Annotated in this window: 48 protein-coding genes and 1 other RNA gene (2 of these 49 cut by a window edge); 39 read left to right on the forward strand and 10 right to left on the reverse strand. The window is 67.7% G+C overall.

The annotated features are described in order from the left end of the window. From treS to ACCQ04_RS00710, 8 genes are all read left to right on the forward strand, one after another. Window positions 1–1,496, forward strand: partial view of a maltose alpha-D-glucosyltransferase gene (treS, locus tag ACCQ04_RS00675; RefSeq protein WP_226427084.1) — the 3' end only. Its footprint begins 1,855 nt before the window's first position; only the last 1,496 of its 3,351 coding nucleotides appear in the window; the start codon falls outside the window, past its left edge; its stop codon occupies window positions 1,494–1,496. A gap of 11 nt (window positions 1,497–1,507) precedes the next feature. Then, window positions 1,508–3,691 (forward strand): 1,4-alpha-glucan branching protein GlgB, encoded by a 2,184-nt coding sequence (gene glgB, locus ACCQ04_RS00680; protein WP_372358629.1) that lies wholly within the window; start codon window positions 1,508–1,510, stop codon window positions 3,689–3,691. Window positions 3,692–4,079: 388 nt separating this feature from the next. Continuing rightward, window positions 4,080–4,379, forward strand: coding sequence for a hypothetical protein (locus ACCQ04_RS00685; protein ID WP_226427083.1), 300 nt, complete (start codon window positions 4,080–4,082; stop codon window positions 4,377–4,379). Next, window positions 4,369–4,641 (forward strand): hypothetical protein, encoded by a 273-nt coding sequence (locus ACCQ04_RS00690; protein WP_026064062.1) that lies wholly within the window; start codon window positions 4,369–4,371, stop codon window positions 4,639–4,641. Before ACCQ04_RS00685 ends, ACCQ04_RS00690 begins: the two co-directional genes overlap by 11 nt. Then, window positions 4,638–6,203, forward strand: a complete 1,566-nt coding sequence (locus ACCQ04_RS00695) for a PepSY-associated TM helix domain-containing protein (protein ID WP_226427082.1) — start codon at window positions 4,638–4,640, stop codon at window positions 6,201–6,203. Before ACCQ04_RS00690 ends, ACCQ04_RS00695 begins: the two co-directional genes overlap by 4 nt. 155 nt (window positions 6,204–6,358) lie before the next feature. Next, window positions 6,359–6,826 (forward strand): metallophosphoesterase family protein, encoded by a 468-nt coding sequence (locus ACCQ04_RS00700; protein WP_226427081.1) that lies wholly within the window; start codon window positions 6,359–6,361, stop codon window positions 6,824–6,826. A gap of 105 nt (window positions 6,827–6,931) precedes the next feature. Beyond that, window positions 6,932–7,008: non-coding RNA, sX9 sRNA (locus tag ACCQ04_RS00705), on the forward strand. Window positions 7,009–7,261: 253 nt separating this feature from the next. Next, a complete protein-coding gene (locus ACCQ04_RS00710; protein WP_104554675.1) occupies window positions 7,262–8,410 on the forward strand; it encodes an aldo/keto reductase in 1,149 nt (382 codons plus the stop codon). 83 nt (window positions 8,411–8,493) lie between these two features. Here ACCQ04_RS00710 and ACCQ04_RS00715 read toward each other — a convergent pair whose 3' ends face one another. The 3 genes from ACCQ04_RS00715 to ACCQ04_RS00725 form a co-directional block, all read right to left on the reverse strand. After that, on the reverse strand, window positions 8,494–9,426 hold the full coding sequence (locus tag ACCQ04_RS00715; protein ID WP_226427080.1) for a rhamnogalacturonan acetylesterase: 933 nt from the start codon (window positions 9,424–9,426) through the stop codon (window positions 8,494–8,496). A 165-nt stretch (window positions 9,427–9,591) separates the two neighbouring features. Next, window positions 9,592–11,217 (reverse strand): carboxylesterase/lipase family protein, encoded by a 1,626-nt coding sequence (locus ACCQ04_RS00720; RefSeq protein WP_226427079.1) that lies wholly within the window; start codon window positions 11,215–11,217, stop codon window positions 9,592–9,594. Beyond that, a complete protein-coding gene (locus ACCQ04_RS00725; protein ID WP_226427078.1) occupies window positions 11,214–12,284 on the reverse strand; it encodes an alpha/beta hydrolase in 1,071 nt (356 codons plus the stop codon). Before ACCQ04_RS00725 ends, ACCQ04_RS00720 begins: the two co-directional genes overlap by 4 nt. Window positions 12,285–12,424: 140 nt before the next feature. Here ACCQ04_RS00725 and ACCQ04_RS00730 point away from each other — a divergent pair, with 140 nt between their 5' ends. The 10 genes from ACCQ04_RS00730 (at window position 12,425) to ACCQ04_RS00775 (ending at window position 23,589) form a co-directional block, all read left to right on the forward strand. After that, on the forward strand, window positions 12,425–13,246 hold the full coding sequence (locus ACCQ04_RS00730) for a 2-keto-4-pentenoate hydratase (protein ID WP_039514172.1): 822 nt from the start codon (window positions 12,425–12,427) through the stop codon (window positions 13,244–13,246). Between the two features lie 37 nt (window positions 13,247–13,283). Next, window positions 13,284–14,282: a TRAP transporter substrate-binding protein gene (locus tag ACCQ04_RS00735; RefSeq protein ID WP_024939517.1), complete on the forward strand. Its 999-nt coding sequence runs from the start codon at window positions 13,284–13,286 to the stop codon at window positions 14,280–14,282. 10 nt (window positions 14,283–14,292) lie between these two features. Next, window positions 14,293–14,814 (forward strand): TRAP transporter small permease, encoded by a 522-nt coding sequence (locus tag ACCQ04_RS00740; protein WP_016901233.1) that lies wholly within the window; start codon window positions 14,293–14,295, stop codon window positions 14,812–14,814. Continuing rightward, window positions 14,814–16,097 carry a TRAP transporter large permease gene (locus ACCQ04_RS00745; RefSeq protein WP_016901232.1) on the forward strand — a complete coding sequence of 428 codons (1,284 nt, stop codon included), beginning with the start codon at window positions 14,814–14,816 and terminating at the stop codon, window positions 16,095–16,097. Before ACCQ04_RS00740 ends, ACCQ04_RS00745 begins: the two co-directional genes overlap by 1 nt. Window positions 16,098–16,333: 236 nt before the next feature. After that, window positions 16,334–17,917 carry a family 43 glycosylhydrolase gene (locus ACCQ04_RS00750; RefSeq protein WP_054592010.1) on the forward strand — a complete coding sequence of 528 codons (1,584 nt, stop codon included), beginning with the start codon at window positions 16,334–16,336 and terminating at the stop codon, window positions 17,915–17,917. A 141-nt stretch (window positions 17,918–18,058) separates the two neighbouring features. Next, window positions 18,059–19,117, forward strand: coding sequence for a LacI family DNA-binding transcriptional regulator (locus ACCQ04_RS00755; protein WP_024939515.1), 1,059 nt, complete (start codon window positions 18,059–18,061; stop codon window positions 19,115–19,117). A 421-nt stretch (window positions 19,118–19,538) separates the two neighbouring features. Next, on the forward strand, window positions 19,539–20,393 hold the full coding sequence (kduI, locus tag ACCQ04_RS00760; RefSeq protein ID WP_016901229.1) for a 5-dehydro-4-deoxy-D-glucuronate isomerase: 855 nt from the start codon (window positions 19,539–19,541) through the stop codon (window positions 20,391–20,393). Window positions 20,394–20,539: 146 nt separating this feature from the next. Further along, on the forward strand, window positions 20,540–21,295 hold the full coding sequence (gene kduD / locus ACCQ04_RS00765; RefSeq protein ID WP_016901228.1) for a 2-dehydro-3-deoxy-D-gluconate 5-dehydrogenase KduD: 756 nt from the start codon (window positions 20,540–20,542) through the stop codon (window positions 21,293–21,295). A gap of 228 nt (window positions 21,296–21,523) precedes the next feature. Continuing rightward, window positions 21,524–22,186: an RpiB/LacA/LacB family sugar-phosphate isomerase gene (locus ACCQ04_RS00770; RefSeq protein WP_054592012.1), complete on the forward strand. Its 663-nt coding sequence runs from the start codon at window positions 21,524–21,526 to the stop codon at window positions 22,184–22,186. 284 nt (window positions 22,187–22,470) lie between these two features. Continuing rightward, a complete protein-coding gene (locus ACCQ04_RS00775; protein WP_226427077.1) occupies window positions 22,471–23,589 on the forward strand; it encodes a GDSL-type esterase/lipase family protein in 1,119 nt (372 codons plus the stop codon). Window positions 23,590–23,675: 86 nt separating this feature from the next. Here ACCQ04_RS00775 and ACCQ04_RS00780 read toward each other — a convergent pair whose 3' ends face one another. After that, window positions 23,676–24,320 carry a DMP19 family protein gene (locus ACCQ04_RS00780; protein ID WP_039510571.1) on the reverse strand — a complete coding sequence of 215 codons (645 nt, stop codon included), beginning with the start codon at window positions 24,318–24,320 and terminating at the stop codon, window positions 23,676–23,678. 68 nt (window positions 24,321–24,388) lie between these two features. Continuing rightward, entirely contained in the window at window positions 24,389–25,279 is an 891-nt protein-coding gene (phhA, locus tag ACCQ04_RS00785; RefSeq protein WP_024939508.1) for a phenylalanine 4-monooxygenase, read from the reverse strand. 127 nt (window positions 25,280–25,406) lie between these two features. Here phhA and ACCQ04_RS00790 point away from each other — a divergent pair, with 127 nt between their 5' ends. Both ACCQ04_RS00790 and ACCQ04_RS00795 read left to right on the forward strand, forming a co-directional pair. Next, window positions 25,407–25,889 carry an Lrp/AsnC family transcriptional regulator gene (locus ACCQ04_RS00790; protein ID WP_102250736.1) on the forward strand — a complete coding sequence of 161 codons (483 nt, stop codon included), beginning with the start codon at window positions 25,407–25,409 and terminating at the stop codon, window positions 25,887–25,889. 222 nt (window positions 25,890–26,111) lie between these two features. After that, on the forward strand, window positions 26,112–28,313 hold the full coding sequence (locus tag ACCQ04_RS00795) for a TonB-dependent siderophore receptor (RefSeq protein ID WP_226427076.1): 2,202 nt from the start codon (window positions 26,112–26,114) through the stop codon (window positions 28,311–28,313). 444 nt (window positions 28,314–28,757) lie between these two features. Here ACCQ04_RS00795 and ACCQ04_RS00800 read toward each other — a convergent pair whose 3' ends face one another. From ACCQ04_RS00800 to ACCQ04_RS00810, 3 genes are all read right to left on the reverse strand, one after another. Beyond that, window positions 28,758–29,795, reverse strand: coding sequence for a patatin-like phospholipase family protein (locus ACCQ04_RS00800; RefSeq protein ID WP_016901221.1), 1,038 nt, complete (start codon window positions 29,793–29,795; stop codon window positions 28,758–28,760). A 406-nt stretch (window positions 29,796–30,201) separates the two neighbouring features. After that, a complete protein-coding gene (locus ACCQ04_RS00805; protein WP_046345301.1) occupies window positions 30,202–31,212 on the reverse strand; it encodes a TIGR00266 family protein in 1,011 nt (336 codons plus the stop codon). Between the two features lie 189 nt (window positions 31,213–31,401). After that, window positions 31,402–32,247, reverse strand: a complete 846-nt coding sequence (locus ACCQ04_RS00810) for an ABC transporter ATP-binding protein (RefSeq protein ID WP_226427075.1) — start codon at window positions 32,245–32,247, stop codon at window positions 31,402–31,404. Window positions 32,248–32,400: 153 nt separating this feature from the next. Here ACCQ04_RS00810 and ACCQ04_RS00815 point away from each other — a divergent pair, with 153 nt between their 5' ends. Genes ACCQ04_RS00815 through ACCQ04_RS00830 form a run of 4 tightly spaced genes read left to right on the forward strand, consistent with a single transcriptional unit; the run spans window position 32,401 to window position 36,252 of the window. Then, the gene (locus ACCQ04_RS00815) at window positions 32,401–33,606 is read left to right on the forward strand and encodes a DesA family fatty acid desaturase (protein ID WP_016901218.1); all 1,206 of its coding nucleotides are present in this window, start codon (window positions 32,401–32,403) and stop codon (window positions 33,604–33,606) included. 46 nt (window positions 33,607–33,652) lie between these two features. Continuing rightward, window positions 33,653–33,997: an EF-hand domain-containing protein gene (locus ACCQ04_RS00820; protein ID WP_126965360.1), complete on the forward strand. Its 345-nt coding sequence runs from the start codon at window positions 33,653–33,655 to the stop codon at window positions 33,995–33,997. Window positions 33,998–34,045: 48 nt separating this feature from the next. Continuing rightward, on the forward strand, window positions 34,046–34,783 hold the full coding sequence (locus tag ACCQ04_RS00825) for an ATP-binding cassette domain-containing protein (protein WP_226427074.1): 738 nt from the start codon (window positions 34,046–34,048) through the stop codon (window positions 34,781–34,783). Further along, on the forward strand, window positions 34,780–36,252 hold the full coding sequence (locus tag ACCQ04_RS00830; RefSeq protein WP_226427073.1) for an ABC transporter permease/substrate-binding protein: 1,473 nt from the start codon (window positions 34,780–34,782) through the stop codon (window positions 36,250–36,252). The genes ACCQ04_RS00825 and ACCQ04_RS00830 overlap by 4 nt, the downstream gene beginning before the upstream one ends. 9 nt (window positions 36,253–36,261) lie before the next feature. Here the strand turns inward: ACCQ04_RS00830 and ACCQ04_RS00835 are convergent, their stop codons facing one another. Then, window positions 36,262–37,443 (reverse strand): aminotransferase class V-fold PLP-dependent enzyme, encoded by a 1,182-nt coding sequence (locus ACCQ04_RS00835; RefSeq protein WP_226427072.1) that lies wholly within the window; start codon window positions 37,441–37,443, stop codon window positions 36,262–36,264. A 65-nt stretch (window positions 37,444–37,508) separates the two neighbouring features. Between ACCQ04_RS00835 and egtB the strand changes: the two genes are divergently transcribed. The 3 genes from egtB to ACCQ04_RS00850 are packed head-to-tail and all read left to right on the forward strand — an operon-like array spanning window position 37,509 to window position 40,066. After that, window positions 37,509–38,798: an ergothioneine biosynthesis protein EgtB gene (gene egtB / locus ACCQ04_RS00840; RefSeq protein ID WP_226427071.1), complete on the forward strand. Its 1,290-nt coding sequence runs from the start codon at window positions 37,509–37,511 to the stop codon at window positions 38,796–38,798. After that, a complete protein-coding gene (egtD, locus tag ACCQ04_RS00845; protein WP_024939498.1) occupies window positions 38,795–39,781 on the forward strand; it encodes an L-histidine N(alpha)-methyltransferase in 987 nt (328 codons plus the stop codon). Before egtB ends, egtD begins: the two co-directional genes overlap by 4 nt. 15 nt (window positions 39,782–39,796) lie before the next feature. Then, on the forward strand, window positions 39,797–40,066 hold the full coding sequence (locus ACCQ04_RS00850; protein WP_115510174.1) for a DUF3253 domain-containing protein: 270 nt from the start codon (window positions 39,797–39,799) through the stop codon (window positions 40,064–40,066). A gap of 253 nt (window positions 40,067–40,319) precedes the next feature. Here the strand turns inward: ACCQ04_RS00850 and ACCQ04_RS00855 are convergent, their stop codons facing one another. Continuing rightward, entirely contained in the window at window positions 40,320–44,027 is a 3,708-nt protein-coding gene (locus tag ACCQ04_RS00855; protein WP_226427070.1) for an indolepyruvate ferredoxin oxidoreductase family protein, read from the reverse strand. Between the two features lie 193 nt (window positions 44,028–44,220). Between ACCQ04_RS00855 and ACCQ04_RS00860 the strand changes: the two genes are divergently transcribed. The 12 genes from ACCQ04_RS00860 to ACCQ04_RS00915 form a co-directional block, all read left to right on the forward strand. Then, window positions 44,221–44,859 (forward strand): hypothetical protein, encoded by a 639-nt coding sequence (locus ACCQ04_RS00860; RefSeq protein WP_046345310.1) that lies wholly within the window; start codon window positions 44,221–44,223, stop codon window positions 44,857–44,859. A 656-nt stretch (window positions 44,860–45,515) separates the two neighbouring features. After that, window positions 45,516–46,433, forward strand: coding sequence for an AEC family transporter (locus ACCQ04_RS00865; RefSeq protein ID WP_104563830.1), 918 nt, complete (start codon window positions 45,516–45,518; stop codon window positions 46,431–46,433). Between the two features lie 66 nt (window positions 46,434–46,499). Next, window positions 46,500–47,573, forward strand: a complete 1,074-nt coding sequence (locus tag ACCQ04_RS00870; RefSeq protein WP_226427069.1) for a hypothetical protein — start codon at window positions 46,500–46,502, stop codon at window positions 47,571–47,573. A gap of 152 nt (window positions 47,574–47,725) precedes the next feature. Beyond that, entirely contained in the window at window positions 47,726–48,358 is a 633-nt protein-coding gene (locus ACCQ04_RS00875; protein WP_016904235.1) for a ParA family protein, read from the forward strand. Between the two features lie 14 nt (window positions 48,359–48,372). Next, the gene (locus ACCQ04_RS00880) at window positions 48,373–48,849 is read left to right on the forward strand and encodes a SixA phosphatase family protein (protein WP_016904234.1); all 477 of its coding nucleotides are present in this window, start codon (window positions 48,373–48,375) and stop codon (window positions 48,847–48,849) included. 3 nt (window positions 48,850–48,852) lie between these two features. After that, entirely contained in the window at window positions 48,853–49,425 is a 573-nt protein-coding gene (locus ACCQ04_RS00885; RefSeq protein WP_024939492.1) for a YceI family protein, read from the forward strand. Next, the gene (locus ACCQ04_RS00890) at window positions 49,422–51,443 is read left to right on the forward strand and encodes a phospholipase D family protein (protein ID WP_126965334.1); all 2,022 of its coding nucleotides are present in this window, start codon (window positions 49,422–49,424) and stop codon (window positions 51,441–51,443) included. Before ACCQ04_RS00885 ends, ACCQ04_RS00890 begins: the two co-directional genes overlap by 4 nt. 319 nt (window positions 51,444–51,762) lie before the next feature. Next, on the forward strand, window positions 51,763–52,191 hold the full coding sequence (locus tag ACCQ04_RS00895) for a hotdog fold thioesterase (protein ID WP_024939490.1): 429 nt from the start codon (window positions 51,763–51,765) through the stop codon (window positions 52,189–52,191). Window positions 52,192–52,212: 21 nt separating this feature from the next. Next, window positions 52,213–53,112 (forward strand): lysophospholipid acyltransferase family protein, encoded by a 900-nt coding sequence (locus ACCQ04_RS00900; protein ID WP_226427068.1) that lies wholly within the window; start codon window positions 52,213–52,215, stop codon window positions 53,110–53,112. Between the two features lie 63 nt (window positions 53,113–53,175). Then, the gene (locus tag ACCQ04_RS00905) at window positions 53,176–54,162 is read left to right on the forward strand and encodes a YheT family hydrolase (protein WP_166771508.1); all 987 of its coding nucleotides are present in this window, start codon (window positions 53,176–53,178) and stop codon (window positions 54,160–54,162) included. Between the two features lie 58 nt (window positions 54,163–54,220). Then, window positions 54,221–56,293, forward strand: a complete 2,073-nt coding sequence (locus ACCQ04_RS00910) for a tetratricopeptide repeat protein (RefSeq protein ID WP_226427067.1) — start codon at window positions 54,221–54,223, stop codon at window positions 56,291–56,293. Window positions 56,294–57,148: 855 nt separating this feature from the next. After that, window positions 57,149–57,671, forward strand: partial view of a YbhB/YbcL family Raf kinase inhibitor-like protein gene (locus ACCQ04_RS00915; RefSeq protein ID WP_102255369.1) — the 5' portion only. The gene runs 89 nt beyond the window's last position; the window shows 523 of its 612 coding nt (coding positions 1–523); it begins with the start codon at window positions 57,149–57,151; the stop codon falls past the right edge of the window.

The following is a 57,671-nucleotide window of genomic DNA, read 5'->3' on the forward strand; positions in this document are numbered from 1 at the left end:
ACCAGGCACTCAAGCACGTGCGCATCTCGCGCCGCACGCCGCTGCCGGGCGCCGAGCCAATGAGCCTGCTGGAGCTGGAAGTGGAGCTGGAAGACGGCCACCACGAGAGCTACATGCTGCCGGTCGGCATCGTGTGGGAGCGCGACCAGCCCAGCACCCTGGCCGAGCAGCTTGCGCTGGCGCGGGTGCGCCAGGGCCGCGAGGTGGGTTACCTCACCGATGCCTTCGCGCTCAAGCCGATGGTGCGCGGGGTGATCGACGCCTTGCGCGACAACGCCGCGCTGGAGTTCTGCGATGGCGACGATGCCTCGCAGCAGGGACAGGTGCGCTTCGAGGCGACACCGGCGCTGGCCACGCTGGAAATACCGCAGGATCCGGAGATCCGCTGGCTGTCGGCCGAGCAGAGCAACAGTTCGCTGGTGGTGGCCGACAAGGCGGTGTTCAAGCTGCTGCGGCACGTGGCCAACGGCGCCAACCCGGAGATCGAGATTGGCCGTCGCCTGACCGAGATGGGCTACGCCAACGCCGCGCCCTTGCTGGGCAGCGTCAGCCGCATCGATGCGCAGGGCACCATCACCACGATCGCGCTGCTGCAGGGCTTCATCCGCAACCAGGGCGATGCCTGGCGCTGGACGCTGGACCATCTGGCACGCAGCTTCGACGAGTACGCCACCGCGCAGACCGACGAATCGCGTGCCGAGGCCATCGCCGGCTACGACGCCTTCGCCGCGGTGGTCGGCAAGCGCCTGGCCGAGTTGCACGAGGCCTTGTCGCGCGACACCGACGACGCCGACTTCGCCCCGCAGCGCATCGACCTGCCCACCGCCAACGATGTGGTGGCTGGCGTCGCACGCCAGGTCGAAGAGATGTGGGACACCGTCAATGCCCGCCTGGCCGGCAGCGACGATGCGATCGAACGCGAAGCGCTGCAGGCAGTGCTGGCCGAGCGCCCGCAGCTGGATGCCTTGCTTGCCCAGGCACCGAGCGTGCTGGCCGACTCCTTGCTGACCCGCGTGCACGGCGACTTCCACCTGGGCCAGATCCTGGTGGCCTTCGACGATGTGGTGCTGATCGACTTCGAAGGCGAGCCGGCCAAGCCGCTGTCCGAGCGGCGCGCCAAGGCCAGCCCGCTGCGCGATGTGGCCGGCTTCCTGCGCTCGCTCGATTACGCCAGCGAAGTGTCGGCACGTGGCGAGGAAGGCACCGCCGCCCGTGCGGGCGTGGGCGTGGACACGCATCTGGACGAGTTCCTGGTGCAGTTCCGCCGCCGCTCCACACAGGCGTTTCTGGACGCGTACCATGCAGTGCTCGACGCCAGTACGCACCCGTGGATCGCACCGGCAGCGTTCAACGCGGCCACCTTGCTGTTCCTGGTGGAGAAGGCCTGTTACGAGGTGCGTTACGAGGCTGCCAACCGCCCCGGCTGGCTGATGGTGCCGATCGAGGGCTTGCGACGCATCCTGCACCGCGCGCGCGCTGGTGCGGGAGACACATGATGAGTGGAGTGATGACAGCAGTGACCAATCGATGGGATCCCGGCGCAACCCGCGCCCTGGCCGAGGCACGCCATGGCGACGCATTCGCCATCCTGGGCGCGCACCCGACCGACAGCGGTCGGCTGCTGCGCACCTATCAACCGGGTGCCAACTACGTCAATGCCGTGCTCGACGATGGCCAGGTCATCGCGCTGGAAGCAGGCCCGGAGCCGGGCCTGTTCGCCGGCGCGTTGCCGGCGCAGGGCGGCTACCGCCTGCGCATCGGCTGGCCCGGCGGCGAGCAGGACACCGCCGACCCGTATGCGTTCGGCCCGCAGCTCAGCGACTTCGACCTGCACCTGATCAGCGAAGGCCACCACCTGCAGTTGGCCGACGCGCTCGGCGCCAACGCGATCGAAGTCGATGGCGTACGCGGCACGCGCTTTGCGGTGTGGGCGCCCAACGCCACGCGCGTGGCGGTGGTGGGCGATTTCAACAGTTGGGACGCGCGCCGGCATCCGATGCGGCTGCGGCACCAGTCCGGCGTGTGGGAGCTGTTCGTGCCCGACGTCGGCCCGGGCGCGCATTACAAGTACCAGCTACGCGGCCCGCATGGGAACGAGTTGCCGGCCAAGGCCGACCCGGTGGCGCGGCGTGCCGAGCTGGCGCCGGGCACCGCCTCGATCGTGGCCGACCCCACCCCGCACCAGTGGAGCGATGACGGCTGGATGGCCACGCGCGCGCGCCGGCAGGCGCACGACGCACCGATGAGCATCTACGAGATCCATGCCGGTTCCTGGCTGCGCGAGGAAGGCGTGGACCTGGACTGGGATGGCCTGGCCGACCGCTTGATTCCGTACGTGGCCGATATGGGCTTCACCCATGTCGAGCTGATGCCGGTGACCGAGCATCCGTTCGGCGGCTCGTGGGGTTATCAGCCGCTGGGCCTGTTCGCGCCGACCGCGCGCTTCGGCTCGCCGGATGGCTTTGCCCGCTTCGTCGATCGCTGCCACCGCGAAGGCATCGGCGTGATCGTCGACTGGGTACCGGCGCATTTCCCCACCGACGCCCACGGCCTGGCGCATTTCGACGGCACCGCGCTGTACGAACATGCCGACCCGCGCGAAGGCTTCCACCGCGACTGGAATACGCTGATCTACAACCACGGGCGGCGCGAGGTGTCCGGGTTCCTGATCGCCAGTGCGCTGGAGTTCCTGCAGCGCTTCCACGTCGACGGCCTGCGCGTGGATGCGGTGGCCTCGATGCTCTATCGCGACTACAGCCGCAATGCCGGCGAGTGGGTGCCCAACATCCACGGCGGGCGCGAGAACTACGAGACCATCGCCTTCCTGCGCCGGCTCAACGAGGTGGTGCGCGAGCACACGCCCGGCGCGGTGATGATTGCCGAGGAATCCACCGCGTTCCCCGGTGTCACTGCCGATGTGGCGCACGGCGGCCTGGGCTTCCACTACAAGTGGAACATGGGCTGGATGCACGACACCCTGCATTACGCGGCGCTGGACCCGATCTACCGCCGTTACCACCATGGCGAGCTGACCTTCAGCATGGTCTACGCGTATTCGGAGCGCTTCGTGCTGCCGATCTCGCACGACGAAGTGGTCCACGGCAAGGGCTCGTTGCTCGGCCGCATGCCGGGCGACGACTGGCAGCGCTTTGCCAACCTGCGTGCCTACCTGGGTTACATGTTCACCCACCCGGGGCGCAAGTTGCTGTTCATGGGCTGCGAATTCGGCCAGCCCACCGAATGGAACCACGACGGCGGCGTCCCCTGGCATCTGCTCGACGACCCGCGCCATCGTGGCGTGCAGACCCTGGTGCGCGATCTGAATCGGCTGTATGTCGAATACCCCGCGCTGCACGCGCAGGACGACGACCCGGCCGGGTTTGCCTGGGTGGTCGGCGATGACGCGGCCAACAGCGTGGTCGCGTTCCTGCGCAAGGCAAAGCGCGGCGATGCGCCGGTGCTGGTGGTGATCAACTTCACCCCGATCGTGCAGCACGGCTACCGCATCGGCGTGCCGCAAGGCGGCCAGTGGCGCGAGGTGTTCAATAGCGATGCCGGCATCTACGGCGGCGCGAATCTGGGCAATGGCGGTGTGGTGAGCGCCGAGCAGCAGTCCATGCATGGCCATGCGCAATCCCTGCCGCTGTTGTTGCCGCCGCTGGGCGTCATCGTGCTGACGCCGCAGGGCTGATGCAGCACACACAGCGCCGGACCGCTGGTCCGGCGCTGTGGCACCTGTTAGATTGCGCGCCGTAGAGCGGCCAATACCTCGCTGCGCGCGCCCACCGGGCGGTGCGGCAGGGGTGCCACCCGCTCATTAGGCGGCCCGGAGAGGGCTGCCGGGCACAGCCGCCGCCATGCCTTCCGTCGACCGTGTGTACGGGAGTGTTGTGCGTGGGCGTTTTGATGGCTGTGGTTTCTTCGATGGTTGAGCCGTTTATCCATGGTGTGCGTATCGCTGGATGCGCGCATGCATTGGTGTGGGTTACATATTCGCTGTGTGTCGGCGTGCAAGGCGGCGGCGCGCGGTCAGCGCAGCTTGATGTGTTGCGTTTCTCCGCTTCGACGCGGGCGCAGGCATGAGCGGTTTGATGACCTGGTGCTACCTGCTCACCGCTGCGGCGTCGGCGCTGGCGTTCTACCTGGCAACACGGCATCAACGCCTGTGGCCGCAGCTCAGCCTGTCGGCACGCGCGCTACGCATCGGCGCCAGTGCATTGCTGTTGCTGTCACTGAGCTGCGCCATGCAGGCCTTGGGCACCTGGGCCGGCATCTTCGCCGCAGTGACGGCGCTGATGCTGGTGGCGGTGGCGCTGCCGTATCTGGATGCCTGGCAGCAGGCGCGTACACAACGCAGGCAGGTGCGCCATGTGGGCTAGATGGCTGGCTGCAGTGGTGCTTGGTCTGCCACTGGCGGTCGGCGTGGTGGGCCTGTGCGCCCTGTTGCTGCCGGGGCCGCAGCAGAGCTACACGCTGGCATGGCTGCTGCTGATGTTTCCGGCCTGGGTGGGTGCGATGGCGCTGCCGTTCGTGTTCCGTCGCGCATCGCGCGCCTGGGCCGTGCTCGGCGGGCTGACGCTGCTGTGCTACCTCGCGCTTGCAGGCATCAAGGCATTGGGCTGGACGGAGCTGGGCGCATGAAAGCATCGACCTTGCGCGCGTTTCTGTCGGTCCACAGCTGGATGGGTCTGTTGGCGGGCATGGCCTTGTTCATCGCCTTCTACGCCGGCGCCATCACCGTGTTCACGCATGAACTGAGCGGCTGGCAGACCACGCCGCCTGTCACACAGCGTGCGCCGGCAGATCCTGTCGCCGCCACGCAGACCTTGCTGGATGCGGTGATCGCCCGGCATCCGCAGGTGGCCGACTCCTTCCTGGTGCTGCTGCCCGGCGAGCACGGGCCGACTCCGCGGCTGTACTGGTATGGGCCGCAGGCCGAGGCCAGTGGTGGCATGCGGCAGTATCAACAGGCCGCCGATGGCCGCCTGCTGGAACTGCCGCAGCGCGTGGGCTTTGCCGATTTCCTCTACGACCTGCACTTCACCGCCGGCCTGCCACGCGTGTTCGGCACCTATCTGTTCGGTGTGGTGAGCGTGCTGTACGGGCTGGCATTGCTCAGCGGGGTGGTGTTGTACGCGCCGGTGTTCTTCAAGGACCTGTTCGCGCTGAGGCCGGGGCATAACCTCAAGCGGCTGTGGCAGGACGCGCACAACGTGGTCGGCATGTTGTCGCTGCCGTTCCATGTGATCTTTGCCTGGTCCGGCGCGGTGTTGTGCCTGGGCGTGCTGTTGCTGGCGCCGTTCCAGTTCCTGGTGTTCGACGGCAAGCTGATGCAGATCCTGGCGCCGGAGTTCGAACTCACCCCGCATGTGCAAGCAGCCAGGCGTGCGGCGCCGGTGTTGCCGGTTGCGGTGCTGCTGGACAAGGCGCGCGCAGCCAGCCCGGGCTTGGTACCGGAGAGCATCGGGTTCCATGATGCAGGCGATGCCAATGCACGCGCGGAAGTGTATGGCCACACCGATCAACGCCGGCTCAACACACTCGGTGGCGTGGCCCTGGACGCGGCAACCGGCCAGGTCCTGCGCGTGCTCGAGCCAAGAACGATGTCGCCAGGCACCGCTGCATTGCGCGGGCTGCAAGGGCTGCACTTCGGCAACTTCGGGCATGCACCGGTGCAGTGGCTGTATTTCCTGCTCGGGCTGGGCGGTGCGTTCCTGTTCTACAGCGGCAACCTGTTGTGGATCGAAACTCGGCGCAAGCGTCGGCTGGTGGATCAACCGCGCCGCACCCACGCGATGGCACGCCTGACCATCGGCGTCTGCCTGGGCAGCGTCGCCGGCATCTCGGCCTTGTTCATCGCCGCACGTTTGCTTGCGCAAGGACAGGAGCGTTATGTCTATTACGCGGTCTTTGCGGCCGTGCTGGTGTGGGCGCTGGTCCGCCCCACCGCACGTGGTGCGTACGAGGTGTTGCTGGCCTGCGCTGTCCTCACGGCGCTGATTCCGCTGGCCAGCTGTGTTTCCGCGCGTGGCGTGGTGCTGCCGTGGCAGGACGCAACGGTGCTGGTCGTGGATCTGATCGCCTTGGTGTTGGCATGGGCGTACTGGCAACTGGCGCGTGCGAGCAGGCGGCGCGGACTGCAGGGCGATCCCAACAGCGTTTGGGCGTGGAAGCGCGCGCAGCGCGCTGAGTCGACGCACTGACGCGATTGATGCCCGGCACGCGACGGTGTGCCGGGCATCATCCGCAGCGGAGCACTTGTCGCTGACCATGCGGCTAGCCCGACAACCTGGCCCGTTGACGCGACGGCATCGCCGGGCAGTGCATCCTGATCGCCCGCCACCTTTACCCACACCCGATGACGGCTGCCGTCTTACGCATTGGCCTGATCTCCGACACGCACGGCGTGCTGCGGCCCGAGGCGGTGGCTGCGTTGCAGGGCTGCGCGGCGATCATCCATGCCGGCGATGTGGGCAAGCCCGAGATCCTCGCTGCGCTGCAGGCGCTGTCACCGCTGCATGCGATCGCCGGCAATATCGACAACAAGCCCTGGGCAGCGCAGCTTCCGCAAACGCTGGATCTGCTGATCGCGGGCGTGCGCATCCATGTGTTGCACGATCTGAAAACGCTGGCAACGGATGTTGCTGCCGATGTGATCATCAGCGGGCATTCGCACAAGCCGTCGATACACACGCACGACGGTGTGCTGTACATCAATCCGGGCAGCGCCGGCCCGCGTCGCTTCAGCTTGCCGATCAGTGTGGGCACGCTGTGGCTGGGCGATGGCCCGCCGCGTGCGCAGCTGCAGCTGCTGGAAATACGCTGACGGAAGTTGGATCCGTGCAACAGAGACGTGTGCAGGGATCTGGAGCGGCCAGCAAAAAACGACTGCACAGCCGTCATGCGTGCGCGGTCGCTGCTCGGAATCGGCGTGTACCACGCGTACTCTCCGGTTCTTAGCGTGCCGTCCGCACACATCTGACCACCGCTCGCGACGCTGTGTTGGCCACTCTTAGGCAATGCCACGCGCTGAAGTACATCGGCCCGGTACACCGGCCACTTCCGCATGCCCTGAGCATGCAGCGCATGCGATGACCGCCAGCAGCGACCGCCGACAACCTGTGCTGACGTGCCTGCTTGTCCCAACCTGCACGTGAGTCGTTCGTTGCCTGCATGTGTAGGCTCGCGGTCCCTGCGCTGACCTTGCCTGCACGCAGGCGGGACCATCCTTGTGCGTCGAGTCGCCGCAAGGATTTTCCCCATGAATACCCGTCGCCAGTTCCTCTCCGCTGCTGCTGCCGGCACCGCCGCATTGGCCGCCGCCCCGTTGTTGGCACAGACTTCCGCACCGGGCAGCGTGATGCCCACGCGCGGCAAGGCCGCCGCATCTGCATTGCCGACCAATCCCGCAAGCAAGGGCGCACGCTATCGGCCCTCGAGTCGACTGGGCTTTGGTGGCGTGGCGATCGGCAATGGGTTTGCGCCGACCAGCGATGCGCAAAGCGAAGCGACCCTGGCTGCGGCGTGGGAGTCGGGCGTGCGGTACTTCGATACCTCGCCGTGGTACGGCCTGGGCCTGTCCGAGCGCCGTACCGGGCACCATTTGCACAATCACGCTGCAGACGACTATGTGCTGTCGACCAAGGTCGGGCGCCTGCTGACCGCTACCGACAAACCGCCGAAGACGATGTGGCAGCAGCCGTCGCCCTTCGACTATCGCTACGACTACAGCGCCTCCGGCGTGCGTCGCTCGATCGAAGACAGCCTGCAGCGCCTGGGCGTGTCGCAGATCGATATCGCCTACATCCACGACCTGTCGCCGGAGAACGAGAAAGATCTGGGCATGCCGTGGGAACAGCGCTTTGCCGAAGCGGTGAAAGGCGCGATGCCCGAGCTGACCAAGATGCGCAAGGAGGGCCTGATCAAGGCCTGGGGCTTTGGCGTCAATCGCCCCGAGCCGGCCCTGCGTGCGATCGAAGAGGCCGATCCGGATATCTTCCTGCTGGCCTGCCAGTACTCGCTGCTCGACCACGCGCAGGCGCTGCACGACACCTTCCCGAAGATCGCAAAGCATGGCGCGTCGGTAGTGGTCGGTGCGCCGCTGCTGGCGGGCTATCTGGCCGGGCGCGAGCGATATCTCTACGACGGCACCGTGCCGGAATGGGCGCCGGCCAAGCGCCAGAAAGCACTCGCCATCTGCGAGCGCCACGGAGTGGATCTGCGCACAGTGTCGCTGCAGTTTGCCGCTGCGCCGAAGGTGGTGTCCGCGGTGATTCCGGGTGCGCGCACGGCCGAGCAGGCGCTTGCGAATGCGGCCTCGATGCGCGTGGCGATTCCGGCAGCGGTATGGGAAGAGCTCAAGCGCGAGCAGGTGATCGAAGCGGATGCACCGGTGCCTGTGCTGGGCTGAGGCGTACGCTTACGCGTGGTGGTGCATCGCAAACGCCTGCGCTTGCGATGCACCACGTCATGTAGCAGGCATCACCTCACCCATCACGGAATCAACAGCGGCCGCAACGCAGGCACTTGCCTGGCCAGCTCGTCGGCGACAATCGCCGCGAACAGATCGGCACCTTCGGCACCCAGATGGGTGTAATCGAATGCCAGCTTGGCCTGGCCCATCGGCTCGGCACTGGCGTTGTCCTGTGCACGCGCAGTGGCGACAGCAGGCGTGGCGGGCTTCGATGTGGTCTGCGCCGGGGTCTTGCCGATGGTGGTGCCCGATTGCGCGGCTAGCACCTGCTCCGGGTCGGCCGGCCGCTGCGCCAGGCGCATTGCCAGCACCGGGCCCATGCCTTGCACCAGGGCGCGGCTGCGCGCGTGCAGGTCGATCAATGGCACCTGCAATTCCTGCGCGAGCGTGCGCGTGGCCTCGGCCCAGGGCGCCAGATCGTCCAGCAACTGACCGCGCGCGAACTGCCGCCGCGTCAATGGCGTGACCAGCACCGGAATCGCACCGGCAGCACGCGCCTCGACCACATAGCGACGCAGGTTGGCGGGGAATTCGGTCGCCAGGTCGGTGGAACGCCCCGGCTTGCCCGGTTGATCGTTGTGACCGAACTGGATCAGCACATACACCTGGCGATACCCGCCACTGCGCAGCTCGTGCAGCGCGATCTCCCACGAACCTTCGGCACGGTAGTTGGACGTGCTGCGGCCGCCGCGTGCCAGATTGAGGCAGCTCAGAAATGAGGTCACATGCTGTGCGCAAAAGCTCGGTCCCCAGCCGCCCTGCACGGCGGTGGTGGAGTCGCCGACCAGCACGATCTTGCTGGCTGAAAGTGAGGGCGCAGCGGCGGTGGAGGCCGATGCCTTGGATGCGCGCGGCGTACCGACCTGCGCGGCAGCGGCCGCATCGGCACACGTCAGGCAGGCAGCGGCCAGCGCTGTCAGCAGCATCGGTGCAATAAAGAAATCCTTACGCATGCATCACCTCGAAAACGACTGAACCACGGCTGCGCGCTGGCAGGAATAGGGGGCGGCCACCGCCGCGGAATCGGCGTGTCCTGCGCAGACCTTCCGGTCTGGAACGTTCGTACCCGTGTGGCGCCCGCACACCACGTGCTGATCGCCCCGCCGGAACGAAAGCACTCAGAACGTACCGCGCTGGATGAAGGGCGCCTGCTGGTAGAGCCGGCGTTCGCCACCGCGCGGGTCGTTGTCCATCCGGCTCGGCACATCGAACAGCAACGTGTCGCGGTGCTGCAGCGAGTACTGGCGCCAGCGCGGCAGGCCGCGATGATTCGGATCGCCACTGCGTGCGAAGGCGAGCAGCGCCTCGCTCATCTGCTCGGCCATGCGCTGCGCAGCGGCGCCGTCGCCGGTGCGCGAGCCGGGCTGCGCAATGGTGTCGAAGACCAGCGGGATATCCAGCGTGTGGAAGGCGCCGAACTTGCCGCCGTCCAGCGGCGAGCCCCAGTCCAGCTGGTACACCCAGGTCGGTGCGCCCTGGCGTGCACGTGCTTCCGCCTCCTCGACCGCGCCGCGCCACGAGCGGCCCGCCGTGGTCGCGGCAAAGAACACGTCCGATGGCGAGTACTGCGGATACAGCCGGCGATATTCGGCAATCACCACCTGCGGCAGCAGGTCGACGTACTGCTGGCTTTCCAGCCTGGCCGGCAGCTCGTCCCAGCTCAACGCAAAGTTCTTCGCGTCGTTGCCGAGAAACGCGCGCGTCTCGTCGCGGGTATTGCCGATCACCAGCGGAATCCTGGCCGATTGCAGTGGCGCGGTCGGCCAGAACGGATGCACCGGCACATTGCGTGCATCCAGCACCGGGCCGAAGTACAGCGCGCTGTTTTCCACCCGCGAGGGGTCGCGCAGCTGCGCGGCAGCCAGCAGCTGCGCAACCGGCAGCGTGCGGATGCGCGCAAGCTCGCCGGGCGCGAGTTTCAAGGCATCCAGCAGCAACTGCGCACGCTGCGTGGCCGCACGCGGGCCGGCCACGGTGACCTGCTGCCCGCTCATGGTCCAGGCGCGGTGGAACAGGCCACGCGCAGCCGGCATCGCCATCAGGGTGGCGATCTTGGCGCCGCCACCGGACTGGCCGAACACGGTGACATTGCCGGCATCGCCGCCGAATTCGCCCGCGTGCTGGCGCACCCATTGCAGTGCCTGGATCAGGTCCAGCTGCCCGACATTGCCGGAGTCGGCAAAGCCGGCATCGCCCAGCTGCGCCAGCGACAGGTAGCCGAACAGGTTGAGCCGGTGATTGACGGTGATCACCACCACATCGCCGCGTCTGCACAGGCGTACGCCGTCGTACAACGGGTCGCTGCCGGAGCCGGTGGTGTAGCCGCCGCCGTGGATATAGAACAGGATCGGGCGCTTGCCGCCATCGCGCAGGCCCGGCGTCCATACGTTGAGGAACAGGCAGTCCTCGCTGGTGGGTTCGCTGGCCTTGAGTTGCGGCGCGGCCGCCGCGTAGGCGCTGGCATCGCGCACGTCCTGCCATGGATTTTCCGGCACGGCTGCCTGGAAGCGCCGCGCGGCGGTGTCGCCGCCGTACGGGATGCCCTTGAACACGCAGATGCCCTGGTCGCGATAACCGCGCAAGGCGCCGCCACGCACGCGTGCCAGCGGCGCGCTGGCCTCGCGTGGTGGCGGCGGGGATGCGGCGGCGCCAGCAAAGCCGGGGAGCGCTGCGGCGGCAGTGGCGAGCAGGCCGCCACGCAGCAGCGTGCGTCGGCGCGCGTCGGGCGTGGACGGCGCTGTCATCGCGCCACGTCCTGCGCCGGTCCCGATGCAGCTGCCGGCGGCTGTGCCTTGGTGACATGCGCGATCCAGGCCTGCGCCAGCTGCGGCCATGCGGCCACGGTCAGGCCGCTGCCGCTGGCGGTGCCGAAGCCATGGCCGCCCTGCGGGAAGACGTGCAGCTCGCTCGGCACGCCGGCGCGCAGCAGCGCGTCGTGCATCAGCAGGCTGTTGCGCACCGACACCACGGTGTCGTCCTGCGCATGCAGCAGAAAGCTGGGCGGGGTGCGTGCATCCACATGCAGTTGCGGCGAATACGCACGCACCTGCGCATCGGCTGGACTGCTGCCGAGCAGGCGCTCGCGCGAGCCCGGGTGCGCGTTGGCGCTGTCCATGTCGATGACCGGGTAGATCAGCAGCGCAAAATCCGGCCGCGCGCTCAGTGCATCGGCCGCATCCATCTTGGGGTAGACCTGCGCGGCGTAGCGGGTGGCCAGGCTGGCGGCGACATGGCCGCCGGCCGAGAACCCCATCACCCCGACCCGCTGGGGGTCGATGCCGTAGCGGGTGGCGTTGGCGCGGATCAGCCGCAGCGCGCGCTGTGCATCGGCCAGCGGCACGTCGGCGCCGTTCGGGTGGCCTTCGCCGGGCAGGCGGTAGCGCAGCACGAACAGGGCGATGCCGGCCTGGTCGACGAAGCTGGGCACCAATGCGCTGCCCTCGTTGTCGAGCACGATGCGCTGGTAGCCGCCGCCCGGGGTGACCAGCAGGGCGGTGCCGTTCGGCCGCTTGGGCCGGTAGACCACCAGATACGGCGTGCTGATCTGCTGGATGTAGCGATCGGGCAGGGCCGGGTCGCTGCTGCGTTGGACGATGCGCTGTGGCTGCGTCAGCGGCTTGTCCCCCGGTGCCATCCCGTTGGGCCACAGCAGGATCCGGCTGGCCTGCTCGGCTGCGGTATCGGCGCCGGGCACCTCGGCCGCCAGCACTGGCCCGGCCAGCAGCGCTCCCGCCATCACCACCACCGTCATGCACCGGCGCATGACGCTCGAAAACGCGGCAAACACGCGCGTCTGGCTTGTCTGTTCCATCCACCCCTCCCAGGGTTGCTTCGTTGCTGCGGCCAGTTTTGCCGCACTGCACATTGCCAATGACACCGGTTTACCATATACAGCACACCGTGCCACTGTCGATTGGCAGTGCAACAAAAACACCTATCAGGGAGACACCCTTGAGCAACGACGCCGCCACCCCACCATCCTCCACATCCTCGCTGTCGCAGATCGCCCAGCGCTTTGTGGAGGCACGCCGTGCAGGGGCATCGCTGCCGGACTTTCCAGGGCAGATCCCCGACGATCTGCTCACCGCCTATCAGGTGCAGGATATCGCCATCAGCCAGTGGGACGACCAAGTGGTCGGCTGGAAGGTGGGCTACATCGCCGCCGAGCGCCGCGACGCATCGGGCGACGAGCGCCTGCTGGGCCCGATCTTCTCGCACAAGCTCTGGAATGCTACCGGTGGAACAACCGAATTCCCGATCTACGAAGGCGGCTTCGGGGCGGTGGAGGCCGAGTACGTGCTGCGCCTGGACGCAGACGCGCCGGCCGAGCAGACCCACTTCACTCCTGACCAGGCGGCGCAGCTGCCGGCCACGCTGTTCATCGGCGTGGAAATCGCCAGCAGCCCGCTGGCCACGATCAACAAGCTGGGCCCGCGCGTGGTGATTTCCGACTTCGGCAACAACAACGGCCTGATCCTGGGGCCGGAAGTGACCGATTGGCTGGCGCGCGACGAATCCGCGCTGACCGCCGAAACCCTGATCGACGACCAGCTGGTCGGCACCGGCGGGGCCACCACGCTGCCGGGCGGCTTGCGCGCGGCCTACGCATTTGCGCTCAGTCGTTCGGCCCGGCGCGGGCGTCCGCTCAAGCGCGGTGATCTCATCGCCACGGGCAATGCCACCGGTATCCATGACATCGAAGTGGGACAGCATGCCCTGATTCGCTTCGCCGGCATCGGCGACATTTCCTGTACGGCTGTGTCCGCCAAGTAACGCCGGACCCAGTGACCAGACGCTTGGGAGGGCGCCAATGATCACACGCAGACATTTCCTCGGTGCCGGGCTCGGTGCCGCCGCGGCCGGCCCCTGGCTGGGCGCGGGTGCCACCACGCCGATCCCCGGCGGGCAGTTGCTGACCGCCACCGACGTGCATGTCGGCGACTACCCCACCGTGGAGGCGGTGCGGTGGTTCGGCAAGCAGCTGGAGCAACGCAGCAACGGCCGGCTCAAGCTGCGCCAGTACCACTCCGGCCAGCTGGGCCGCGAGTCGGAGGCGATCGACATGGCGCGCTTTGGCGCCATCGACATCACCCGGGTGTATTCGGGCGCGTTGAACAACACCTTTCCGCTGACCCAGGCGCTGTGCCTGCCGTACGTGTTCGACTCGGTGCCGCACCTGCGCCGCGCCATCGACGGCCATGTCGGCGACAGCGTGCTGCGCAGCTTCGAGCAGCGCGATCTGGTGGGCCTGGCGATCTACGATTCCGGTGCGCGTTGCTTCTACAACACCAAGCACCCGCTGCACCGCCCGGAAGATCTCAAGGGCCTGAAACTGCGCGTGGCCTCGTCGGACATCTTCCTCAAGCTGATGCGCATGCTGGGTGCCAACCCTACCCCGATGTCGCTGGGCGAGACGTTCTCGGCGATGGAAACGCACATGATCGACGGTGCGGAAAACAACATGCGCAGCTTCCAGTCCAGCCGGCATTTCGAAGCCGCGCATTACTGGTCGCAGAGCGAGCATTCCTATGCGCCGGACATCCTGGTGATGTCGCGGCAGAGTTTCGAATCGCTGCGTCCGGACGATCGCGCCCTGGTGGTGGAACTGGCACGCGCCTCGGTACCGGTGATGCGCAATCTGTGGGATGCCTCGGAGACCGTCGCGCGCAAGCAGGTGATCGATTACGGCGTCAAGCTCAATCAGGTCGACATGCCGGCGTTCCGCGCCGCCGCCGCGCCGCTGCTGGCCGAATACCGCAAGCAGCCGGAGATCGAAGCGCTGTACCGCCGCATCCGCGATTTTGCATAGAGGTGACCCGATGACCGAACCCGAGACCGTCGCCGTCCCGGTCGCGCCGTTGCAGCGCGCGCTGGACCGCGTTTCCGATACCGCCGTTGGCGTGGCATCCATCGCGCTGCTGGGCCTGGTGGTCGTGCAGGGCTGGCAGGTGTTCACCCGCTACGTGCTCAACGACTCGCCCAGCTGGACCGAGCCGGTGACGCTGCTGTTGCTCAGCACCGCCTTGAGCCTGGGCGCGGCCGCCGGCGTGCATACCAACCGCCACTTCGGCTTCTACCTGCTGGGCGAACACGTGCCGCCGCTGGTGCGCAGGGTGTTCGACCTGATCCGCCCGTTGATGATCATGTCCATCGGTGCGGTGCTGGCGTGGTGGAGCGCGGCGCTGCTGCTCGATGGCCTGGATATCAAGATGGCCGGCGCGCAGATGCCACAGAGCATCAACTACCTGCCGCTGTCGATCGGCGGTGCGCTGATGGTGATCTTTGCCTTGTACAAGCTGTGGCGTGTGCTGCGCCCGATCCAGGCCGGAGGAGTGCGCTGATGGGCATTGCGATGTTGTTGGGAACCTTCGTGGTGCTGCTGCTGATCGGCGTGCCGGTGGCGTATGCGCTGGGCGCGGCCGCACTGGCCACGCTGCTGTATCTGGACCTGCCCACAGTGGTGCTGGTGCAGCAGATTTCCGCCGGCAGCGGCTCGGCCTCGTTGATCGCCATCCCGTTGTTTATCTTCGCCGGCGAGCTGATGCTGCGCGGCGGTATCTCCGAACGCCTGATCGCGCTGGCCTCCTCGCTGGTGGGGCGCGTGCGTGGCGGCCTGGGCCAGGTCAGCGTGCTGTCGTCGCTGTTCTTCGGCGGCGTGTCCGGCTCGGCGATCGCCGACGTCTCGGCGGTCGGCGGCACCATGATCCCGCAGATGATCAAGCGCGGTTACGACCGCGACTACGCGGTCAATGTGAGCATGACCGCCGCGCTGGTGGCGTTGCTGGTGCCGCCTTCGCACAACCTGATCCTGTTCTCGGCCGCGGCCGGTGGCGGGCTGTCGATCGCCGACCTGTTCGCGGCCGGTATCTTCCCGGCGCTGCTGATGACCGCGGCGATGATGGTCACCGGTTATGCGGTGGCCCGCCATCGCGGCTACGGCACCGAGCCGTTCCCCGGCTGGCGCGCAGTGGCGCTGCGCCTGATCGGCGCGTTGCCGGGCCTGGGCCTGGTGGCGTTGATCTTCATCGGTATCCGTGCCGGCATCTTCACCGCGGTGGAGAGCGCGGCGATCGCGGTGGTGTACGCCTTGATCGTCACCGCGCTGCTGTATCGGCAGCTGCGCTGGGCCGAGTTCTTCGCCGCGGTGACGCATGCGGCGCGCACCACCGGCGTGATCCTGTTCGTGATCGCTACTGCGGCGGTGTTCGGCTGGTTGCTGGCCTACCTGCAGGTGCCGGCGGCGGCGGTGAAGTTCCTGCAGGCCATCGCCGACAGCAAGAACACGGTGCTGTTGATGATCGTGGTGATGCTGTTGCTGCTGGGCATGTTCATGGACCTGGCGCCGAAGATCCTGATCTGCACGCCGATCTTCCTGCCGGTGGTCAAGGCCTACGGCATCGACCCGATCCATTTCGGTCTGGTGATGGTGCTGGCCGGCGGCATCGGCCTGATCACCCCGCCGATCGGCTCGGTGCTGTTCATCGGTACCTCGATCGGGCAGATCACCATCGCCCAGAGCATGCGCACCATCTGGCCGTTCTGGCTGGCGGCCCTGGGCGTGCTGCTGATCGTGGCGTTCTTCCCCGAACTGTCGCTGTGGTTGCCACGCGCGCTGCGCGCGTAAGTGCCCGCGATCCCGACTGCGTTCGTCAGGTGGGCGTCGTCGGTGCGTGGCAGCGGCCTGCACGGCGCGTGCGATGCGATGTCCGCATGCCGCGCCTCGCTCGACAAACGCCTGCCGACGTTAGCGGCGCGCTGCCCGGCGTCGCTGCTGGCAGGTAGTTCCGCCTTCATCCAGGCGGCCGACGCTCCAGGCGCCGGCCGCCGCATCGCCCCGCCGTGCGGGGACTAGGAGCAAGCATGCGTGTGCGTATCGCTTCAACCCGTTTGCGTTGGCTGCTGGCCGGCGGCCTGCTGTTGTGTGCCGGGCTCGCTGCTGCGGCCGACTGGAAGCGCGGCCTCGAACACCAGCGCATCGCCGACCAGGGCAACGGCACCTTCCTCAACCCGGTGCTGGCCGGCGATCACCCCGACCCGTCGGTGCTCAAGGACGGACAGGACTACTACCTCACGCTGTCCTCGTTCGATGCCTACCCGGGCCTGCCGATCTGGCACTCGCGCGATCTGGTCAACTGGCAGCCACTGGGCCATGCCATCACCCAGAACGTCGGCGCGATCTGGGCGCCGGACCTGATCAAGCACGGCAAGCGCTACTACATCTACTTCCCGGCGCGCCGCGGCGACCAGGGCGAGCGCAGCAACTTCGTGGTCTGGGCCGATAACATCAAGGGCCCGTGGAGCGCGCCGATCGACATCGGCCTGGGCAAGTACATCGACCCCGGCCACGCAGTGGGCGAGGACGGCAAGCGCTATCTGTTCCTGAGCGGCGGCGATTACGTGCAGCTGTCCGACGACGGCCTGAAAGTGGTCGGCACGCCCAAGCACGTCTACGACGGCTGGAAATACCCGGAAAGCTGGGACGTGGAAGGCTACGCCCAGGAAGGCCCCAAGATCACCCGCCACAACGGCTGGTACTACATGACCACCGCCGTCGGCGGCACCGCCGGCCCGCCGACCGGGCACATGGTGATCACCGCGCGTTCGCGCTCGATCCACGGCCCCTGGCAGAACGCGCCCAACAACCCGATCACCCGCACCAAGAGCGCCGACGAGCCATGGTGGTCGCGCGGCCACGCCACGCTGGTGGAAGGCACCGACCAGCGCTGGTGGATGCTCTACCACGGCTACGAACACGGCTACTGGACCCTGGGCCGGCAGGCCTTGCTGGACCCGATCGAGTGGACCCCGGACGGCTGGTTCGTCGCCAAGGGTGGCGACCTGGGCACGCCGCTGAAAAAGCCCAGCGGGCAGGCCTTGCCGCACGGGCTGGCGCTATCGGACGACTTCCGCGCCAGCACGCTGGGCCCGCAGTGGGCGTTCTTCAACCCCGCCGCCGACGAGGCCAAGCGGCTGCAGGTCGGCGATGGTGTGTTGCGCCTGCAGGGCAAGGGCAGCGCCCCGCGCAACGCCTCGCCGCTGACGGTGATCGCCACCGACCAGGCCTACCAGTTCGAGGTGCAGATGACCGTGGCGCCGGGCGGGCAGGGCGGGGCGCTGCTGTTCTACAGCGACAAGCTCTATGCCGGCGTGGGCAGCAATGGCGAGAACTTCGTCATGCACCGCTACGGCGAGGAACGCCCCGGCACGCTGGCCCCCAGTGCGACCGGTGGCACCCTGTGGCTGCGCGTCACCAACAACCGCCATATCGTCACCATCCACAGCAGCACCGACGGCACCACCTGGACCAAGTACCCGGTGCAGATGGAAGTGTCCGGCTACCACCACAACGTGGCCGGCAAGTTCCTGGCCTTGAAGCCGGCGCTGTATGCCGCCGGGCAGGGCCAGGTGGAGTTCCGCAACTTCCGCTACCGCGCCCTGGACTGACCGTTCTGCATCGCCGGGCATGCCGCCGCGCTGCCGGCTGCGGCGTGTCCCGCACGGCGGGTTCGGGGTGGCGGCAGGCTTCGCTCAGGTCTGCCGGCCGTCTGGCCGGTAGAATCCAATCAACTTCACTGGTTGACCGCTATGCCCGCCCGCAAGATGCCTGAAGAGGGAATGCCCGGCCTGCCGAAGGGCAAGGTAGCCACGATCAACGACATCGCGCGGATGTCGGGCGTGTCCAAGAAGACCGTGTCGCGGATCATCAACAACTCGCCGCTGGTGCGGCAGGACACCCGCGAGAAGGTCGAGGCGCTGATGCGCGAGGTCGGCTACGCGCCCGACCCGCTGGCGCGCGGGCTGGCGTTCCGGCGCTCGTTCCTGATCGGCATGGTCTACGACAACCCCACCGCGCAGTACATCGTGGACATGCAGTACGGCGCGCTGGACGCGCTGCGCGGCTCCAGCTTCGAGCTGGTGGTGCACCCCTGCGACAGCCGCAGCCCCGGCTACATCGAAGGCGTGCGCCGCTTCGCCCAGGCGCAGAAGCTGCACGGCGTGATCCTGGTGCCGCGCGCCTCCGAGGACCAGGCGCTGGCCGACATGCTGGCCGAGATCGGCTGCCGCTACACCCGCATCGCCTCGGTGGCGCTGGACACCACCTCGCAGACGGTGATCACCCACGACCGCGACGGCGCCGCCGAGGCCGCCGATTACCTGCTCTCGCTCGGCCACCGCGACATCGCCCTGGTCACCGGCCCCAGTGCCTACCGTTCCTCGATCGAGCGCACCTCCGGCTTTGCCGACGCGCTGACCCGGCGCGGCATCGAACTGCCGCCCGAGCGCATCGTCGAAGCCGGCTACACCTTCGAATCGGGCGTGGCCGCGGCCGAAAAGCTGCTGCTGGGCAAGAAGCGCCCCACCGCCATCTTCACCGGTAACGACGAAATGGCCGCCGGCATCTACAAGGTCGCGCTGCGCGCCGGCATCAGCATCCCGCGCCAGCTGTCGGTGATCGGCTACGACGACAGCTCGCTGGCCTCGCGCCTGTGGCCGCCGCTGACCTCGGTGCGCCGCCACACCCGCGACACCGGCCGCACCGCCGCAGCGATGCTGATCCAGCCCGACAACGCCCCGCAATTGCCCACCGCCAGCGTGCGCCCGCACCTGATCGTGCGCGACTCCTGCCAACCGCCGGAAGATTGAGCGAGGTCAAAGCCCAGGCAAGGGGGCGCCAGGCGAGCAACAAAGCCCCTCTCCCGTCGGGGCGAGAAGGCACGGCTTGCGCGCCATGGGCGCGGGTGCCTTGGAGCGCCCGCGCCGCCAGCGCGGGCCGGGGCGCGGGGCGGGGGTTGGGGCGGCAGACAGCCATCTGAGAAAGCTCAGCCATGAGCTGAGGGCACATAAGCCTCCACCCGACCAATCAAGCCCCGCACCCAACACCACGCGCAGCCTCGTCCCCTCATCCGGCGCTACGAGCCACCTTCTCCCGAGGGGGAGAAGGAATTCCCACGCTGCCACGCCGCCATGCGGCTATCGTGCACTGCGCAATGACACCGGTTAACCAGAGTCGGTAGAATGGCCTGGTGCAAGCCAATCCCCCCGCGCTTGGCACCGGAGATCGCGCATGTCCCTGTACTGCAAGACCCACTACGCCACCCATCCCGACGCCATCAAGGGCGCCAGCAACGACGACCTGCGCGAGCTCTATCTGCTCGATGGCCTGTTCGTCGACGATGCGGTCACGCTCAAATACACCCACTACGAGCGCTTCGTGCTCGGTGGCGCAGCGCCGCTCGGCACCACGCTGGAACTGCCCAGGCAGACCGAACCGGCGTCTGCCGCCGGCCATCCGTTCCTGGAGCGCCGCGAGCTGGGCATCCTCAATGTCGGCGCCGGCACCGGCAGCGTGACCGTGGACGGCACCGTCTACACGCTCGGGCCGAAGGACGGCCTGTACGTGGCGATGGGCAGCACCGATGTCAGCTTCGCTTCTGACGATGCCGCCAACCCGGCCAGGTTCTATCTGGCCTCGACGCCGGCGCATGCGCGTTTCGAGACCAAGCAACTGTCGATCAAGGATGCCGTGGCGCTGGAGCGCGGCGCGCTGGAAACCAGCAACGAGCGCACCATCTACCAGTACATCGTGCCGACCACCTGCCAGTCTTCGCAGCTGTTGCTGGGCCTGACCGTGCTCAAGCCGGGCAGCGTCTGGAACACCATGCCGCCGCATCTGCACGACCGCCGCAGCGAGGTGTATTTCTACTTCGATCTCGGCGCCAACGACCGCGTCTATCACTTCATGGGCGAGCCGGACGCGCAGCGCCACATCGTGATCCAGAACAACGAAGCGGTGGTGTCGCCGCCGTGGTCCATCCACATGGGCGCCGGCACCAGCAATTACGCCTTCATCTGGGCGATGGGCGGCGAAAACCTGGATTACACCGACATGCACGTGCTGGACATCTGCCAGCTCAAGTAAGGCCATGCGTGCCGGGCAGCACCGCACTCACCGCGTCGATGCGCTAGCGCCATCGACGCGCCAGTTCCACCCCATGCCAGCGGCCGCGCATCGCGCGGACGCACGCACTCATCCAACGTGGCACACCCAGCAGGAGCGATAAGGTAATGAGCAATCCGTTCAGTCTCGAAGGCAAGGTCGCACTGGTCACCGGTGCCAACACGGGCTTGGGCCAGGGCATCGCGCTGGCACTGGCGCAGGCCGGCGCCGACATCGCCGCCGCCGGCATCCAGGCGCCGACCGAGACCGAGGAACTGGTCAAGGGACTGGGCCGCCGCTTCGTCGCCATCCAGGCCAACCTGATCAGCGTCGAACCGGTCGAGCGCATCCTCAAGGAAACGCTGGACGGCCTGGGTCGCCTGGACATCCTGGTCAACAACGCCGGCCTGATCCGCCGCACCGACGCAGTGGATTTCAGCGAGCAGGATTGGGACGACGTGATGAACGTCAATCTGAAATCGGCCTTCTTCATGGCGCAGGCCGCCGGCCGCCACTTCATCGCCCAGGGCAGCGGCAAGATCATCAACATCGCCTCGATGCTGTCGTTCCAGGGGGGCATCCGCGTGCCGTCCTACACCGCCAGCAAGTCCGGCATCGCCGGCATCACCCGCCTGCTGGCCAACGAATGGGCGAGCAAGGGCGTGACCACCAATGCCATCGCGCCCGGCTACATGGCCACCGACAACACCGCCCAGCTGCGTGCCGACCAGGACCGCAACAAGGCCATCCTGGACCGCATCCCGGCCGCGCGCTGGGGCGTGCCGGCCGACCTCGGCGGCACCGCGGTGTTCCTGGCCAGCAGCGCCTCGGACTACGTCAACGGCGCCATCATCCCGGTCGACGGCGGCTGGCTGGCACGCTGAGTCAAACCCACGCGGTGCCTTCTCCCTCAGGGAGAAGGTGCCCGAAGGGCGAATGAGGACCGGCAGGCACGTACACGACCAGACGCGTGCCGCAGCTCCGACAAGACCTTCAGCACCTGATCGCTCACCGACAAGGCACCTGAAAAGCGAAGCAAGACCGCATCCAGGCGCGCACACCAATCAACTCCACAGTCGACACAACTTCCCCAAACCAATCGGAGCATCCCCATGAAAATCGCACTCATGAATGAGTTCAGTCAGGCCGGCAAGAACCCGGTGATCCTGCAGCAGCTCAACGACGTGGCCGGCGAGCAGGGCCACAGCGTCTTCAACGTCGGCATGGACGGCGACAACGACCACCGCCTGACCTACATCCACCTGGGCATCGTCGCCAGCCTGCTGCTGAACTCCAAGGCCGTGGACTTCGTCGTCGCCGGCTGCGGCACCGGCCAGGGCGCGATGATGTCGCTCAATGCGCATCCGGGCGTGTTCTGCGGCTATTGCATCGAGCCGACCGACGCCTACCTGTTCGCCCAGGTCAACAACGGCAACGCGCTGTCGCTGGCATTTGCCAAGGGCTACGGCTGGGGCGCGGAAATCAACGTGCGCTACATCTTTGAAAAGGCCTTCAGCGGCGAGCGCGGCATGGGCTACCCGGCCGAGCGTCGCGAATCGCAGGCCGCCAATGCCGGCATCCTGACCCAGGTCAAGCAGGCCACTGCCAAGTCCTACCTCGACGGCCTGCGCGCCATCGACCCGGAGCTGATCAAGCAGGCCGTGGGCGGCGAGCGTTTCCAGCAGTGCTTCTTCGATAACGCGCAGGACGCCGAGATCCGCAACTTCGTCGCCGGCGTGCTGGGCAAGCCCGAAGCCGCCGCCGCAGCAGCATAACGGCCTAAAGCCCTCCTCCCGCGGGATGAGAGGGCACTGTTCGCGCGCCACTGGCGCGCGTGCCTTGGAGCCCGCGCTGCCGGCGCGGGCCGGGGCGCGGAGCGGGGGAGTGAGGCCGCGGCGGAAGACAGCTGCCCTGAACGGGGAGGCTTGAAAGGCTTGAGACGACAGTACGGCCGTCCAACGTTTCCTGTGCCGCCGCACCCTCATCCGCCCTTCGGGCACCTTCTCCCGATGGGAGAAGGAACAGCGTCGCGTCCTTAGCATTGTTCCCGGAGCCCACCATGCGTCTGCTGCTGTTCGCATTGCTGCTGCTCTGCGCAAATAGCGCCCGCGCCGAACCACACCGCATCTTCATCGCCGGCGATTCCACCGCCGCCGAATACGGTGCCGAGCGTGCGCCGCAGGCCGGCTGGGGCCAGATGCTGCAGGAGTGGTTCGACCCGGCGCAATGGCAGGTGCGCAACCACGCCAAGGGCGGCCGCAGCACCCGCAGTTTCATCGCCGAAGGGCGCCTGGACGCCATCGCCAAGGACCTCCGTGCCGGCGACGTGCTGTTGATCCAGTTCGGCCACAACGACGCCAAACACGAAGATCCAACCCGCTACACCGACCCGCAGGGCGACTATCAGCAGTTCCTGCGCCGCTATATCGCCACCGCGCGCGACAAGGGCGCCACGCCGATCCTGATCACGCCCGCCGCCCGTCTGCTCTACGATTTCGGCGCGCTGCTCGACACCCACGGCCGCTACACCCTGGCCATGCAGCAACTCGCTGCGCAGGAACACGTGGGCCTGATCGATCTGAACGCCAGTTCCAGCGACTGGATCCGCGCCCTCGGCGAACAGGCGGCCAGGCCGTACTTCCTGTTCGTTCCCGAACAAGGCAAAGCCGACGGCACCCACTTCAGCCGCGCCGGCGCCACTGCCGTGGCGTGCCTGGTCGTGCATGGCTGGGTGCAGCTGCAACCCGCTCTCATGTCACAGCTGCGCCGCGATGCCGATTGCGGCGCCGCTCCCGACACCGCCATCCAACGCGCGGCGCAGGCGCATCCCTCGCTGGTGGTGCACGAACGCGATCTCGCACGCGCGCAACCCGGCCCGCATGGCGGCGCCGGGCCGACCACGGCGTATCCGTTCTTCGCCGACGCACCGCAGCTGCCGTTCGTGCTGCGCAAGCGCGTGCTGCACAAGGGCGCCGGCATCGGCCTGCATCTGCACGACAAGGACGAGATCTATTACATCGTCAGCGGGCGCGGGCTGTACGCGCTGGACGGCAAGCAGTACCAGGTCACTGCCGGCGATGCGCTGCTGACGCGCCCGGGCAGCACCCATGCCTTGCAGCAGACCGGCGAGGAACCACTGGTGTTGCTATTGGCCTATCTCGCCAAGCCGGCAGGCTGAGACAGGCCCGGTGCATCGGGAGCGCGTTGCGGGTGTGGACGATGCGCAATGCCGGCTGTGAGCCATGCGCGTCATTGCACGCGCGCTTACGCCTTGTCGACCCCGTAGTGGGTCAGGCCCAGCCGGGCCAGTTCGCCGGAGCGGCGGTAGTAGACCTCTTCCCAGCCATCCACGCGCTGGCGATCGGTCTCGCTCATCGCGTCGAGAATGTCTTCGATGCTGAGCAGGTTGGGGTCTTCTTCCAGGCGTTCGAATACCGTGCCCAGGCCTTCGATCGCCTGGCGCGCCTGCGCCGCGCCCATCGCGCCCAGCCCCTGCAATGCATCGCGCCGGGTGGCGGCGTCCCAGCGGTCGAAGTAGCGTGCATAGCCGCTCTCGCTCATGTCCGCATCCAGCCGCGCCAATGCCACCAGCTCGCGCTCGCCGGGCGACAGGGCATCCATGCGTCCGCGCAGCGCGGTCAGTTTGGTTTGCGCGCGTGCGCTGCGGCGGCGCCACAGCAACTCGGGCATGTTGAGCAGCCCCTCATCCGTGGGCGGCGCCACCGCCGGCCAGTTCACCCCGAAGCCGTCGTCGGTGAGCTGCCATTGCGCACGCTGCGGCGGCGTTGCCTTCAACAACAGCCGCTGCGCCTTGATCGGCTCGTCAATACGGATGCCGTTGGCCAGGGTGAACAGCAGGCGGGTGTCGTCCAGCTCCAAGCGCCGGATGCGAAGCTGCGTCAGGTCCATTGAGCGAAGGCGGTATGGGGAGGTTTGACCATAGTCTGCGTCGGCGATGGTGTCGAGTCGGTGCGGCCTCACACGTCGCCGTCTGTACTCCAGCCTTCGCCGCTGCCGCGCTGGATGACCCGATCCGTGTCCAGCACCTCGCCGGCCGGCACCTGCGCCTGCTGCGCAAGATCGGCATAGATTGGGGTGAAATCCGGCGCGGTGGCGCTCATCAACTGCGCAAAGCTGTCGATGACGAAGTAGGTCTTCTGGAAGCTGTCGATGCGGTAGCGCGTGCGCATGATGCGTTGCAGGTCGAAGCCGATCCGGTTGGGCGCCGGCGATTCCAGCGAATGCAGCGATTCTCCCTTCGACGACACGATGCCGGCACCAAAGATGCGCAGCCCCTGCGGTGTGGCGATCAGGCCGAATTCCACCGTGTACCAGTACAGGCGGGTGAGGTTCTGCAGCGCGTCCGCGCCGATGCCGTGCGCCTTGACCCCGCCACGGCCATAGGCCTGCATGAAGTCGGCAAACAGCGGATTCATCAGCAGCGGCACGTGCCCGAACAGGTCATGGAACAGGTCCGGCTCGGCGATGTAGTCGATCTGATCGGGGCGGCGGATCCACCATGTCACCGGGAAGCGCTTGTTGGCCAGGTGCTCGAAGAAATCCAGCTCCGGCAGCAGGCCCTGCACGCCGACCAGGGTCCAGCCAGTGGCCGCCTGCAGCACCGCATTGAGCGCATCGAAACGCGGAATGTGGGTCTCGCCCATGCCCATCGCATCCTGCGCCTGCAGGAACTCGTCGCAGGCACGGTCGACCAGCAGCGCGCGCTGGCGGCGATACAGGGTGCCCCAGGTGGCGTGGTCGTCGGCGCTGTAGCCATCCCACGGCTGCTCGACCACGGCGGTGGTGTAGACCGGCACATAGCCCTTGTCGGTGAGCTGATTCTCGACGCGTTGCGGTGCGATGTTCATGCGGCGGCGGTTCCCGATGATCAGCGCTCACCTTAGCCGGATGGTCGCGCAACGGGATTGCGAATCTTGCGTGTCCGACGCTTCCGGGCGCAAGATTCGTGCGTCATCCTCTGCTGCTGCGCAACATATGGACCAGCCAATCGCTCTGGACCGCACCGATCTACGCCTGCTCGCCCTGCTGCAGACGCAGGGCCGCAGCAGCAATGCGGAGCTGGCGGTGCAGGTCAATCTGTCGGCCTCGGCCTGCCTGCGCCGCACCCAGCGGCTGGAGGCGGCCGGCATCATCGCCGGCTACGGCGCACGCCTGGATGCCAAGGCGCTGGGGCTGGGGCTGCAGGCCTTCGTGCGGGTGCAGCTGGAGCAGCACGGCCAGGCCGATATCGAACATTTTGCCGAGGGCGTGCGCGGCTGGGACGAGGTGGTGGCCTGCTGGGCGCTCACCGGCGACATGGATTACCTGCTGCAGGTGCAGGTGCGCGACCTGGAGCATTTCTCGCGCTTCCTGCTCGACCACCTGCTCAACGCGACCGGCGTATCCGACGTCAATTCCAGCTTCGTGCTGCGCACGGTGAAGGCGCCGGAGGGCTTGCCGCTCTCGCATCTGGGCTGATCCGGCGAGCTGTGAGGCAGGCACACGTGCACTGTGACTTGCCTCTCAAACGATAACGATTTACATTTGCGTAACATCCGGCTGCGCCCGGCATGTCTTCTCGTCGATCCGCCAGCCCGACAGGGCCAGCCAGCTCGTCGCCCGAGTGGGACGCGCCGCGCATGCCTGCGTTTTTTGCCCGGTGACGCCGCGCGTCCCGCACCGATCGACGAGAACCCTCCAATGCCCGCGATTTCCGCCCCCCTGGCCACGTTGTCCGCTGCCTTGCTATGCGCGTTGGCGCTGACGCCCTGCGCTGCCCGTGCCGACAATGCCGCCGCCGATGCAAGCGATGCCAAGACGCTGGACCAGGTCAACGTCAACGGTGCGGTGAGCCGCGCGCAGCCGGCCACCACCACACGCCTGCCGCTGACCTTGCAGGAAACGCCGCAATCGGTGAGCGTGATCGGGCTGCAGCGGCTGGAAGAGCAATCGCTGTTCAGCATCGACGATGTGATGCGCAACGTCACCGGCGTCAACGTGTCGTTCTACGACACCCAGCGCCCGCTGTATTTCGCGCGCGGCTTCCAGATCACCGACTTCCAGGTCGATGGCCTGCCCACCTACAGCGGTGCGACCAACCAGGAATACGACACGGTCTTCTACGACCGCATCGAGGTGATCCGCGGCGCCAACGGCCTGCTCACCGGCGCCGGCATTCCCTCGGCCACGGTCAACCTGCTGCGCAAGCGCCCGGGCAAGGACTTCGATGCCTCGTTCGCAGTCAGTGCCGGCACCTGGGATTTCCGCCGCATGCAGGCCGACGTCAATGCGCCGCTGACCGAAGACGGGCGCTGGCGCAGCCGCGTGGTCGCGGCCTGGCAGGACCGCGATTACTACTACGACCGGTACCACGACAACAAGATGTCGGGCATGGCGGTGCTGGAAGGCGACCTGACCGACAGCACCACGCTCACCGTCGGCTATCAGCGCCAGGACAATAGCCCGATCGGCTCGACCTGGGGCACGGTGCCGTTCTTCGCCGCCGATGGTGCGCCGGCCAACCTGCCGCGCTCGACCAATATGGCGCCCAAGTGGAGCCGCTGGCAGCGCGAGACCAGCACCGCCTTCGTCAACCTGGAACAACGCTTCGGCGAGGACTGGCTGCTGCGCGTCAACTACGCGCACACCAAGGGCGATGTGCAGAGCCTGCGCGTCTACGGCACCGGCTATCCGGCCGCCGATGGCAGCGGCATCTTTCTGCGCACCGGAGCCGGCGAAACCAGCGACGCGCGCGATGGCGTGGACGTGTACCTGTCCGGCGGTTTCTCGTTGTTCGGCCGCCAGCACGATGTGGTGGTCGGCGGCAGCTGGCAGGATCTGCAGTCGACCTCCTACGGCGTCGCGCAGACCTATCCCGATGACTGGGCCACCTGCGGCAGCGAACGTTGCTATTTCATCCCCGACATCCGCAACTGGGATGGCGATATTTCCGAAGTGACCTATGCGCGCAACGGCCGTCGCAACGAAGCGCGCACCACCCAGCGCGGCGTGTATGCCTCCACCCGGTTGCGTCTGGCCGACCCGCTGTCGCTGATCGCCGGTGCACGCCTGAGCTCTTGGGAAACCCGCACCCAGGCTTTCAATGCCAGCGGCGCCTACACCGGCACCAGCGGCCGGTACGCGGTGAGCGACGAAGTCACCCCGTATGTGGGACTGGTCTACGACATCGTGCCGGATGTGTCGCTCTACGCCAGCTACACCGAGATCTTCAACCCGCAGAATTACCGCGACAAGGACAACAACCTGCTCGCCCCGGTGGAAGGTTCCAACCTGGAAGCCGGCATCAAGGCGCAGTTGTTCGACGGCCGTGCGATGGCCACCGCCGCCGTGTTCGAGGCCAAGCAGGACAACTTCGCCGTACGCGACATGACCCAGCCGGAATCCTCGCTGCCGGACGGCAATTCGGCCTACATCGGCATCAACGGCACTAAGAGCCGGGGCTGGGAAATGGATTTCAACGGCGAACTCCTGCCCGGCTGGACCGTCAATGCCGGCTTTACCCACGTCAAGGTGACGCGCCCGCCCACCGATGCGATCTACGCCAACCTGCCCGAGGATTACCTGCAGCTGTCCACGCAGCTGCGCCTGCCCGGCGCCTGGGAGCGCCTGAGCATCGGCGGCGGCGTCAGCTGGCAGAGCGCGGTGCGCGGCTTCAATATCCAGCGCCCCACCGGCGACGGCACCGGCGCCACCACGCCGGTGACCGTGGTGCAGAACCCGTATGCATTGGTGCATTTCAACGCCAACTACCGCATCAGCGAGCAATGGACCGCCACGCTGGCGGTACGCAACGCCTTCGACAAGACCTACTGGGCCAACCTGGATTACCAGAACTACGGCGAGCCGCGGTTTGTCAGCATGTCCTTGCGTTGGCGCTATTGAGGCGTTGCCGATGAAGCGGATGCGTTACCGGTAAGGCATCGCGGCCAGGGCCGCTCCTACAAGAGCGGTGCTGGCCGCGCCGACGTTACCCAATACACCCAAAGACCGCCCCGCCATCGTAGGAGCGGACCCGGCCGCGACCCCATCCCGCCTCAGCGCACCTGAAAAAAATGCCCCGCCGTCGTAGGAGCGGCCCAGGCCGCGACCCCCTCCGCGACACATCTCAGCGCAGCCGAAAAGAACCGCCGCCCCGTCCGCGACCTTGTCCGGCACACCCTCGGTGCATCAACCCAAGGCATCAACAACGCAGTCGCCCTACGCATCGGCTTTAAAAAACGCGCGCGTCTCGAAACAGGCGCCCATGCCCGCTCAGCTCCGCATGACCTCGCGCGGCACCCGCATCAGCTGCGCATCAGCTGCACATCGCCTCGCACCGCCTTTGCCTCACGGCGCCACGCAGGCCTCGTCCTTGCCGCGCAGTTTCTGCCAGCGCGAGCGCTCTTGCAGGCAGCGCCGATACGCTTCCGCCTTGGCGGCGGCAGCCTGCTCGGCGGCGGTGCGGGTGGCGCTGCTGCGCTGCGCCTGCAACTGCGCGATCTTGGCGCGGATCTGCGGCATCGCCGCCATCGCGGCACGCTCGCCTTCCAGGATGGCCGCGCCACGCTGGTTGAAATCGGCCGAGCCGATGTCGTTGACCTTGGGGCGGATCACCACATCGGCACGCTTGAGTTCCGCTTCGCCCAGGCGCTGGCCCATGATCGAGATCGACTGGTTGACGGTGCCGAGCAGATCGCCGGGATTCTTGCCGCTGGCCTTGCTGGAGATATCCACCGCCACCACGAATTCCGCACCGAGCTGGCGCGCGGCATCCACCGGCACCGGGCTGACCACGCCGCCGTCCACATAGTGGTATTGGCCGATGGTCACCGGCTCGAACACGCCGGGAATGCTGCTGGACGCGCGCACCGCCTGGCCGGCATTGCCGCGCACGAACACGGTGCGTTCGCCGTCTTCCAACCGCGTGGCGACCGCCGCGAACGGCTTGCGCAACTTGTCGATCGGCTTGCCGCCGAGCTGTTCGTTGACGTAGTCCTGCAGCTTCTGGCCCTGCACCAGGCCGCCGGAGAAGATCCGCACATCGCGGATGCTGGTCTGGTCGAGCGCGACGGCCTTTTCCTGCATCTGGAACGCATCCATGCCGCTGGCATACAGCGCCCCGACCACGCTGCCGGCGCTGGTGCCCGACACCACCACCGGCGCAAAGCCGTTGGCCTCGAGCATCTTGATCACGCCGATATGCGCAAAGCCCTTGGCCGCGCCGCCACCGAGCGCCACGCCGATCTTCACCGGTTTGACCGCGCCGGCAGACGGTGCCTGCACCACCGGCGCCGGTGCCGCCGGGCGCGGCTCGCCACCGCAGGCCGAGAGCAGACCGAGCATGGACAACAGGGCAAGCGAGCGGGGGCGGCGGAGCGCAGTCATGGCGAAAACGTCGATGGGAAAGGCGAGGGAGAATACACGCGTGCCGTCACGGTGGCGCTGATGGTTGGCGTGCGTGGAGATTGTTCAGAACGGCATCGTTTGCAGGCGTTGCACTGCCTTGTCCCGGCAAGAAGGGCGAGCCGGTTCATTCGGGCGATGACCGCAGCCACCTGCACGCAGCACGGAACCACAGCCCCTCTCCCCGCGGGGAGAGAAGGCACTGCTTTGCGCGCCGTGGAGCGACCGCGCCGCAAGCGCGGGCCGGGGCGCGGAGCGGGGGGTGAGGGTAAGAAGCGAGGCCACATGGGATCGCAGCAGGCTTCGCCGGTTCCCTCATCCGGTGCGACGCGCCACCTTCTCCCGGCAGGAGAAGGGTGCCGGCACACCTGCCTGCCGCGTCACCAAATCAAAACCGGTTGTCGCCATCCAGCAACCTTCCCAAGCCGCCCAGCACCGAGCCTTCGCCGCGTTGCTGTCCGCCGGCCTGCGGGGCGGCCTGCAGCATGCGGCCGGCCATGCGCGAGAACGGCAGCGATTGCAGCCACACCTTGCCGGGGCCGGTGAGGGTGGCCAGGAAGACGCCTTCGCCGCCGAAGAACATGCTCTTCAGCCCGGCGACGCGGCGCACGTCCATGTCCACGCCGGCGTGGTAGGCGACCACGCAGCCGGTGTCCACATCGATGCGTTCGCCAGGGCCGAGTTCGCGTTCCACCACGGTGCCGCCGGCATGCACGAAGACCCAGCCGTCGCCTTCGAGCTTCTGCATGATGAAGCCCTCGCCGCCGAACAGGCCGGTGAGGATCTTGCGTTGAAACGCGATCCCCAGCGACACGCCGCGCGCGCCGGCCAGGAAGCTGTCCTTCTGGCAGATCAGTTGCCCGCCATGCTCGGACAGGCGCAGCGCCAGCACCGTGCCCGGATAGGGCGCGGCGAATGCGACCCTGGCCTTGCCGCTGCCGGCATGGGTAAACACGGTGGTGAACATGCTCTCGCCGGTGACCACGCGTTTGCCGGCCGACAGCAGCTTGCCCATCAGCCCGCCGCCGCCGCTCTGGCCGGCATGCGAGCCGTCGCCGAACACGGTGTCCATCTGCACTGCGGCGTCCTTGTACATCAGCGCGCCGGCCTCGGCGATGGCGCTTTCGCCCGGGTCCAGTTCGACCTCGACGAACTGCATGTCGTTGCCGACGATGCGGTAGTCGATCTCGTCGGCGCGCCCGGCCGCGCCGGTCAGCGGCGGCGGCAGGCCGCTGCCGCCCTGCAGCTCGGCCAGCTGGCGGGCCGGCATCCAGCCATCGAGTCCGTCGCGCCAGGCCAGCGCATCGGGCTGGCGCTGGGCATGCGCGCGGGCGCTGGCATCGTCGAGCGGGCCAATGCGATCGGCCTGTCCGGGAACATGGAAATACCACTGGGCCATCGGGACGACTCCTGTCTGTGCGTGCGCCGAGTCTAAGCGCAGCCGCAGTGACAGCGTCCCGTGTCCAAGGTCATGCCCGGAAGGTGCGGTTGGGCGCGGTTGTGGGCTGTAAGGAGCGCGTGGCTGCCGGCTGTCGTCGCGCAGCTTGCGCAAGACTCCGGGCTGCGTGCGCGGTAGGGCGGATGGCGCTTACTCGCCCACCGTCGCCCAATAGCGCTCGCCGTCGCGCTGCACCCGCACCGGGCCGCCGAACACGTCCGACAGGCTGGCGTCGGTGAGCAGCGCATCGCGCGGACCATCGGCCACGACGGTGCCGGCACGCAGCAGGATCACCCGTGCGATCTCCGGCACGATTTCCTCGATGTGATGGGTCACCAGGATCAGGGTGATGCCTTGCCGGGCCAGGTGGCGCATGGTGTCGAGCAGGTGCTGTCGCGCCACCAGGTCCAGGCCGGTGGACGGCTCGTCCAGCAGCAGCGCCTGCGGGCGGTTGACCAGTGCGCGCGCGATCAGCACGCGGCGGGTCTCGCCGGCCGACAGTTCGGCAAATTGCCGGTCCAGCAACGGCAGCGCGCGCGCCAGGGCCAAGGCCTCCCGTGCCCGCACGCGCATGTCGTCGCTGATCTCCCGATGCGGTGGCACCACATAGCTGGCGAAGAAACCGGACAGCACCGCGCTTTCCACATCCAGCCCCGGCATGTCGGCCAGGTTGACGCTGAGGTCGCCGGTGACGATGCCCAGCTGCGAGCGCAGGCGGTCCACCTGCCAGCGCACCTGCCCGAGCACTTTCACCGCCGCCTGGCCGTCGGCGCGCACCAGCGGATACAGCTCGCGGGTGATCAGCTTGATGAAGGAGGATTTGCCGCAGCCATTGGGGCCGAGGATGGCGGTGTGCTGCCCCAGCGCGATGCGCAGGCTGAGCGCATGCAGTACGCGTACCTGGCCGCGCATCACGCTGGCCTGGTCGAGCTCGATCAACGGGATGGCGTTGGCAACAGCAGCAGGATCGGTGGACATTTCGGCAGTAACCGTCATACGGGTGACATCAGGCGCAGTGGGGAAGGGGAGCGTGTGAACCGCTTTAGAAATGTAGGGCGCACCCTACGCATCCGAAGGGTGAAGTTTGCCGCCATCGCCCCCATCATGTCTGCATCGACCCAACCCGATGGCGCCGCTGTGGAAATGCCGATGTTGTCCGACCCGATCATCGACCTTCTGACTTCCGGCGTGGCCGGGCTGGGCGTGTGGGGCATGCTGGCGGTGCTGCTGGTGTTCACCCAGCTCACCATCTTCGCGGTGACCTTGTACCTGCATCGCAGCCAGGCCCATCGCGGTGTGGACTTCCATCCGGTGGTGGCGCACTTCTTCCGCTTCTGGACCTGGCTGACCACCTCGATGATCACCCGCGAATGGGTGGCGATCCATCGCAAGCATCACGCCAAGGTCGAGACCGAGGAAGACCCGCACAGCCCGCAGACCAAGGGCATCAGCCAGGTGTTCTGGCGTGGCGTGGAGCTGTACCGCGAAGCACGCGCGCAGCGTGCCGACATCGAGCAGTACGGCAAGGGCGCGCCCACCGACTGGATCGAGCGGCATCTGTACACCCCGCATGCCAATGCCGGACCGATCGCGTTGCTGGTGATCAACGCGGTGCTGTTCGGTTTGCCCGGCATCGCGCTGTGGGCGATCCAGATGGCGTGGATTCCGTTCTGGGCCGCCGGCGTGGTCAACGGCCTGGGCCACTGGTGGGGCTATCGCAATTTCGAGTCGGCCGACACCTCCACCAACCTGACGCCGTGGGCGCTGTGGATCGGTGGCGAAGAACTGCACAACAACCACCATGCGTTCCCGAGCTCGGCGCGGTTTTCGATGCGGCGCTGGGAGCTGGATATCGGCTGGGTCGCCATCCGCGGGCTGCAGGCGATCGGCCTGGCCAAGGTGCTGCGGGTGGCGCCGTCGCTGGACATCCGCCCCAACATCGCCGTGCCCGATGCCGACACGCTCAAGGCACTGCTCTCGCATCGCTTCCAGGCGATGACCGATTACCAGCGCAATGTGTTCACCCCGGCGCTGCGCGAAGAGGCCGCGGCCACCGGCGCCAAGCTGCGGCAGCTGTTGCCGCGGCGGCTGCGCAAGGGCCTGGTCGATGACGGGCGGTGGCTCAAGCCCGATGCGCGCGCGCAACTGCAGCACTGGGTGGCCGAGCGCCCGCGCATGCGCACGCTGGTCGAGTACCGCGCACGCCTGACTGCGGTGCTGGAGGCGCGCAGCCACGATGCGTCCGAACGGCTCAAGCACCTGCAGCAGTGGTGTCACGAGGCCGAAGCCAGCGGCAATGCCGCCTTGCAGGCTTATGCGGCGCGGCTGAAGGGTTATGCGCTGAGTGGGTCGTAATCGTCGGGGCACGCGTGCTGCTGTGCGTGTGCGTGGATCGTATGGCTTGATCGCGCGCGGCCTGCTGCTGGCATGTTGTGTGTGCGGGCCGGCTGTGTTCGCGCAGGCGCACGCCCAGGTGCAGGACAGCCAGCAGTATCTGCAACGCATGGATACCGATGGCGATGGCCGGGTCAGCCGCGATGAATATCTGGCCTGGATGAGCTATGCCTTCGAGCAGCGCGACCTGGACCATGACGGCGTGCTGCAGGGCGACGAGCTACCTGGCCGGCGCGGCAAGCCGATCACCCGCGCCGCGCATCGTGCCACGCTGATCGAGCGCTTCGCGCGGCAGGATGCCGACGGCGACGGCTACCTGAGCGCGCGCGAGTTGCTGGCGCCGCCGCGCTGATGCGTACCTTCGCGCGCGTCTGACGCTGCGTTCGGCAAGCTCGAGCGCATGTTCACTCTCGACCAGGTCAGCCGGCGCTACGGCCAGACCATTGCCCTCGACACCGTCTCCCTGCAGTTCGCCAGCGGCGTCACCACCGCCTTGATCGGCCCCAGCGGCGCAGGCAAGTCCACCGTGTTGCGGATGCTGGTGGGGCTGGAGTGGCCGGACAGCGGCACGGTCGCCTTCGATGGTGCGCCGCTGCAACGCGCCGGCCTGCAGGCGCAGCGCCAGCGCATCGGCTATGTGATTCAAGAGGGCGGGCTGTTCCCGCATCTGGATGCACGCAGCAACGTGGTGTTGCTGGCGCAGACGCTGGGCTGGACGCGGCAGCGTATCGACCAACGCCTGCAGACCCTGTGCGCGCTCTGCCAGTTGCCGCCGGAGTTGCTGGCGCGTTATCCGGCCGAACTGTCTGGCGGTCAACGCCAGCGCGTGGGCTTGATCCGTGCGCTGATGCTGGATCCACCGGCCCTGCTGCTGGACGAGCCACTGGGCGCGCTCGACCCGATCGTGCGTTACGACCTGCAGGCGCAGATGCGCGCGCTGTTCGCCCAGCTCGGCAAGACCGTGGTGCTGGTGACCCACGACGTTGCCGAAGCCGCCTACCTGGCCGACACCCTGGTGCTGATGCGGGCCGGCCAGGTGGTGCAGCAGGGCAGTGCGCGCAGCCTGCTGGAACAGCCGGCCGATCCGTTCGTGCAGCGCTTTCTCACTGCCCAGCGCAGCATCGGCGACGCCGCATGATCGCGCGCGTGCTGCTCGCCGTTGCACTGCTGATCGCAAGCGTCGGTGCGCAGGCCGCGCAGGTGACGATCGGCTCGAAGAACTTCACCGAGGCTGTGCTGCTGGGCGAGATCGCCACCGCCGCCGGGCAGCGCGACGGCGTGGACGTGCAACACCGCGCGCAGCTCGGTGGCACGCGCATCCTGTGGCGCGCGCTGGAGACCGGGCAGATCGATGCGTACGCCGAATACACCGGCACGCTGGCGCAGGAACTGCTGCAACTGCCCAAGGCCAGCCAGGCCGAACTGCGCGCCGCACTGGACGCGCGTGGGCTGGCGATGACCGACTCGCTCGGCTTCCAGAACACCTATGCCTTCGGCATGCGCGTCGAGCGCGCGCAGGCGCTTGGCATCGCATCGATGTCGGATCTGGCACGGCATCCATCGCTCAAGATCGGGCTGAGCAACGAATTCATGCAGCGCGCCGATGGCTGGCCGGGCGTGCGCGCCGCCTATGCACTGCCGCAGACCGCGACCGGGCTGGATCACGATCTGGCCTATCGCGCGCTGCAGAGTGGGGCGATCGAGGTCACCGATCTGTACAGCACCGATGCGGAAATTCCGTATTACCGGCTGCAGGTGCTGCGCGACGACCGCCATTACTTTCCCGATTACCAGGCGGTGTTCCTGTATCGCAAGGACCTGGCGCAGCGCTCGCCGGCGATGCTCAAGGCATTGCAGGGGCTGCAGGGGCGCATCGACGAGGCGACCATGCAGCGGCTCAACGCACAGGTGAAGCTGGAGCGTCAGTCCGAGGCGGCGGTGGCTGCGCAGTGGCTGGGCGTTGCGCCGGCATCGGTAGCCGACTCGCGTGTGGCGCGTCTGCTGCGGCATACGCGCGAGCATCTGGCCCTGGTCGGCATCTCGTTGGGCTTTGCCTTGCTGATCGCGTTGCCGCTGGGCGTGCTGGCGGCCCGGCGGCCGCGGCTCGGGCAGGTGGTGCTGTCGTTGACCGGCGTGCTGCAGACCTTGCCGTCGCTGGCAGTGTTCGTCTTCATGATTCCGTTGTTCGGCATCGGCGCCAAACCGGCGATTGCCGCGTTGTTTCTCTACAGCCTGCTGCCGATCGTGCGCAACACGCATGCCGGGCTGACCTCGATCCCGCGCGAGTTGCGCCAGACCGCCGAGGCGATCGGGCTGCCGGCATGGACGCGCCTGTGGCGGGTGGAACTGCCGCTGGCGCGTCGCACCATCGTGGCCGGCATCCAGACCGCAGCGGTGATCAACGTGGGCACCGCCACGCTGGGCGCCTTGATCGGCGCAGGCGGCTATGGCCAGCCGATCCTCACCGGCATCCGCCTGGACGATATCGGCCTGATCCTGGAAGGCGCGATCCCCGCGGCGGTGCTCGCACTGATCGTGCAGGCGCTGTTCGAAGGCCTGGAGCGCTGGGTCACCCCGCGTGGGCTGCGCATCCGCCAGCGCGGCTGAGCCCGACGGTTACGCGGCTGGCAGCGCTGCGATCAGGGCTGAGAGCGCATCCTCGGTGACATTGAGGTGCGGTGCGATACGCAAACGTCCGTGTCGGCGTGTGCAGATCGCCCCGCGTGCGCCGAACGCCGTCGCCACCGCATCCAGCTGATTGGCTGGCGGCTGCAACGCGGTCAAATGCGCCGCGTGGGCGGGCGTGCACCAACTGCGCAGACCGCGTGCCTGCAGCGCCGCATTCCAGTGCACGGTGAGCGCGCCCAGCGCCTGCGCGATGCGCGCCGGTTGCCAGGCAGCGACCTGCTGCAAGGCCACCGTCGCCATCGCAATCCGCAATGGATCGGCAACGCCGCCGGCATCGAACCGGCGCGCACCGCTGCGATAGGACGGCGCCTGGGCCACCGGAAATTCCCAGCTGCTGCGGGCATCGCGGCCGATCCAGTGTTCTTCGATTGGCACGCCGTGCGCCCGCCATTGCGGGGCCACCCACAGCCAGGCCAGCCCCATCGGCCCCAGCAGCCATTTGTGGCCGACGCTGACCACGAAGTCCGGCCGCCAGCGCGGCAGGTCGGTCGGCAGCACGCCCAGGCTCTGGCTAAGATCCAGCACTAGCGCTGCGCCGCGTGCGTGCACCGCGGCGCTGATGCGGTCCAGATCGAGCTGTCGTCCATCCAGCCAGTACGCATGCGGCAAGGTGACGATGCGCAAGGCCGGTGTCTGGGCGATGGCCTGCAGCACCGCCGCGGTCAAGGCATCGCCACCGGCCGTCGACACCGCCACGATGTGCGCGCCCACCTCGGCACAGCGGCGTTGCCAGATCAGCAGGTTCGAGGGGAACTGGCCTTCCAGCAGCAGCACCGCCTCGCCGCGTTGCAGCGGCAGGTTGCGTGCGGCAGTCGCCAGGCCGTGCGCGGCCGAGGGCAGCATTGCCACGCCGTCGGCATCGTCGTCGAACAGGCCTGCAGCGAGCGTGCGCAAACGCTCGATGTCCTGCAGCCAGGCATCGAACGGCAGCTGCCACGGGGTGGCCAGCGCATCCACCGCCTGATGCGCGACCGCTTGCACCGCGCGCAGCAGCGGGCCGCGCGAGGCGGCATCCAGATAGGTGATGTCGGCAGGTAACGCAAATGCCTGCTGGCGGCGTTCCCATTCGACGGGCGCGGGGAGCAGGCTGGACAGAGAAAAAGAAGACATGGCGACAGCTTACCGCTGGCTGCCACGCTGCCGACACGGCGCGTTCACAGGCGCTCCTCAAGCATATGGCGATGTCTGCACTCTCATCTCTGCTGGGCCACCACCAGCAACAGCAGCTGACGCTGCTGGAACGCTACGCGCAGACCCGCGCGCTGAGCGATCGCCTCGCCGCACCCCTGAGCGCTGAAGACGCAATGGTGCAGAGCATGCCCGACGCCAGCCCCAGCAAGTGGCATCTGGCGCACACCACCTGGTTTTTCGAACGCTTCGTGCTGCAGGCCGATCCAGCCTACCGTGTGTTCGACCCGGCCTGGGATTTCCTGTTCAACAGCTACTACCAGAGCGTGGGCCCGATACACGCGCGCGCGCGTCGCGGAGTGTTGTCGCGGCCGTCGTTGCAGCAGGTGCGCGACTACCGGGCCGCAGTCGATGCGCAGATGCAGCAGCGCCTGCGTGACGGGGTGTTGGACGCGCAGGCTTGCACCATCGTGCAGCTCGGCATCCAGCACGAGCAGCAGCACCAGGAATTGCTGTTGACCGATATCAAGCACGCGCTGTGGAGCAATCCGTTGCAGCCAGCGTACCGCGATGCGCCGGCACCGGCTGCGGCCGTCGCCAGCACGCTGCGCTGGCAGGCACGCGACGAACAGATCGTGGAGATCGGCGCAGCGGCATGGCCGCAGGCCGACACCTTCGCCTACGACAACGAGTCGCCGCGCCACCGCGTGCTGGTCGGTGCGCATGCGTTGGCGCATCGGGTGGTCAGCAACGCCGAGTTCCAGCAGTTCATCGACGCCGGTGGCTACCGCAGTGCCGGTGCCTGGCTCAGCGATGGCTGGGCGATGGTGCAGGCGCAAGGCTGGCAGCACCCGCTGTATTGGGACGCGGACGGACGCGAATTCACCCTGGATGGCTGGCGCCCGCGCGATGCGCATGCGCCGGTATGCCACCTGAGCCTGTTCGAAGCCGATGCGTTCGCGCGCTGGGCCGGCGCGCGCCTGCCCACCGAAGCCGAGTGGGAACAGGCCGCCACCGGTGTGCCGGTGCAGGGCAATTTCGTCGATAGCGACACCTTGCATCCGCGCGGTGCCGACGCGGTGGATACCGGCCTGCAGCAGTTGTTCGGCGATGTCTGGGAATGGACCGGCAGCGCCTACCTGCCGTATCCCGGCTTTGCGCCGTGGCCCGGGTCGCTGGGCGAATACAACGGCAAATTCATGAATGCGCAATGGGTGCTGCGCGGTGGCAGCTGTGCCACGCCGGCCAGCCATGTCCGCGCCAGTTACCGCAACTTTTTTCCCTCCGATGCGCGTTGGCAGTTTGCCGGCGTGCGCCTTGCCAAGGATCTGCCTTGAACGCTGCCGCCCACGCCATGCAACGCGCGCACGCCGCGCTGACCGACCTGCGCCCGCAACCGGACGACATCACCGCCGACGCGCTGGCCGGCCTGTCGCAAACGCCCAAGACGCTGCCGTCGAAGTATTTCTACGATGCGCACGGCTCGCAGTTGTTCGAGGCGATCACCCGGCAGCCGGAGTACTACCTCACCGGCACCGAACTGGCCTTGCTGGAGGCCAGCATGGCCTCGATCGCGCAGGCGATCGGCGCTGGCGTGCACGTGGTCGAATACGGCAGCGGCAGCGGGCGCAAGACCGAATTGCTGCTGCAGGGCCTGCGCGATGTGGTGGCCTACACGCCGCTGGAAATCTCGCGCACGGCCTTGCTTGAGAGCACCGCGCGGCTGGCGCAGCAGTTCCCGCAGATCCAGATGCTGCCGGTATGCACCGACTTCACCAAGCCGCTGCAGCTGCCGCAGGCGCAGCGCCCGGCGCGCCGGCATCTGGTGTTCTTCCCCGGCTCAACGCTGGGCAATTTCACCGATGATGCCGCCGTCGAGTTGCTCGATGCGATGCGCCAGACCATGGGCAGCGACGGGTGCGCCCTGATCGGCATCGATCTGGACAAGGATGCCGGACTGATCGAGGCCGCCTACAACGATGCGGCCGGCGTCACTGCCGAGTTCACCCTGAATCTGCTGGCGCGGCTCAACCGCGAGATCGGTAGCGACTTCGATCTGGACGGCTTCCGCCACCACGCGGTGTATGCGCGCGAACGCGGCCGCATCGAGACCTTCCTGATCAGCCAGCGCGCCCAGCGCGTGCAGGTGGGCGGCAAGGCATTCGAATTTGCCGAAGGCGAGGCGATGCAGGTCGAATACAGCTACAAGTACACCGACGCGCGCTTTGCCGAACTTGCCGCCGCTGCGGGGCTGAAGGTCACCCACGGCTGGAACGATGCCAAGGACTGGTTCGGCCTGCGCGTGTTGCGCCCGCTCTGAGTTCTGGCCTCTGGCGTGCAACGGATCGACGATGCGCAGATCGTCGCGACCATCCGCGCGCTGCTGGCGCGCCGGCGGCCGGAGCAATCGATCTGCCCGTCCGAGGTCGCGCGCGCACTCAGCGGCGACGAAGCGCGCTGGCGCGCGCTGATGCCGCAGATCCGCAGCGTTGCCGCCGATCTGGCCGGCAGCGACGTGGTGCAGATCAGCCAACGCGGTGAAGTGGTCGATGTGCGAGCTGTGCGTGGGCCGGTCCGCCTGAAACGCGGTCTGCATTTCGAATGACGGGTGGGCGCTGCATGCGCAGCACCGCTCGCGTGCGCGGCGGTGACACCTTGCCGAATCGATGACGGCGCCGGCAGCCCATCACCCCAGTCCGCACTGACCGCCGTCAGGCGGCAACGCGGTCAGTCGCCGCAGCAGCGGCTGTTGCGCGGCATCTGTGCCACGACCCACCAGCCTGTCACTGCCGCACTACCGGCAACACCTCATCGGGTCGGCGCGCAACGCGTTGATCCTGCAACGCTGATCCGCAGACCTACGCCGCCTGCACCACATGCAGGGCCTTGGGATTGCGCCACTGCACCAGCAGCGCGGCTTCGCGTGCCTTGGCTTCCTGCAGGTGCGCGTGCTTGATATGCCCGTAGCCGCGGATATGTTCGGGAATGCTGGCGATCTGCGCGGCCAGGCCGACGTTGTCGGCATCCAGCCGTTGCAGCAGCGTGTCCACTGTTGCCACGTAGTCGGCAATCAGCTGACGCTCGCCACGCCGTTCGGCGCTGTAGCCGAACACATCCAGCTTGCCGCCGCGCAGGAACTTCAGCCGCGCCAGCAGCCTGAAGGCAGTGAACATCCACGGCCCGTATTCGCGCTTGATCGCGTGGCCGTGCGCATCCTTCCTGGCCAACAGCGGCGGTGCCAGGTGGAAGCGCAGCGTGTAGTTGCCTTCGAACTGCTGCTGCAGCCGGCGCTGGAAGTCGCCACGCGTATACAGCCGCGCCACCTCGTATTCGTCCTTGTAGGCCATCAGCTTGAAGAAGTAACGCGCCACCGCCTCGCTCAACGCGCTGCTGCCGGGCGCCTGTTGCGCTTCGTGCGTGCGCACGCGCTCGACCAGGCTGCGATAGCGCTGTGCGTAGGCGGCATCCTGGTAGTCGGTCAGAAACGCCACGCGCCGCGCGATGGCTTCGTCCAGCGACTGCGCCAGCTGCTCGTCGTCGAGCGGATGCGTGGGCGCATCGACATCGCCATGCAGCGTGTTGCCGTCGCTCTGCGCCAGCGCATGCGGTGCGGTCTGCCCGCCAAGATCGTGTTCTTCCCAGCTGCCCGGTGCGCGCGCTGGCGGCGTATCGCCCTGTGCATGCGCACGCTCGCCACCCTTGCCCAACCCGGCCGCCTGCTGCACCGCCGGCAGGTCGATCGCGGCCAGGCGCCCCCACGCAAACGCCTGCTGGTTCATCGCCACCGCCGCGCCATTGAGCTCGATGGCGCGCATCAGCGCGGCATGCGACAACGGCACCAGCCCGTGTTGCCAGGCATAGCCAAGCACGAACAGGTTGCTGGCGATCGCATCGCCCAGCAGTGCGGTGGCCAGTTGCGTGGCATCCAGCAACAGCGGCTCCTGGCCGCCCAATGCGGTGCGCACGCCGGCAATGATCTCGGCGGCGGGGAACTGCAGATCCGGTTGGGTGGTGAAGTTGCCCGGCATCGCTTCGTAGGTGTTGAGCACCACCTGGGTACGGCCGTCGCGCACCTTGGACAAGGCCCAATAATCGTTGACCACCACCATGTCGCAGCCCAGCACCAGATCCGCTTCGCCGGCCGCGATGCGCACCGCGTGGATATCGGCCGGCCGGCGTGCGATGCGGATATGCGTGGTCACCGCGCCGCCCTTCTGCGCCAGGCCGGTCTGGTCCAGCACCGTGGCGCCCTTGCCTTCCAGGTGCCCGGCCATGCCGAGCAATGCGCCGATGGTCACCACGCCGGTACCGCCGACGCCGGTGATCAGGATGTTCCAGGGCTGTTGCAGCGTGGTGCGTTGCGGCGGCGCGGGCAGGTTGCCCAGCAAGGCGCTGGCATCGCGCTGTTTGCCCTTGCGCGGCGCACCGCCATGCACGGTGACAAAGCTCGGGCAAAAGCCCGACACGCAGGAATAATCCTTGTTGCAATTGGATTGGTCGATCTGCCGCTTGCGGCCGAACTCGGTCTCCTTGGGCAGCACCGACACGCAGAAACTCTTTTCGCCGCAATCGCCGCAGCCTTCGCACACCAGCGAATTGATCATGACGCGCTTGGGCGGGTCGACCAGCTTGCCGCGCTTGCGGCGGCGGCGCTTTTCGGTGGCGCAGGTCTGGTCGTAGATCAGGATCGACACGCCCTTGACCGTGCGCAACTGCTGCTGCACCGCATCCAGTTCGCTGCGATCGTGGAACGTCACCTCGCTGGGGAAGCGCTCGCGCCGGCGCGTCCATTTGCCGATGTCGTCGCTGACCACCGCGATGGTGTGGATGCCTTCGGCGCGCAGCTGCTGCGCGATGTCCGGCACGGTGAGCGTGCCGTCCACCGGCTGGCCGCCTGTCATCGCCACCGCATCGTTGTAGAGGATCTTGTAGGTGATGTTGACGCCGCTGGCGACCGACTGCCGGATCGCCAGCGAGCCGCTGTGGAAATAGGTGCCGTCGCCCAGGTTCTGGAACACGTGCGGCGTTTCGGTGAACGGCGCCTGCCCCGACCAGGTCACGCCTTCGCCGCCCATATGGGTGAAGGTGTCGGTGGAGCGGTTCATCCAGGTCACCATGTAATGGCAACCGATGCCGCCCAGCGCACGCGAGCCTTCCGGCACCGCGGTGGAGGTGTTGTGCGGGCAGCCGGAGCAGTAATGCGGCACGCGCGGGAACAGCGCGCGCGGCAAGGCCATTTCGGCCTCCTTGCTGTCCATCCAGCGCAACCGTTGTTCGATCGACTCGGTCATCGCGCTGGACGGCAGTGCAAAGCGCTGGATGCGCTTGCCGATCACCGCGGCGATCGTGGCCGGGGTCAACTCGCCGGTGGACGGCAGGATCCATTCGCCCTGCTCGTCGTACTTGCCGACGATGCTCGGCCGCGCACCGGCGCTGGCCGGCCAGTTGTAGAACAGCTCCTTCATCTGGCGCTCGATGAAGGCCTTTTTCTCTTCCACCACCACGATGTCGTCGAGCCCGCGCGCGAACGCGCTGATGCCCACCGGCTCCAGCGGCCAGGTCATGCCGACCTTGTACACGCGGATGCCGATCTGCGCGCAGGCCTGCGCATCCAGGCCCAGGTATTCCAGCGCCTGCAACACGTCCAGATAGCTCTTGCCGGTGGTGACGATGCCCAGCCGCGCATGCGGCGAATCCAGCACCAGCTTGTCGATCTGGTTGGCGCGTGCGAAGGCCTGTGCGGCGGCGATCGCATAGCGGTGCAGGCGCATTTCCTGATCCACCGGCGGGTCCGGCCAGCGGATGCTCAGGCCGCCCGCCGGTAGCGCAAAGTCCTCCGGCAACACGATGCTGCGTGCGAACGGATCCACATCCACCGAGGCCGACGACTCCACCGTCTCGGCAATGGTCTTGAAGCCGACCCAGCGCCCGGTATAGCGGCTCATCGCCCAGCCGAGCAGGCCCATGTCCAGGATGTCCTGCACCCCGGCCGGGTTGAGGATCGGCATCATCGCGCTGACGAATTCCTCTTCCGAGCCGTGCGGCAGGGTGGAGCTGCGGCAGGCATGGTCGTCGGCGGCCAGTGCCAGCACGCCGCCATACGGCGAGGTGCCGGCGGCGTTGCCGTGCTTGAACACATCGCCGCTGCGGTCCACGCCCGGGCCCTTGCCGTACCACATGCCGTAGACGCCCTGCACCTTGGCACCGGGGAACAGGTTGGTCTGCTGGGTGCCCCAGACCATGGTGGCGGCCAGGTCTTCGTTGAGGCCGGGGGTGAAGGTCACCCTGGCCGCGTCCAGATGCTTGCGCGCACGCCACAGCTCCAGGTCGAAACCGCCCAGCGGGCTGCCGCGATAGCCGCTGATGAAGCCGGCAGTCGCAAGGCCGGCGGCGTCATCGCGCAGGCGTTGCATCAACGGCAGCCGCACCAGCGCCTGCACGCCGGACAAATAGATGCGCCCATCGGCACGCGTGTACTTGTGCTCCAGCGTGTAATCCGCATCCACCTGGCCGAGCTCCGGCGTGTTGGCAGAGTCGGGAGAAGAGAGTGCAGCAGTACTGGTCATGGCGTGCCCGGAAAGGGTGGCTGGGACCCGGTGCGTGTCATCTGAAACCAATGACCCGCCCGACGGATTCCAAAACGGCGGTGCAAAGTGTAACAGTCGCCCTTCACGCGCCCGTTGCATGCGGATGCACAGCCGTCGCGCTGCGGTTACGATGGGGACGGGAAGGGTCGTTTGCTGTCAGGGGATAAAGCCAGTGAAAAGGAAATACGCATGGGCCGCGATGTTGGCCTTGCTCGGGGGCGTGTGGTCGATGGCGCAGGCGCAGAACCTGCCCAAGCCCAAGGAGTTCTATTTCGACGAAGATCGCGGCACCACCAAGGCCGTGGTCGCGGTACAGGGGCAGGGCGATGCGGTGGTCGACCGCCTGGCGGCGATGGTGCAGCGTGACGCCCGCGCGGCCGAGCCGCGCGCGCAACTGGCCTCGCTGGCCTATGCCGGGGGACGCACGCAGTTGGGCGACGAGCTCTACCAGGGTGCCCTGGGGCTGGTCTCCAACGGCAGCCAGCAATACCGTGCCATCACCTGGAACTACGGCTGGGATCTGTTGCGCGCCGACCAGCCCGACAAGGCCTTGCAGCAGTGGGCCGGCCTGGCCAACGGCCGCCCGGCCGCGCCGGCCTGGTTGCCGACGACTGCGGCACTGGCGCTATGGCGCAGCGGGCGTAAGCAGGAAGCGGTCGAGTGGTATGCCGCCGCGGTGCGCACCTGGCCGGATCGCTGGAGCAGCACCGCCAGCTACGCCACCTTGCTGCCGGATTGGCGTGAGGCCGAACGCGCCAGCCTGGCCGAGGTCTTTGCGGCATGGCAGGCGAACCCGCCGGCGTTTCCGTAACTCGGCAGCGGCGCGCTGCAGAAAGCCCCGTAGCGCGCTGCTGTACATCACGTCGCACGGCGTTTTTGCGGCCGGCACCAGCAGGGCAACGCAGCCACCGCTCCAAGTCATTGCTTTGGGTGTCGTGCTTGGAAGGATTGGTCAGCGCTGATGGACCAGTTGCAGAGCGGATGATCTGCAGCTGGGTTGCAGGGCCCTCGCCCGCCCACCATCGCGGGACACGCCGCGAGTACGTCCCTGTAGGCTCTTACGCGGCATCCATGCCGCGTAAGGTCCCGCGACGGTGAGCGGGCAAGGACCCGTCGAGATGGTCGGTGTGCACGGTCAAGAGCGGTGCTCGATGTGCATCGCTGGAGAATGATGGGCCGGCTCAATGGCTCAATGGTCGATGCATCGAGCAAGCAGTTTTTCATTCGGCCACCGACCAACTTCCTAGTGCGGTGAGGGCGCCGAGCCCTCGACTGACTAGCTTTGGCAACATCCCGGAAGCGGCTAGCCTCGACATGCCTGTCGCCAGGCGTTGAGCGACCGATCTGCGCCACGCGTAGGCGTGCTCGCCGATTTAGCCCGTCGCCGATCCAGCCCGTCACTGATCCAGGCACGACACGCCCACTATGCGATGCTGAGTGTCGCTTTCCCACGGACCTGACCACGCCATGGCGGTGGATGCATTTGCGTTGATTCTGGCGATGTTGGGGCTTGGCCTGCTGTTCGCGCGCTTGCGGGTGCTGCCGGACAACAGCGCCGATGTACTCAATCGCATCGTGCTGTACATCTGCCTGCCAGCCTCGGTGCTCACCTATGTGCCGCGGTTGCACCTGGATGCCTCGCTGGGTGGAGTGATCGCCACGCCGTGGCTGCTGACCGCAATCATCGTGCCGCTGCTGTGGGGCTGCAGCCGCCTGTTCCGGTTCAAGCGGGAGGAATACGCCGCGTTGCTGATGTGCGTGGTGTTCACCAACTCCAGCTTCATCGGCTTTCCGATGGTGCGCGCGTTGATCGGCGATCACGCCCTGCCGTATGCGGTGGTCTACGACCAGTTCGGCACATTTGTGCTGTTATCGACGTTCGGGCTGTATGTGCTGGCCCGCTACAGCGGCGACACTCCGCCGACCGCAAAGCTGATCCTGTTACGCGTGCTGCGCTTCCCGCCGCTATGGGCATTGCTGTTTGCATTGACGATGATGCCGGAACAGCCGCCGACCTGGATTGGCGCGGGCTTGAAGAGCCTGGCCGACGCGATGCTGCCGCTGGTGATGCTGGCGGTGGGCTTTTCGCTGCAGTTGCGCCTGCCTGCGGACGAACTCAAACCCTTGGCCGTGGGCCTGGCCTTCAAGTTGGCAGTGATGCCGATCCTGGCATTGCCGCTGTCGTTGGCGCTCGGCCTGCATGGCGCGATGCTGCAGACCAACGTGCTCGAATCGGCCATGCCCACCATGATCACCGCCGCCGCGCTGGCCATCTCGCATCGGCTGGCACCGCGCCTGGCCGCAGCGATGGTCGGCTACAGCATCCTGCTGTCGCTGCTAACCCTGCCCGCATGGGCCTGGTTGTTGGCGCGCCTGGTGGCTTGATAGGGCCTGGTCCGTATGAAATGCTGGCCCGCAACACTGCGCGCCCAATACGGACAGGAGCAACACATGCACGGATATCGCTTGATCACCACGGCGTTGCTATGGCTTGGCAGCGTCTGCGTGGCACATCCGGCCATGGCGGCAGCGCCTGCGAGCACAGCGGCTGCGGCCAACGATCCGCTGGTGGATCAATGGGCGCGCCAGGTCGGCCAGACCATGCAGGCACGCCTGCGCAGCATGGCGTCCAGCGGCGAGCCCAGGCAGTTGTATCTGGCCGGTCTGTTGTGGGTCGATGCCGAGGACGACGCGGTGTCGGCTGCAGACGGAGGTTATGCCCCCATCCAGCGGGTCTGGCTGCAGCGTGCCCTGGACGCGCGGCCGCGCGATCCGTTGGTGGCGCGCATGGAAGCCGCCGGTTGCGCACCTGCGTTGCGCTGTGACCCAGGCGCTGCGCTGGCTTTCCTGGAGCAGGCCGATGCCGGCAACGCCAGTGTGCATCTACGTGCCTATACGGCTGCGCAGCGCCGCGGCGACCAGGCGGCTGCCGAACGCGCCTGGCAGGCGGCCGTGCAGTCCGATCATTTCGACAGCGGTGCGCTGGCACTCGGCAAGGCCCTGCATGCCAGCTACGACGGCGTGCAATGGCCATCGCTGGCCTCGGTCAGCCTGCGCGCGCAACTCGACGCGCAAGGCATGCCTTCCACGGGCGCAGACATGGCGGCGATGTTCGTGATGGGTGCCTGGTCTGCACATGCACTTCCCGCGCTGGGCGATCTGATGCGGCGCTGCAGCCCCACCGGTGTCACGGCCGCGTTACGCGACGAGTGCATGGCCGTGCTGAACAACTTGGCCAATGACGAGTCCACCTTGGCCACCGCCATGATCGGCAGCAGAGGCATGGCGGCACTGAGCAGCGGCGCCGATGCCACGCGCTGGCAGGCGCGGGTGCGGGAACTGCAGTGGCTACAGCAGCAGGAGCAGCAGCGTGCGTCCGGCGTCGATGGCATGTCCGACAAGCTGGAGGCCGTCCTGACGCAGGGCGAAGTGCCGGCGTTGCGTGCGCAGTTACAGCGTCAAGGCCTTGCGGTGCAGCCGCCTGCGGGTTGGCAGCCGGGCGCACCGGGCCGCCAGGCCCGCTAATCCGCTTGGCCGGCGCATGTCGCGTCGGCCATCTGCCAGCGGACGATGCTGCAGTGCGAGAGCGATCACCGGTGGACGTTTAACGCCTTTCGACTACTTCCTCACTTCGTCGCGGTGTACGCTGCCGGCTTGCTCCCGGAAGCGAGGCGTGCATGAAGACAGTCCTGGTGGCCGGCTCCAAAGGCGGCGTCGGCAAGACCACGATCGCCACCAATCTGGCCGCCCATGCGGCCTTGCAGGGCCAGCGCACCGTGCTGGCGGACGCCGATCCGCAAGGCTCGTCCACGCGCTGGGCGCAGCGTCGCGCCAGCCTGGAAAGTGCGGTATTGCCCATCGACGCCACCCGCCGGCGCAACTGGCAGGCCGCGGTGCCCGACGGCACCGACCAACTGGTCATCGATGCCCCAGCCGGTGCGATGGCCGATGACCTGAGCGGCTTCCTCGACCACGTCGATGCCATCGTGGTGCCGGTATTGTCCTCGGCGCTGGATATCGAAGCGGTGGTCGGATTCCTCAACACGCTGGCCAAGGTGCCGCGCGTGCATCAGCGCAAATTGCCGGTGGGCCTGGTGCTCAACCGCGCCCGTCCCTGGACCCAGACCTCGCAGCAAGCTGCCGAGATGATCGGCGCCTGGCCCTATCCCCTGGTAACCCAGCTGCGCGACACCCAGGCCTATGTGGTGATGGCCGGGTTGGGGCGCAGCCTGTTCGATTACCGCTCGGCGCAGGTGCGCGACCATCAACAGGACTGGGAGCCGCTGTTCAAGTGGCTCAAGAAGTCCTAGACCGGAGTGTTTTCATGCGCGAACTGATACTGCTGCGACACGCCCACGCCGAGCCGGCCGATACCGGCCAGGCCGATCTGGATCGCCCGCTGTCCCCGCACGGCATCGCCGAGGCCGAATCTGCCGGCCGCTGGCTGCGCGAGCAGCGCCTGGTGCCCGACCGCGTGCTGTGCTCGCCGGCGCGACGTGCGCGCGAGACGCTGGAAGCGGTGCTGGAACTCACCGGCTATATCGAACAACGCCTGGACGAGCGGATCTACGACGCCACGCCGGGCACCCTGGCCAGCCTGGTGGACGAACACCGCGATGCCGAGCGCCTGCTGCTGGTCGGCCACAACCCGGGCCTGGAACGGCTGGCCGCCTTGATGCACAGCGGCCAGACCGGCGACTACCGCGGCATGCCGACCGCCGCGATCGCCCTGCTGGCACTGCCGCTGGATGCGGCCATCGAACCGGGCATCGCCCGCCTGACCGCCTTCTGGTGGCCTTGATCCGTGTCATCGTCGCTGCGCTGGTTTGCCTGGCTCGCGCTCTGGGTCGCTCTTCCCTGCATGGCGCAGCAGAAGCTGCATTCCATCGATCCGGTGCAATCGCGCTTCGGGTTCGAGATCAGGACGCGCTTCGGCATGAAGATCGAGGGGTTCTTCCCGCGTTTTCGGGGTGAATTGGCGGAATTGCCTGACGGGCGCCAGCAGGTGCGTTTCCGGCTGGACGCCACGCAGGTGGAAATTCCCGGCAAGGACCGCTACACGGCGTGGATGCGCGGCGAGGATTTTTTCGACGTCGCGCAGTATCCGGTGGTGGAATTCGAGTCGTTTCCCTATACCGCGGAGGTGGTGAAGAAGGGCGGCGACATCACCGGCAACCTGACCATTCGCGGAATCACCCACATCGAGACCCTGCACGTGGTGCCGGCTGAATGCGCGCGTCCGGGCTATGATTGCGATGTAATCAGTCGAGGTACGGTCCTGCGTGGACGTTACGGAATGAATGCGTGGCAGATGGCCCTGGGCGACAGGGTGACGTTCATTCTGCGTGGGCGGTTGCAGGAGGCGCGGCGCCCGTGAGGTTCCTGTTGAGGGTGCTTGTGCTGGCAACGCTGTTGCTCGGCACCGGATGCGCCGGCCTGTCGCAAATCGAACGCAACCGTGCCGCCGGGGTGGCGGCCGCTGCCCGCAGCACCGTGGTCAGCTGCACGCAGGCCAATCGTTGCGCCCAGCTCTCGCCATTGCGCGCGCTGGGTGGCGAGGCGATCACCGCCTCCACGCCGGCCGCGCCGCGGCATTACGCCACCATCGTCGATCACGGCGAAGAATCGCTGGTGGCCAGGCTCAACCTGATCCGCAGCGCCACCCGCAGCATCGACCTGCAGACCTACATCTTCGACAAGGATGACAGCGCGCGGATGGTGCTGGATGCGTTGACCGATGCGGCGCAGCGCGGGGTCAAGGTGCGCATCCTGATCGATCAGCTTTCGGCGATCGCCGATCTGCAGATTCTCGGTGCGCTGGCCAGCACCCACGAAAACCTGCAGCTGCGCATCTACAACCCGACCTTCGGCAAGGTCAAGCTCAATTACTTCGACTATGCAGGCAGCGTGGTGTGCTGCTTCCGTCGCTTCAACCAGCGCATGCACAACAAGCTGCTGGTGGTGGACGACGTGCTCGGCGTGGTCGGCGGCCGCAATTACCAGGACGACTATTACGACTGGGACAGCGAGTACAACTTCCGCGACCGCGACGTGATCCTGGCCGGGCCGGAAGTACGCGCGATGGCCGCCAATTTCGATGCGTTCTGGCGCGCGCGCCGCAGCGTGCCGGCCGAGCGTCTGAACGATGTCGGGCGCCTGCTGCTGGAGCAGGGCGCGCCCAAGATGCCGCCGGCCACGTTCCGCCGCCCCGATCGGGTGGAGCGGGTCGATCAGGAGGCGCGCGATCCGCAGTTCGTGCGCGATGCGTTCGTGACCCCGGCCATGCCGGTGCAGCGCGTGCTGTATGTGGCCGACCTGCCGCAGAAGCATCGCAAGGAGCACGCCGCCAAGGCGGTGTCCACCGCGCCCGAGCTGGACGGCCTGATTGCCGGCGCGCAGCAGGAAGTGCTGCTGCAGACGCCGTATCTGGTGCTGTCCGACGAGGCGCAGGCGATCTTCCGCGCATTGCGCCAGCGCCCGCAACCGCCGCGGATCGTGGTGTCGACCAATAGCCTGGCCGCCACCGACAACCCGATCGTGTATGCGCTGTCGTACAAGTTCAAACGCCGCAACATGCGCGAGCTGGGCTTCAACGTCTATGAATTCAAGCCGTTCCCGCTGAACGCGCCGGTGGAGTACGCCAACCTGGTGCCCGATCCGCTCAACCCCGCGGCGGCTGAGCCGGCCGAAGACGATGGTCGGGTCAACCGCGTGATCGGCGGCAGTGCGGCCGGCAACGCCATGCGTGGCAGTGGTGGCGGTGGAGGTGGTACGGCCGGCACTGCGATCCGCGGCAGCGGGGGGGGCGCAGGCCGTGCGCCCGGCGGCAGCGAGGTCGATCGGCGCGTGTTGCGCACCGAGACACGGCCCTCGTTCCTGGGCACGCGCGCGGTCAACAGGCCGCTGCCGGTGACCCGTGCCGGTGCACGCATGGGCCTGCATGCCAAGTCGTTGGTGGTGGACCGCCGCATCGGCGTGATCGGCACGCACAACTTCGATCCGCGCAGCGAGAACTACAATACCGAAGCGGCGGTGGTGATCGACGATGCGCGCTTTGCGCAGGCGCTGGCGGCCAGCATCGAGCGCGACATGGCGCCGGAAAACGCCTGGACCGTGGCCCCGCGCGAAAAGCCGCCGGTGCTGAGCGGATTGAACTACAGCGTGGGCAAGGTGTCCGAAGCCTTGCCGGTGCTGGATTTCTGGCCCTGGCGCTATGCCACCAATTACGAGTTCCAGCCGGGGCCGGGTTGCCCGTTCCCGCTCAAGCGCCAGGACCCCCAGTTCCGGCAGTGCTATGTGGCGGTAGGCGATTTCCCCGAGGTCAATGTCGGCCCGAAGTGGCTGCTGGTGCGGATGCTGACCGCCTTCGGTGCGGGATTGGTGCCGATCCTCTGATCGCAGCGGTGCCGGCCCGGGGCCGGCATCGAGACGGCGCGTGGCAAGCGGTGCATCGTGGAGCGACGCACCGCTGCAATGGCGCGGTGCGCTGCAGTAGATGGGCGGCGCGCCACACACCGCCATACGCCGAAGTCACCATCGCGGCCTGGCGTGCAGCACCAGCTAAAGGCAGTTGCATCAGATCCCAGCGCCGCAGATGCTGTCCCGATTCCCGATTCCCGATTCCCGATTCCCGATTCCCGATTCCCGATTCCCAATCCCCAATCCCCAATCCCCAATCCCCAATCCCCAATCCCCAATCCCCAATCCCCAGCCTATGACCTTCCGCGAACCCGTCGACCTGGCCGCCCTCAACGCCTCCAGCCGTGACACCTTGATCGAACATCTGGGCATCGTGTTCACCGCCGCCGGCGACGACTGGCTGAGCGCCACCATGCCGGTGGATGCGCGCACCAAGCAGCCATACGGCCTGCTGCACGGCGGTGCGTCGGTGGTGCTGGCCGAAACCCTGGGCAGCAGCGCCGGCAACCTGTGCGTGGATATGACCACCCAGATCTGCGTCGGGCTGGAGATCAATGCCAATCACCTGCGCGCCGCCACCGATGGCCTGGTCACCGGCACTGCGCGTGCGGTGCATGTGGGGCGCAGCACCCAGGTCTGGGACATCACCATCGAAAATCCAGCCGGCAAGCGCGTCTGCGTCTCGCGGCTGACCCTGGCCGTGGTCCCGCGCAGCAATGGCTGAGTACGCCGTGCAAGTGCATGGGTGGAACAGCGCCACCCGCGGCGGGCACTGCGCGCAGGCCACGCTGCTGTCACAATAGTTGCGCTTCCTTCCCCTGGTACCGGTCCGGTTCCGTCAATGAGCGAGTCATCCCTGGACGCCACGCGCGACGCTGGCAGCGTGCTGCGTTGGTTCCGGTACCTGTATCGGGTGCCGTTGTTGCTGGTGCATCTGAGCATCTGCCTGCCGATCACCATGCTGTGCGTGGTGGCGCCGCCGCTGGCGCGCATCCGCACCGGGCGCGACGACACCCTGGACGAGCTGATGATCCGTTGGTGGCAGGGCAACCTGATGCGCATCTTCGGCTTCCGCCTGCGGCGCTTCGGCATCCCGCTGCCGGGCGCGACCCTGTTCGTGGCCAACCACGTCAGCTGGGTCGACATCTCGATGCTGCACAGCCAGCGCGTGATGGGCTTTGTGGCCAAGCGCGAGATCGCCGGCTGGCCGCTGGTCGGCTGGCTGGCGACCAAGGGCCAGACCATCTTCCATCAGCGCGGCAATACCGAATCGCTGGGCGGGGTGCTGCAGGAAATGCTGCTGCGCCTGCGCAGCGGCAAGCCGGTGGGCGTGTTCCCCGAAGGCCGCACCCGTGGCGGTACCGAAGTCGGCCCGTTCCACGCACGCATCTTCCAGGCCGCGGTCGAGGCCGGCGTGCCGGTGCAGCCGGTGGCACTGCGCTACGGCGAGCGCGGCAATGCGCAGGCAGTGGTGGCGTTCGGCGAGCGCGAGAGTTTCTTCGCCAATATCGTGCGTCTGCTCGGCGAGCCGTCGCGGCTGGCCGAGGTGCATTTTCTCGAGCCGATCCGCGCGCTGGATATCGAAGGCCGGCGCCGCCTGGCCGATACCTCGCGGCAACGCATCATTGCGGCAATGGAGTCCTGAGCCGACGATGCAAGCGCTCATCACCCCTGCGGCTGGCACCCCCTTGTCTGGCCCGATGAGCGCATGAACGCCTCCGACTATCTGCCGCCGCGCTGGCTGCGCAATCCGCATGTGCAATCGGTGCTGGGCAGCAGTGCCTTGCGCCGGCTCCGCAGCCGCCAGTTGCTGGCCGCCAGCGGCGCGGTCACCAGCGAACACATTCTCGACGGCGGCGACGGCGTGCGCCTGCAGGGCTGGATGAGCATCCCGCCCGGCGATGCCCCAGTGCGCGGCACGGTGCTGCTGCTGCATGGCTGGGAAGGCAGCGCTGACTCCAATTACATGCGGCTGACCGCCGCGCGCCTGCTCGGCCTGGGCTATCAGGTGTTCCGGCTGAATTTCCGCGACCACGGCGGCACGCACCACCTCAACGTGGACCTGTTCCACTCCGATCGCATCGAGGAAGTGGTCAATGCGGCGGGCGATCTGTGGCGGCGGTTTCCCGCGCCGCAGCTGCTGGCGGCGGGCTATTCGCTGGGCGGCAATTTCGCGTTGCGGCTGGCGCTGCGGGCACCGGCGGCCGGGCTGCCGCTGGCGCGCGTGGCGGCGGTGTGCCCGTTGCTGGATCCGGCGGCGACGATGCTGCAGCTGGAGAAGGGCCCGCAGTTCTACGATTGGTATTTCCGCCGCAAATGGCGCGAGTCGCTGCTGCGCAAGCGCAAGCTGTTCCCCGATCAGCACGGCTACGACGACGCCACGCTGGCGCTGGACATGCGCGGGCTGATGGCCTGGCTGGCCGAGCAGCACACCGGGCATGGCTCGCTGGAAGCGTATTTCGACAGTTATTCGATCGCCGGCGAGCGCCTGGCCGGCCTGCAGGTGCCGGTGGACATCCTGATGGCCGAAGACGACCCGGTCATTCCGTTCGAGGATTTCGCCGCCTGGCAGCTGCCGGCGCATGCGCAGCTGGAAATCGCGCGCTGGGGCGGCCACTGCGGCTTTCTGGAAAATGCCCGCGGCGATGGTTTCGCCGAACGCTGGGTGGCCGAGCGGCTGGCGGCGCAGGGGTAGGTCGGCGGCACCCCGCGCATCGTTACAATAGGCGTTTGTCCTGGACACGCCCTCCGCCATGCAAGACGCCATTCTTCAAGCCCTGCGCCGCAACGCGGCCGACGATGCGGTGGCGCTGGCCCGCGAGTGGGTCCTCAGCGCGCCCGAAAACGCCGCCACGCATCGCTGGCTGGGCCTGGCCCTGCAGCAGCAGGGTCAACCGGCGCTGGCGCTGGCCAGCATCGAAACCGCGCTGACGCTGACGCCGGGAGATGCCGATCTGCATCTGCTGCGCGCCGGCCTGCTGCTGGCGATGCGCGAGCTGTCGGCAGCGGACGACGCGTTGTCGCGCACCACCGCGCTCGACCCCAACCAGTTCAACGCCTACGTGATGCAGGCGCATCTGGCGGTGGCGCGCGGCGATCTGGACGAGGCGCAGCGGCTGAGCCGCACTGCCGCGCGTCTGGCGCCCGAGCACCCGCAGTTGCTGGCCGTCGATGGCGTGGTGGAACTGCGCCGCGGCCAGGGCGAGCGCGCGCTGTCGCTGCTGACCCGCGCCGCCGAGCAACTGCCCGACGACCCGCGGGTGATGTTCGCGCTGGGCTTTGCGTATCTGCAGAAGGAGCATTTCGCGTTTGCCGAGCGCGCCTTCGAGCGCGTGGTCGAGCTCAATCCACCGGGTACGGCGCTGCGCGCCTTCATCGCTCAGCTGGCCCAGCGCCAGGGCCGCCTGGACGATGCGCTGGCCGCGATGCAGGGTGTGTTCGCCCAGCCCGGCGGCGATCTCCCGGCCATGCGCCGGCTCGCCGGCGAGATGGAGTTGCAGGCCGGCCGCCCCGACCAGGCCGCCGCGCACCTGCGCCTGGCGCTGGCGCACTGGCCGGCCGACCGCCGCACCTTGCATGCCTTGCTGACCGCCTGGGAGCGGCTGGGTGCGGTGGACGATGCGCGCGACACCCTGGACGCGGCGCTGGCCACCTCGGCCAATGCGCACGACCTGTGGCTGGCGCGGCTGGCGGTGGAGCCGGTCGGCGGGCCGCAGGCGCAGGCGGTGATCGAGCGCTGGCTGCTGGCCATGCCCGAGCATCTGCCGGCACTGGAAGCGCTGATGCGCGTGCACGACATGCAGGGCCATGCCGAACAGGCGGAAATGGTGGCGCGCCAGATCGTGGCGGTGGAGCCGGGCCGCCTCAGCGGCGAGCAGCGCATCGTCGAGGCGCTGCTGGAGCGCGACCCGCCGGCGGCGATCGCCTGCGTGCAATCGCTGATCGACTCGCTGCCCGAGCCACAGCAGACCGTGCTGCGGCCGTGGCTGGGCAATGTGCAGGACCGCGCCGGCCAGCCCGAGGCGGCCGTGGCGACCTGGATGCAGTTCCAGCGCGAACAGGCCCAGCACCGCCTGCCGTTGCCGCCGCTGGCCGCCAAGCAGCCGATGCAATGGCCGGAGCTGGGGACCATTCCCGAGAGCGTGACGGCACGGCCGCTGTTCGTGTGGGGCACGCCCGGCTCGCATGTCGAACGCCTGGTCGCGGTGATGGGCGCGGCCACCCCGCTGGTGCGCGACGACCGTTATGGCAGCACGCCGCCGTCCGATGCGCTGCAGAGCTACCGCACTGTCGAGCAGCTGGCGTCCGGCGAGCTGGCGCCGATGGCGCTGGTGGAAGGCTGGAAGGCGCAGCTGCCGCGGCGCGGCATCGACGACGGCAACGTCATCGACTGGCTGCTGTGGTGGGACAACACCCTGCTGACCGCGCTGCGCCCGCACCTGCCCGAAGGCCGGTTGGCGATCGCGCTGCGCGACCCGCGCGACATGCTGCTGGACTGGCTGTCGGCCGGCGCGCCGGCACCGCTGGCCGTGCAATCGCCACAGCAGGCCGCCGACTGGCTGTTGACGGCGCTGGAACAGCTCGCCGTGCTGCACGAGCGCGATCTGTATCCGCACCGGATCATCCGCCTGGACGGCATCGAGAGCGACCCGCAAGGCATTTCCACCGCGCTGGAACAGGCGTTCGGCCTGCGCTTTCCGCTGGTCGAACCGCGCGGCCCGGCCCGCCTGGCCGCGGGTCGCTGGCGCAACTACCGCAATGTACTGGGCGCGCAATTCGATCTGCTCACGCTGATCGCGGTGCGCTTCGGTTACCCGCAGGACTGAGCACCGCTCAGCATGGCTGCGCTCACTGTCGGTGGGCGCGGCCGACGCCCGATGCGGCATGCCATCGGCAGCGCAGCCCGCACCAACCCGTAGGAGCGGCCCCGGCCGCGACAAGGCGTTACCGATGAACGCGGCCACCGACGATGCAGCGTCACCAGTAGGTCCGTCGCGGCCAGGTCCGCTCCTACGAATGGGGGCAGATTGGCCGGCGAACGAATGTGGCGCTCCCTGCCCGGTGGGCGCGGCCAGCGCCCGGGGCGGCCTTTGGCGGCGCAGCCCGCACCACCCCGTAGGAGCGGCCCCGGCCGCGACGAGGCGTTACCGATGAACGCGGCCACCGACGATGCGTCGCCACCGAATGATGTGGCTTTACCGATAACGCCGCGTCGCGGCCAGGTCCACTCCTACGAATCGGGGCAGGTTGGCCGGCGAACGAATGTGGAGCTCCCTGCCCGGTGGGCGCGGTCGGCGCCTGGGGCGGCCTTCGGCGGCGCAGCCCGCGCCACCCCGTAGGAGCGGCCCCGGCCGCGACGAGGCGTTACCGATGAACGCGGCCACCGACGATGCGTCGCCACCGAATGATGTGGCGTTACCGATAACGCCCCGTCGCGGCCAGGTCCGCTCCTACGCTCGGTGCGGATTGGCCGGCTGAATATGGCGCTCCCTGCTACGCGCACGCGGGCGCTGCAGTGTCCACTTTGCCGATGCATGATCACGCGGCCACGGCGTTCGCTGGCGTGGTGAACCGGCCGCGATAAACCCGGCCGGGCGCACCAGAGGGTTCCATGGCGATGGCTTCCTCTGCGGCGCGGACCCAGGCACCCTGGTCGGCCTCATTGCCTCGGAGACTCCTGCATGCGCCTGACCAGCAACAGCATCGAAAACGGCAAGCCCATCGCGGTGGAATTTGCCGCCGGAACGCCCGAGGGCTTTGCGCCTAACCGCAACCCGCATCTGGCCTGGAGCGAGGTGCCGCCCGGCACGCGCTCGTTCGCGCTGCTGTGCCTGGATCCGGATGTGCCGACCGTGCCGGAAACCGTGGGCCGCGACGACGTGCAGATCCCGGTCGATCAGCCACGCACCGATTTTGTGCATTGGGCGATGGCCGATATCCCCGCCGACGTGCATGAGATCGCCGCAGGCAGCTGCAGCGACGGCTTCGTGCCCAAGGGCAAGCAGCAGCCGGCCGGCCCCGCCGGTGCGCGCCAGGGCCTGAATTCGTATACCGAATGGTTTGCCGGCAATGCCGACATGGCCGGCAATTATCTGGGCTACGACGGCCCGTACCCGCCGTTCAACGATCTGCGGGTGCACCGCTATTTCTTCCGCGTGTTTGCGCTGGACGTGGCGCAGCTCAGCCTGCCCGAGACCTTCACCG

It is taken from the genome of Xanthomonas sp. NCPPB 2866 (assembly GCF_041475745.2).
Classification (GTDB): Bacteria; Pseudomonadota; Gammaproteobacteria; order Xanthomonadales; family Xanthomonadaceae; genus Xanthomonas; species Xanthomonas arboricola.

What these genes read in the sequence shown, in the direction of transcription:
- glgB (WP_372358629.1), top strand. Translation starts at nt 1,508, where the DNA reads ATGACAGCAGTGACCAATCGATGGGATCCCGGCGCAACCCGCGCCCTG.
- ACCQ04_RS00685 (WP_226427083.1), top strand. Translation starts at nt 4,080, where the DNA reads ATGAGCGGTTTGATGACCTGGTGCTACCTGCTCACCGCTGCGGCGTCG.
- ACCQ04_RS00690 (WP_026064062.1), top strand. Translation starts at nt 4,369, where the DNA reads ATGTGGGCTAGATGGCTGGCTGCAGTGGTGCTTGGTCTGCCACTGGCG.
- ACCQ04_RS00695 (WP_226427082.1), top strand. Translation starts at nt 4,638, where the DNA reads ATGAAAGCATCGACCTTGCGCGCGTTTCTGTCGGTCCACAGCTGGATG.
- ACCQ04_RS00700 (WP_226427081.1), top strand. Translation starts at nt 6,359, where the DNA reads ATGACGGCTGCCGTCTTACGCATTGGCCTGATCTCCGACACGCACGGC.
- ACCQ04_RS00710 (WP_104554675.1), top strand. Translation starts at nt 7,262, where the DNA reads ATGAATACCCGTCGCCAGTTCCTCTCCGCTGCTGCTGCCGGCACCGCC.
- ACCQ04_RS00715 (WP_226427080.1), bottom strand. Translation starts at nt 9,426, where the DNA reads ATGCGTAAGGATTTCTTTATTGCACCGATGCTGCTGACAGCGCTGGCC.
- ACCQ04_RS00720 (WP_226427079.1), bottom strand. Translation starts at nt 11,217, where the DNA reads ATGACAGCGCCGTCCACGCCCGACGCGCGCCGACGCACGCTGCTGCGT.
- ACCQ04_RS00725 (WP_226427078.1), bottom strand. Translation starts at nt 12,284, where the DNA reads ATGGAACAGACAAGCCAGACGCGCGTGTTTGCCGCGTTTTCGAGCGTC.
- ACCQ04_RS00735 (WP_024939517.1), top strand. Translation starts at nt 13,284, where the DNA reads ATGATCACACGCAGACATTTCCTCGGTGCCGGGCTCGGTGCCGCCGCG.
- ACCQ04_RS00740 (WP_016901233.1), top strand. Translation starts at nt 14,293, where the DNA reads ATGACCGAACCCGAGACCGTCGCCGTCCCGGTCGCGCCGTTGCAGCGC.
- ACCQ04_RS00745 (WP_016901232.1), top strand. Translation starts at nt 14,814, where the DNA reads ATGGGCATTGCGATGTTGTTGGGAACCTTCGTGGTGCTGCTGCTGATC.
- ACCQ04_RS00750 (WP_054592010.1), top strand. Translation starts at nt 16,334, where the DNA reads ATGCGTGTGCGTATCGCTTCAACCCGTTTGCGTTGGCTGCTGGCCGGC.
- ACCQ04_RS00755 (WP_024939515.1), top strand. Translation starts at nt 18,059, where the DNA reads ATGCCCGCCCGCAAGATGCCTGAAGAGGGAATGCCCGGCCTGCCGAAG.
- kduI (WP_016901229.1), top strand. Translation starts at nt 19,539, where the DNA reads ATGTCCCTGTACTGCAAGACCCACTACGCCACCCATCCCGACGCCATC.
- kduD (WP_016901228.1), top strand. Translation starts at nt 20,540, where the DNA reads ATGAGCAATCCGTTCAGTCTCGAAGGCAAGGTCGCACTGGTCACCGGT.
- ACCQ04_RS00770 (WP_054592012.1), top strand. Translation starts at nt 21,524, where the DNA reads ATGAAAATCGCACTCATGAATGAGTTCAGTCAGGCCGGCAAGAACCCG.
- ACCQ04_RS00775 (WP_226427077.1), top strand. Translation starts at nt 22,471, where the DNA reads ATGCGTCTGCTGCTGTTCGCATTGCTGCTGCTCTGCGCAAATAGCGCC.
- ACCQ04_RS00780 (WP_039510571.1), bottom strand. Translation starts at nt 24,320, where the DNA reads ATGGACCTGACGCAGCTTCGCATCCGGCGCTTGGAGCTGGACGACACC.
- phhA (WP_024939508.1), bottom strand. Translation starts at nt 25,279, where the DNA reads ATGAACATCGCACCGCAACGCGTCGAGAATCAGCTCACCGACAAGGGC.
- ACCQ04_RS00790 (WP_102250736.1), top strand. Translation starts at nt 25,407, where the DNA reads ATGGACCAGCCAATCGCTCTGGACCGCACCGATCTACGCCTGCTCGCC.
- ACCQ04_RS00795 (WP_226427076.1), top strand. Translation starts at nt 26,112, where the DNA reads ATGCCCGCGATTTCCGCCCCCCTGGCCACGTTGTCCGCTGCCTTGCTA.
- ACCQ04_RS00800 (WP_016901221.1), bottom strand. Translation starts at nt 29,795, where the DNA reads ATGACTGCGCTCCGCCGCCCCCGCTCGCTTGCCCTGTTGTCCATGCTC.
- ACCQ04_RS00805 (WP_046345301.1), bottom strand. Translation starts at nt 31,212, where the DNA reads ATGGCCCAGTGGTATTTCCATGTTCCCGGACAGGCCGATCGCATTGGC.
- ACCQ04_RS00810 (WP_226427075.1), bottom strand. Translation starts at nt 32,247, where the DNA reads ATGACGGTTACTGCCGAAATGTCCACCGATCCTGCTGCTGTTGCCAAC.
- ACCQ04_RS00815 (WP_016901218.1), top strand. Translation starts at nt 32,401, where the DNA reads ATGTTGTCCGACCCGATCATCGACCTTCTGACTTCCGGCGTGGCCGGG.
- ACCQ04_RS00825 (WP_226427074.1), top strand. Translation starts at nt 34,046, where the DNA reads ATGTTCACTCTCGACCAGGTCAGCCGGCGCTACGGCCAGACCATTGCC.
- ACCQ04_RS00830 (WP_226427073.1), top strand. Translation starts at nt 34,780, where the DNA reads ATGATCGCGCGCGTGCTGCTCGCCGTTGCACTGCTGATCGCAAGCGTC.
- ACCQ04_RS00835 (WP_226427072.1), bottom strand. Translation starts at nt 37,443, where the DNA reads ATGTCTTCTTTTTCTCTGTCCAGCCTGCTCCCCGCGCCCGTCGAATGG.
- egtB (WP_226427071.1), top strand. Translation starts at nt 37,509, where the DNA reads ATGGCGATGTCTGCACTCTCATCTCTGCTGGGCCACCACCAGCAACAG.
- ACCQ04_RS00855 (WP_226427070.1), bottom strand. Translation starts at nt 44,027, where the DNA reads ATGACCAGTACTGCTGCACTCTCTTCTCCCGACTCTGCCAACACGCCG.
- ACCQ04_RS00865 (WP_104563830.1), top strand. Translation starts at nt 45,516, where the DNA reads ATGGCGGTGGATGCATTTGCGTTGATTCTGGCGATGTTGGGGCTTGGC.
- ACCQ04_RS00870 (WP_226427069.1), top strand. Translation starts at nt 46,500, where the DNA reads ATGCACGGATATCGCTTGATCACCACGGCGTTGCTATGGCTTGGCAGC.
- ACCQ04_RS00875 (WP_016904235.1), top strand. Translation starts at nt 47,726, where the DNA reads ATGAAGACAGTCCTGGTGGCCGGCTCCAAAGGCGGCGTCGGCAAGACC.
- ACCQ04_RS00880 (WP_016904234.1), top strand. Translation starts at nt 48,373, where the DNA reads ATGCGCGAACTGATACTGCTGCGACACGCCCACGCCGAGCCGGCCGAT.
- ACCQ04_RS00895 (WP_024939490.1), top strand. Translation starts at nt 51,763, where the DNA reads ATGACCTTCCGCGAACCCGTCGACCTGGCCGCCCTCAACGCCTCCAGC.
- ACCQ04_RS00905 (WP_166771508.1), top strand. Translation starts at nt 53,176, where the DNA reads ATGAACGCCTCCGACTATCTGCCGCCGCGCTGGCTGCGCAATCCGCAT.
- ACCQ04_RS00910 (WP_226427067.1), top strand. Translation starts at nt 54,221, where the DNA reads ATGCAAGACGCCATTCTTCAAGCCCTGCGCCGCAACGCGGCCGACGAT.